Annotated in this window: 59 protein-coding genes (2 of these 59 cut by a window edge); 17 read left to right on the top strand and 42 right to left on the bottom strand. The window is 42.2% G+C overall.

Translation table 11 applies throughout. The features are described 5' to 3' along the window. The 11 genes from BLR53_RS14935 to BLR53_RS14885 all read right to left on the bottom strand — a co-directional run. Positions 1-635, bottom strand: the 5' portion of a protein-coding gene (locus BLR53_RS14935) for a pyridoxal phosphate-dependent aminotransferase (RefSeq protein ID WP_074590832.1). Its footprint begins 619 nt before the window's first position; 635 of the gene's 1,254 nt are visible here — the first part of the coding sequence; it begins with the start codon at positions 633-635; its stop codon lies off the left edge, out of view. 24 nt (positions 636-659) lie between these two features. Next, entirely contained in the window at positions 660-1,991 is a 1,332-nt protein-coding gene (argH, locus tag BLR53_RS14930) for an argininosuccinate lyase (RefSeq protein WP_074590830.1), read from the bottom strand. 109 nt (positions 1,992-2,100) lie between these two features. Further along, positions 2,101-3,171 carry a M20 family metallo-hydrolase gene (locus BLR53_RS14925; RefSeq protein ID WP_037441348.1) on the bottom strand — a complete coding sequence of 357 codons (1,071 nt, stop codon included), beginning with the start codon at positions 3,169-3,171 and terminating at the stop codon, positions 2,101-2,103. Further along, positions 3,171-3,989, bottom strand: a complete 819-nt coding sequence (gene proC, locus BLR53_RS14920) for a pyrroline-5-carboxylate reductase (protein ID WP_074590828.1) — start codon at positions 3,987-3,989, stop codon at positions 3,171-3,173. The genes BLR53_RS14925 and proC overlap by 1 nt, the downstream gene beginning before the upstream one ends. A 6-nt stretch (positions 3,990-3,995) precedes the next feature. Then, entirely contained in the window at positions 3,996-4,784 is a 789-nt protein-coding gene (gene argB / locus BLR53_RS14915) for an acetylglutamate kinase (RefSeq protein WP_074590826.1), read from the bottom strand. Positions 4,785-4,810: 26 nt separating this feature from the next. Continuing rightward, entirely contained in the window at positions 4,811-5,776 is a 966-nt protein-coding gene (locus BLR53_RS14910) for a Rossmann-fold NAD(P)-binding domain-containing protein (RefSeq protein ID WP_074590823.1), read from the bottom strand. Continuing rightward, positions 5,773-6,906 (bottom strand): aspartate aminotransferase family protein, encoded by a 1,134-nt coding sequence (locus BLR53_RS14905; protein WP_037441339.1) that lies wholly within the window; start codon positions 6,904-6,906, stop codon positions 5,773-5,775. The genes BLR53_RS14910 and BLR53_RS14905 overlap by 4 nt, the downstream gene beginning before the upstream one ends. 76 nt (positions 6,907-6,982) lie before the next feature. Continuing rightward, positions 6,983-7,954 carry an N-acetyl-gamma-glutamyl-phosphate reductase gene (gene argC, locus BLR53_RS14900; RefSeq protein ID WP_074590821.1) on the bottom strand — a complete coding sequence of 324 codons (972 nt, stop codon included), beginning with the start codon at positions 7,952-7,954 and terminating at the stop codon, positions 6,983-6,985. Continuing rightward, a complete protein-coding gene (gene argG / locus BLR53_RS14895; protein ID WP_037441334.1) occupies positions 7,944-9,137 on the bottom strand; it encodes an argininosuccinate synthase in 1,194 nt (397 codons plus the stop codon). Before argG ends, argC begins: the two co-directional genes overlap by 11 nt. Before the next feature lie 133 nt (positions 9,138-9,270). Further along, positions 9,271-9,978 (bottom strand): N-acetyltransferase, encoded by a 708-nt coding sequence (locus BLR53_RS14890; RefSeq protein WP_037441331.1) that lies wholly within the window; start codon positions 9,976-9,978, stop codon positions 9,271-9,273. Between the two features lie 413 nt (positions 9,979-10,391). Continuing rightward, the gene (locus BLR53_RS14885) at positions 10,392-11,594 is read right to left on the bottom strand and encodes an NAD(P)/FAD-dependent oxidoreductase (protein WP_074590819.1); all 1,203 of its coding nucleotides are present in this window, start codon (positions 11,592-11,594) and stop codon (positions 10,392-10,394) included. A 202-nt stretch (positions 11,595-11,796) separates the two neighbouring features. Between BLR53_RS14885 and BLR53_RS14880 the strand changes: the two genes are divergently transcribed. The 3 genes from BLR53_RS14880 (at position 11,797) to BLR53_RS14870 (ending at position 14,003) form a co-directional block, all read left to right on the top strand. Then, a complete protein-coding gene (locus tag BLR53_RS14880) occupies positions 11,797-12,870 on the top strand; it encodes an NADH:flavin oxidoreductase/NADH oxidase (protein WP_074590878.1) in 1,074 nt (357 codons plus the stop codon). 101 nt (positions 12,871-12,971) lie between these two features. Next, positions 12,972-13,277, top strand: coding sequence for a YbaB/EbfC family nucleoid-associated protein (locus tag BLR53_RS14875; protein ID WP_037441326.1), 306 nt, complete (start codon positions 12,972-12,974; stop codon positions 13,275-13,277). Positions 13,278-13,325: 48 nt separating this feature from the next. Then, positions 13,326-14,003 carry a metal-dependent hydrolase gene (locus BLR53_RS14870; protein ID WP_074590817.1) on the top strand — a complete coding sequence of 226 codons (678 nt, stop codon included), beginning with the start codon at positions 13,326-13,328 and terminating at the stop codon, positions 14,001-14,003. Between the two features lie 69 nt (positions 14,004-14,072). Here the strand turns inward: BLR53_RS14870 and polA are convergent, their stop codons facing one another. The 6 genes from polA to trmB all read right to left on the bottom strand — a co-directional run bounded on the left by polA (position 14,073) and on the right by trmB (position 19,554). Then, positions 14,073-16,883 (bottom strand): DNA polymerase I, encoded by a 2,811-nt coding sequence (gene polA / locus BLR53_RS14865; RefSeq protein WP_074590814.1) that lies wholly within the window; start codon positions 16,881-16,883, stop codon positions 14,073-14,075. A gap of 87 nt (positions 16,884-16,970) precedes the next feature. Further along, complete coding sequence (locus tag BLR53_RS14860; RefSeq protein ID WP_083332090.1) at positions 16,971-17,657, bottom strand: CPBP family glutamic-type intramembrane protease; 687 nt, start codon at positions 17,655-17,657, stop codon at positions 16,971-16,973. Next, positions 17,650-18,222, bottom strand: coding sequence for a DNA-3-methyladenine glycosylase I (locus BLR53_RS14855; protein WP_037441322.1), 573 nt, complete (start codon positions 18,220-18,222; stop codon positions 17,650-17,652). Before BLR53_RS14855 ends, BLR53_RS14860 begins: the two co-directional genes overlap by 8 nt. Before the next feature lie 4 nt (positions 18,223-18,226). Next, positions 18,227-18,568 (bottom strand): carboxymuconolactone decarboxylase family protein, encoded by a 342-nt coding sequence (locus tag BLR53_RS14850; RefSeq protein WP_037441320.1) that lies wholly within the window; start codon positions 18,566-18,568, stop codon positions 18,227-18,229. A 9-nt stretch (positions 18,569-18,577) separates the two neighbouring features. Continuing rightward, a complete protein-coding gene (locus tag BLR53_RS14845) occupies positions 18,578-18,904 on the bottom strand; it encodes an MGMT family protein (protein ID WP_037441319.1) in 327 nt (108 codons plus the stop codon). Next, entirely contained in the window at positions 18,904-19,554 is a 651-nt protein-coding gene (gene trmB, locus BLR53_RS14840; protein ID WP_037441316.1) for a tRNA (guanosine(46)-N7)-methyltransferase TrmB, read from the bottom strand. Before trmB ends, BLR53_RS14845 begins: the two co-directional genes overlap by 1 nt. A gap of 120 nt (positions 19,555-19,674) precedes the next feature. Between trmB and fcl the strand changes: the two genes are divergently transcribed. Together fcl and BLR53_RS14830 are read left to right on the top strand one after the other, a co-directional pair. Beyond that, a complete protein-coding gene (gene fcl / locus BLR53_RS14835; protein ID WP_074590809.1) occupies positions 19,675-20,604 on the top strand; it encodes a GDP-L-fucose synthase in 930 nt (309 codons plus the stop codon). A 79-nt stretch (positions 20,605-20,683) separates the two neighbouring features. Beyond that, positions 20,684-21,616 (top strand): hydrogen peroxide-inducible genes activator, encoded by a 933-nt coding sequence (locus tag BLR53_RS14830; RefSeq protein WP_037441311.1) that lies wholly within the window; start codon positions 20,684-20,686, stop codon positions 21,614-21,616. Between the two features lie 72 nt (positions 21,617-21,688). On the opposite strand, the gene BLR53_RS14825 is transcribed toward BLR53_RS14830, so the two are convergent. The 3 genes from BLR53_RS14825 to BLR53_RS14815 all read right to left on the bottom strand — a co-directional run bounded on the left by BLR53_RS14825 (position 21,689) and on the right by BLR53_RS14815 (position 23,193). Next, complete coding sequence (locus tag BLR53_RS14825; protein ID WP_037441309.1) at positions 21,689-22,300, bottom strand: superoxide dismutase; 612 nt, start codon at positions 22,298-22,300, stop codon at positions 21,689-21,691. An 82-nt stretch (positions 22,301-22,382) separates the two neighbouring features. Then, the gene (locus tag BLR53_RS14820; RefSeq protein WP_051759913.1) at positions 22,383-22,856 is read right to left on the bottom strand and encodes a nucleoside deaminase; all 474 of its coding nucleotides are present in this window, start codon (positions 22,854-22,856) and stop codon (positions 22,383-22,385) included. Between the two features lies 1 nt (position 22,857). After that, the gene (locus BLR53_RS14815) at positions 22,858-23,193 is read right to left on the bottom strand and encodes a tRNA-binding protein (protein ID WP_037441307.1); all 336 of its coding nucleotides are present in this window, start codon (positions 23,191-23,193) and stop codon (positions 22,858-22,860) included. Positions 23,194-23,303: 110 nt separating this feature from the next. Between BLR53_RS14815 and BLR53_RS14810 the strand changes: the two genes are divergently transcribed. The 3 genes from BLR53_RS14810 (at position 23,304) to BLR53_RS14800 (ending at position 27,431) form a co-directional block, all read left to right on the top strand. Further along, positions 23,304-24,491, top strand: a complete 1,188-nt coding sequence (locus BLR53_RS14810; protein ID WP_074590807.1) for a class I SAM-dependent rRNA methyltransferase — start codon at positions 23,304-23,306, stop codon at positions 24,489-24,491. A 122-nt stretch (positions 24,492-24,613) separates the two neighbouring features. Further along, complete coding sequence (locus BLR53_RS14805) at positions 24,614-26,452, top strand: hypothetical protein (RefSeq protein WP_143007886.1); 1,839 nt, start codon at positions 24,614-24,616, stop codon at positions 26,450-26,452. A 232-nt stretch (positions 26,453-26,684) separates the two neighbouring features. After that, on the top strand, positions 26,685-27,431 hold the full coding sequence (locus BLR53_RS14800; protein ID WP_051759912.1) for a tyrosine-protein phosphatase: 747 nt from the start codon (positions 26,685-26,687) through the stop codon (positions 27,429-27,431). Between the two features lie 100 nt (positions 27,432-27,531). On the opposite strand, the gene BLR53_RS14795 is transcribed toward BLR53_RS14800, so the two are convergent. The 5 genes from BLR53_RS14795 to BLR53_RS14775 all read right to left on the bottom strand — a co-directional run bounded on the left by BLR53_RS14795 (position 27,532) and on the right by BLR53_RS14775 (position 31,931). Continuing rightward, positions 27,532-28,587 (bottom strand): nucleoid-associated protein, encoded by a 1,056-nt coding sequence (locus BLR53_RS14795; protein ID WP_074590803.1) that lies wholly within the window; start codon positions 28,585-28,587, stop codon positions 27,532-27,534. Between the two features lie 89 nt (positions 28,588-28,676). Further along, positions 28,677-29,459, bottom strand: coding sequence for a TerC family protein (locus BLR53_RS14790; protein WP_037441299.1), 783 nt, complete (start codon positions 29,457-29,459; stop codon positions 28,677-28,679). Between the two features lie 81 nt (positions 29,460-29,540). After that, positions 29,541-30,818 (bottom strand): hypothetical protein, encoded by a 1,278-nt coding sequence (locus BLR53_RS14785; RefSeq protein WP_074590801.1) that lies wholly within the window; start codon positions 30,816-30,818, stop codon positions 29,541-29,543. A 32-nt stretch (positions 30,819-30,850) separates the two neighbouring features. Then, positions 30,851-31,384 carry a hypothetical protein gene (locus BLR53_RS14780; RefSeq protein ID WP_037441295.1) on the bottom strand — a complete coding sequence of 178 codons (534 nt, stop codon included), beginning with the start codon at positions 31,382-31,384 and terminating at the stop codon, positions 30,851-30,853. Beyond that, positions 31,374-31,931, bottom strand: a complete 558-nt coding sequence (locus BLR53_RS14775) for an RNA polymerase sigma factor (protein WP_074590799.1) — start codon at positions 31,929-31,931, stop codon at positions 31,374-31,376. The genes BLR53_RS14780 and BLR53_RS14775 overlap by 11 nt, the downstream gene beginning before the upstream one ends. Before the next feature lie 146 nt (positions 31,932-32,077). On the opposite strand from BLR53_RS14775, the gene aspS reads away from it, so the two are divergent. Then, positions 32,078-33,823, top strand: coding sequence for an aspartate--tRNA ligase (aspS, locus tag BLR53_RS14770; RefSeq protein ID WP_074590797.1), 1,746 nt, complete (start codon positions 32,078-32,080; stop codon positions 33,821-33,823). Positions 33,824-33,904: 81 nt separating this feature from the next. On the opposite strand, the gene BLR53_RS14765 is transcribed toward aspS, so the two are convergent. The 5 genes from BLR53_RS14765 to BLR53_RS14745 form a co-directional block, all read right to left on the bottom strand. Continuing rightward, complete coding sequence (locus BLR53_RS14765) at positions 33,905-34,345, bottom strand: hypothetical protein (RefSeq protein WP_074590795.1); 441 nt, start codon at positions 34,343-34,345, stop codon at positions 33,905-33,907. Further along, the gene (locus BLR53_RS14760) at positions 34,329-34,709 is read right to left on the bottom strand and encodes a hypothetical protein (RefSeq protein WP_037441288.1); all 381 of its coding nucleotides are present in this window, start codon (positions 34,707-34,709) and stop codon (positions 34,329-34,331) included. The genes BLR53_RS14765 and BLR53_RS14760 overlap by 17 nt, the downstream gene beginning before the upstream one ends. Positions 34,710-34,770: 61 nt before the next feature. After that, on the bottom strand, positions 34,771-35,037 hold the full coding sequence (locus BLR53_RS14755) for a YtxH domain-containing protein (protein WP_037441286.1): 267 nt from the start codon (positions 35,035-35,037) through the stop codon (positions 34,771-34,773). A 297-nt stretch (positions 35,038-35,334) separates the two neighbouring features. Beyond that, positions 35,335-36,744, bottom strand: a complete 1,410-nt coding sequence (locus tag BLR53_RS14750) for a sigma-54-dependent transcriptional regulator (protein WP_037441285.1) — start codon at positions 36,742-36,744, stop codon at positions 35,335-35,337. 166 nt (positions 36,745-36,910) lie between these two features. Beyond that, positions 36,911-37,693, bottom strand: coding sequence for an enoyl-CoA hydratase/isomerase family protein (locus tag BLR53_RS14745; protein ID WP_037441282.1), 783 nt, complete (start codon positions 37,691-37,693; stop codon positions 36,911-36,913). Between the two features lie 146 nt (positions 37,694-37,839). Between BLR53_RS14745 and BLR53_RS14740 the strand changes: the two genes are divergently transcribed. Beyond that, positions 37,840-39,501, top strand: coding sequence for a glutamine--tRNA ligase/YqeY domain fusion protein (locus BLR53_RS14740; protein WP_074590793.1), 1,662 nt, complete (start codon positions 37,840-37,842; stop codon positions 39,499-39,501). Between the two features lie 816 nt (positions 39,502-40,317). Here the strand turns inward: BLR53_RS14740 and BLR53_RS14735 are convergent. Beyond that, a complete protein-coding gene (locus BLR53_RS14735) occupies positions 40,318-41,151 on the bottom strand; it encodes an N-acetylmuramoyl-L-alanine amidase (RefSeq protein WP_037441278.1) in 834 nt (277 codons plus the stop codon). A gap of 119 nt (positions 41,152-41,270) precedes the next feature. Here BLR53_RS14735 and BLR53_RS14730 point away from each other — a divergent pair, with 119 nt between their 5' ends. Then, on the top strand, positions 41,271-42,956 hold the full coding sequence (locus BLR53_RS14730) for a dipeptidyl-peptidase 3 family protein (RefSeq protein ID WP_074590791.1): 1,686 nt from the start codon (positions 41,271-41,273) through the stop codon (positions 42,954-42,956). A gap of 112 nt (positions 42,957-43,068) precedes the next feature. Here BLR53_RS14730 and BLR53_RS14725 read toward each other — a convergent pair whose 3' ends face one another. From BLR53_RS14725 to gltX, 8 genes are all read right to left on the bottom strand, one after another. Next, entirely contained in the window at positions 43,069-43,437 is a 369-nt protein-coding gene (locus tag BLR53_RS14725) for a response regulator (protein WP_037441275.1), read from the bottom strand. Between the two features lie 12 nt (positions 43,438-43,449). Then, positions 43,450-44,031 carry a chemotaxis protein CheB gene (locus BLR53_RS14720; RefSeq protein WP_074590877.1) on the bottom strand — a complete coding sequence of 194 codons (582 nt, stop codon included), beginning with the start codon at positions 44,029-44,031 and terminating at the stop codon, positions 43,450-43,452. Continuing rightward, positions 44,013-44,840 (bottom strand): CheR family methyltransferase, encoded by an 828-nt coding sequence (locus BLR53_RS14715; protein WP_037441272.1) that lies wholly within the window; start codon positions 44,838-44,840, stop codon positions 44,013-44,015. Before BLR53_RS14715 ends, BLR53_RS14720 begins: the two co-directional genes overlap by 19 nt. After that, a complete protein-coding gene (locus BLR53_RS14710; RefSeq protein WP_074590876.1) occupies positions 44,840-45,211 on the bottom strand; it encodes a response regulator in 372 nt (123 codons plus the stop codon). Before BLR53_RS14710 ends, BLR53_RS14715 begins: the two co-directional genes overlap by 1 nt. Positions 45,212-45,234: 23 nt before the next feature. Continuing rightward, entirely contained in the window at positions 45,235-48,834 is a 3,600-nt protein-coding gene (locus BLR53_RS14705; protein WP_074590875.1) for a response regulator, read from the bottom strand. 17 nt (positions 48,835-48,851) lie between these two features. After that, the gene (locus BLR53_RS14700) at positions 48,852-49,976 is read right to left on the bottom strand and encodes a hybrid sensor histidine kinase/response regulator (RefSeq protein ID WP_074590789.1); all 1,125 of its coding nucleotides are present in this window, start codon (positions 49,974-49,976) and stop codon (positions 48,852-48,854) included. Positions 49,977-50,101: 125 nt separating this feature from the next. Beyond that, positions 50,102-50,947: a KPN_02809 family neutral zinc metallopeptidase gene (gene ypfJ / locus BLR53_RS14695; RefSeq protein WP_037441269.1), complete on the bottom strand. Its 846-nt coding sequence runs from the start codon at positions 50,945-50,947 to the stop codon at positions 50,102-50,104. 116 nt (positions 50,948-51,063) lie between these two features. After that, on the bottom strand, positions 51,064-52,572 hold the full coding sequence (gltX, locus tag BLR53_RS14690) for a glutamate--tRNA ligase (protein WP_074590786.1): 1,509 nt from the start codon (positions 52,570-52,572) through the stop codon (positions 51,064-51,066). Positions 52,573-52,660: 88 nt separating this feature from the next. Here gltX and BLR53_RS14685 point away from each other — a divergent pair, with 88 nt between their 5' ends. Genes BLR53_RS14685 through BLR53_RS14675 form a run of 3 tightly spaced genes read left to right on the top strand, consistent with a single transcriptional unit; the run spans position 52,661 to position 54,781 of the window. Further along, positions 52,661-53,875, top strand: a complete 1,215-nt coding sequence (locus tag BLR53_RS14685) for a sensor histidine kinase (protein WP_037441264.1) — start codon at positions 52,661-52,663, stop codon at positions 53,873-53,875. Then, on the top strand, positions 53,856-54,359 hold the full coding sequence (locus BLR53_RS14680) for a DinB family protein (protein WP_074590784.1): 504 nt from the start codon (positions 53,856-53,858) through the stop codon (positions 54,357-54,359). The genes BLR53_RS14685 and BLR53_RS14680 overlap by 20 nt, the downstream gene beginning before the upstream one ends. Then, a complete protein-coding gene (locus tag BLR53_RS14675; RefSeq protein WP_037441260.1) occupies positions 54,356-54,781 on the top strand; it encodes a hotdog fold thioesterase in 426 nt (141 codons plus the stop codon). Before BLR53_RS14680 ends, BLR53_RS14675 begins: the two co-directional genes overlap by 4 nt. Before the next feature lie 29 nt (positions 54,782-54,810). Here BLR53_RS14675 and BLR53_RS14670 read toward each other — a convergent pair whose 3' ends face one another. Then, on the bottom strand, positions 54,811-55,155 hold the full coding sequence (locus BLR53_RS14670) for a DUF6249 domain-containing protein (RefSeq protein WP_244889530.1): 345 nt from the start codon (positions 55,153-55,155) through the stop codon (positions 54,811-54,813). A gap of 264 nt (positions 55,156-55,419) precedes the next feature. Between BLR53_RS14670 and BLR53_RS14665 the strand changes: the two genes are divergently transcribed. Further along, positions 55,420-56,004, top strand: coding sequence for an RNA polymerase sigma factor (locus tag BLR53_RS14665; protein ID WP_051759909.1), 585 nt, complete (start codon positions 55,420-55,422; stop codon positions 56,002-56,004). Continuing rightward, a complete protein-coding gene (locus BLR53_RS14660) occupies positions 56,001-56,507 on the top strand; it encodes a hypothetical protein (RefSeq protein WP_074590782.1) in 507 nt (168 codons plus the stop codon). The genes BLR53_RS14665 and BLR53_RS14660 overlap by 4 nt, the downstream gene beginning before the upstream one ends. Before the next feature lie 56 nt (positions 56,508-56,563). On the opposite strand, the gene BLR53_RS14655 is transcribed toward BLR53_RS14660, so the two are convergent. Together BLR53_RS14655 and BLR53_RS14650 are read right to left on the bottom strand one after the other, a co-directional pair. Continuing rightward, positions 56,564-57,124, bottom strand: coding sequence for a DUF2911 domain-containing protein (locus BLR53_RS14655; protein ID WP_074590780.1), 561 nt, complete (start codon positions 57,122-57,124; stop codon positions 56,564-56,566). Between the two features lie 59 nt (positions 57,125-57,183). Then, the gene (locus BLR53_RS14650; protein ID WP_234797509.1) at positions 57,184-57,363 is read right to left on the bottom strand and encodes a hypothetical protein; all 180 of its coding nucleotides are present in this window, start codon (positions 57,361-57,363) and stop codon (positions 57,184-57,186) included. A 201-nt stretch (positions 57,364-57,564) separates the two neighbouring features. Between BLR53_RS14650 and BLR53_RS14645 the strand changes: the two genes are divergently transcribed. Beyond that, positions 57,565-57,671 carry the 5' portion of a TetR/AcrR family transcriptional regulator gene (locus BLR53_RS14645; protein WP_037441249.1) on the top strand. It continues 514 nt past the right edge of the window, so the window shows 107 of its 621 coding nt (coding positions 1-107); it begins with the start codon at positions 57,565-57,567; the stop codon falls past the right edge of the window.

Genomic DNA, 57,671 nt, shown 5'->3' with positions numbered 1-57,671 from the left:
TCATACATCACATATAATGGCTTTTCACCTGCCGATCTTGATTTGTTCTCTTCAATAACGATATCACAAATCTCTTCGAGCTGATCTTTAGTGAACATCGTACCCGTCGGGTTCAGCGGTGAGCAGAGTGCCAATAAAGTTGCACCTTTCAAATGTGGTTTTAATACCGCAGCAGTAGGCATGAAATTCGTTTCTTCTGTGGTTTCCACAGCGATACCTTCCGCCGAAGATAAGTGACAGTAATGGTTATTATTCCAGGAAGGAGCAGGATAAATCACTTTATCTCCCGGATCAACCAGGGCAAGGTAAGTCGCATAGATCAAAGGACGGGAACCGCCAGAAACCAGGATTTCGTTTGATTTAAAATCAAGATTATATCTGTCTTTCAATAACTCAACAATAGTCTCACGCAACGCAAGAATACCATCTGCAGGCGGATAATTCGTCTGATGCTGGTTATAAGCTTCAATAATAGCATCCTTCAATGCTTCTGGTATTGGAAAAATAGAAGGGTCAAAGTCACCAATCGTCAGATTGGCAATATCAGTACCCTTGCTTTTCATATCATTGACTTCGTTGCCAATTTTAATAATCTCAGAGCCAATTAATGAGTTGGCTAATACTGATACGTTCATATTATTTATAATTAATGGTTAGCGTTAGGCAAGCAATTTCTGAATTGCTGACCTTGTTTTTTCAAAATTAAACTGATCCAGTATCTGCTCCATCATTTGTTCAATGGCATCATTACAAAGGTTTCCGATACTGCCTTCGTGGGTATGATTAACCTCTTCAGAGGGCTTAAAAGTGCCGTTTTCAATAGACTCCCCAACAATCTTATAAGCTTCACGGAAAGGAACACCACTTAATGCAAGTTCATTCACGACCTCCACACTAAACAGATAAGCATATTTCGGGTCTTTAAGAATATCACCTTTGAGTTCAATATGTTGCAGCATGTAGGTAGTCATTTCCAGACATTCGTTCAATGAAACCATTGCAGGAAACAAATTCTCCTTCAATAACTGCAGATCCCGGTGATAACCAGAAGGCAGATTAGTCGTCATCATGGCAATTTCGTTTGGAAGAGCCTGAATTTTATTACAACGTGAACGGATCAGTTCAAAAACATCGGGATTCTTTTTGTGCGGCATAATGCTTGAGCCGGTGGTTAGTTCATCCGGAAAGCGGATAAAACCAAAATTCTGGTTAATGAATAAACAAACATCCATAGCCATTTTAGCCAGACTTGCTGCTACCGAAGACATTGCCTGAGCCAGTATTCGCTCTGTTTTCCCTCTGCCCATCTGTGCATATACCACGTTGTAGTTCAGATTCTCGAAACCCAGCAATTCAGTCGTCAACGTTCTGTTTAAAGGAAAAGACGACCCATATCCAGCAGCAGAACCCAAAGGATTCTTATTACAGATCTTCCAGGCAGCCAGCATCACCTCCATATCGTCCACAAGACTCTCTGCATAAGCGCCAAACCAAAGGCCGAAAGAAGATGGCATTGCAATCTGCAGATGCGTATACCCTGGTAGTAATTTATCTTTATGCGTATTGCTTAAAGCGATCAGCTGCTGAAAAAGTACAGCTGTATTGTGTACAGTAGTCTCAATTCTGTCTCTGAAAAATAATTTAAGATCAACCAGAACCTGATCATTACGGGAACGGCCGCTATGAATTTTTTTACCAGCTTCACCGATACGCTGAGTGAGCATCCATTCCACCTGGGAATGTACATCTTCCACTGTATCCTCAATACGGAAATCTCCGGCCTCAATCTCCGCATAAATGTTTTTCAGTTCCTTTTGTATCAGAACCAGTTCATCCGCTGTCAGCAAACCGATACTTTCCAGCATCTGTACGTGGGCAAGGGAGCCCAGAACATCAAAAGCTGCCATTTCCAAATCCAGTTCACGGTCTTTACCCACCGTGAAACTCTCAATGTCTTTATTTACTTCAATATTCTTTTGCCAGATTTTCATACTTTAATTTAATATGCGCCCGGGCGCGGTTTTGAAGGGGCAAAAATACAATAAATGTCCCGATGCGATTAATAATAAGGTCCGGAAAAAATAATCCGGCGGTTAAAGGCTATTTACCCCCGATAACAGGCTTCAGCAGCGCGATATAAAGGGAAATTCCTTCCTCGACTTCTGCACTGTATACATATTCGTCGGCCATATGTGACCTTGCCGAATCACCAGGACCTATTTTTACTGAAGGGATGCTCAATAGAGCCTGATCAGAAGTTGTAGGGGAACCATAAGTAGTCCGTCCTAGCGCAATACCAGATACAACAAAAGGATGTCCTTTATCTATAGACGAAGGTTTTAGTCGGATAGAACGCGGTGTGACTTCACAATCCACATTAGTTCTGATTATCTTCAGGACTTCTTCGTTCGTATAAGCATCCGTTACCCGGACATCCACAGTGAATGTGCAAGTTGCAGGAACTACATTATGCTGAGAACCCGCATTAATGATCGTAACCGACATTTTCAAAGGTCCGAATACCTCTGACACCTTTGAAAAACGGTAATGCCTGAACCAGTCAATAGCTTTTAAAGCTTTATAAATCGCGTTATCACCTTCCTCTCTGGCTGCGTGCCCGGCCTTGCCTGTAACAGTACAGTCAAGTACCAGTAAACCCCTCTCGGCAATAGCAAGGTTCATTTGGGTTGGCTCACCGACTATGCCAAACTCTAGTGGGCCAAGATCAGGAATTACACATTCCAGACCATTGTTACCCGAAATCTCTTCTTCTGAAGTTGCAGCGAGGCAGAGGTTATAACTCAAACCGTCCTGCTCGTAAAAATATAAGAAAGTAGCTATCAGTGAAACCAGACATCCGCCAGCGTCATTACTACCCAGACCGTACAATTTACCATCTTCCAGATCCGGGGCATATGGATCCCTGGTATAGCCGGAATTAGGTTTAACAGTATCGTGGTGGGAATTTAAAAGGACCGTCGGCTTAGCCGGATCATAAAATTTATTATAGGCCCAGACATTGTTCAGTTTACGATGAACGGGCACCCCGCGCTCCTGAAGGAACTGTGCGATCACTTCCGCTGTCTGGTCTTCTTCTTTACTGAAGGAAGGAATGCTGATTAATTTTGTCAGCAAGGCTAAACTATCCTCTTGCAGTTTTTCTATTGTCATTATTCTTTGGTATATAATGCCCCGGCTTTTAAAGCCGAAAGCTTGATGCCTTTGATCAGGGAGGAACTAAATCCATTATGTTCCATCTCGTTTAAACCCGCGATGGTACACCCTTTAGGCGAAGTAACTTTATCAATTTCCTGCTCCGGATGTGATTTCATCTGCAATAATAAATCTGCAGCACCCTTTGCAGTTTGCACGGCCATTTTCAGGGCTTCGTCAGCATGAAAACCTATTTCTACACCACCCTGCGAAGCCGCTCGGATAGCTCTAAGAAAGAAGGCGGTACCACAGGCACATAATGCTGTAGCAGCAGTCATCAGGTCTTCATTAATTTTAACAACAGCACCAACCGTTTCGAACATCCGGCAAACCTCCTCCACATGTTCTGCTGAAGCATTATCTGTAGCCACACAAGTCATAGACTGACCAATTGCAATAGCCGTGTTGGGCATTGCCCGGATCACTTCCAGTTCCGGATAAGATTTAGAGCGGATATCTGCACAGCTCACTCCCGATGCCACCGAGATAAAGACCTGCTTTGCAGGAACAGTAGCCGGTTTAATCTGTTCCATTAACTGATTCAATTGCTGGGGAAGTACTGCTAGTACCACAATATCCGAAGCGGCCACAGCAGCAGCGTTATCGGCATCCACGCCATAACCCAGTGCAGCAAATTCCGCAAGGTTTGCAATGTTTCTTCTGGTTAAGATCAATTGTTCCGGTTTTGCATACCCGGCTTTCACCAGACCTTTAGCCAGTGACAGACCTATATTTCCGCTGCCAAGTATGGCTATTTTACCCGTAAACTGTTTCATAAGACGCTATGCTGTTAATTCTGTACCGAAACCATTTGTATCAATCAAAGGAAGGTCATCTGCCTGTCCGATATAGACGGCGCGGACTCCCTGCCTGATCGCCTCAAAAGCGTTAAACAATTTAGGAATCATACCACCGGAAACCACACCATCAGCCTTTAAAGCTTCAAAAGAAGTACTGCTGATCTGCCTTACCACCGAATCATCGTCATCTACATCACGCAGCACACCTTTCTTTTCGAAACAATAAACCAGCCTGGTATCATAAATACCTGACATGGCTACAGCCACCGCTGATGCGATTGTATCTGCATTTGTATTCAGCAGCTGTGTCTGTCCGTCATGCGTAATAGCACAAAGAACAGGAACCAGTCCACTTTCCAGTAAACTCTGCAAAGTTTTAGTATTTACCGAATTCTCGTTCAGGTCCCCTACAAAACCATAATCAACGGTAGAGACGGGCCTTTTCACCGCAGAAATCACATTACCATCTGCGCCGCTCAGACCAATTGCATTACAACTTTTTGCCTGGAGCTGCGCAACCATATTTTTATTGATCAGCCCGGCATAGACCATTGTCACAACCCTTAAAGTTTCAATATCGGTTATTCTTCTGCCGTCAACCATTTTAGGTTCAATCCCCAGGCTTTTGCCCAGTTCAGAAGCAATTTTACCACCACCATGCACCAGGATCTTGTCTCCTGGCAGCGCATGGAAATCCAGCAGGAACTGATGAAGTTTCTCGGAATGATCAATAATATTACCGCCTATTTTAATAATGGTTAACTGTTTCATGAGCTGTAAACTATTTGGGAATCGTTCTAAGATAAGTTTTCCAGCAGACCTTTCAAAACCGCCTGAGCAGCCCATAAACGGTTACCCGCTTCCTGAATCACCAGGCTGTTCGGACCATCCAGAACCTCACTGCTCAACTCCAGGTCTCTGCGGACCGGTAAACAGTGCATTACCCTGGCATTGTTCGTCCCCTTAAGCTTATCACCGGTAAGCATCCAACCTTCCGGGAAAGGAAGAATTTTACCGTAATCAGCAAAACTTGACCAATTCTTTACATAGATGTAATCGGCACCTTCCAGTGCTGCATCCAGATCATGACTGATTGTCGCTCCCGGAGTGAAATCTTCCGATAATTCGTAACCAGCAGGCTGTACAACTGTAAAATCAACAAGCCCGTCCTGCTGAGCCCGGCACATCCATTCCGAAAAAGAATTCGGAACTGCTTGCGGCAACGCTTTCACATGAGGCGCCCAGGCTAAAACGACCTTAGGCTTGCCTTCGCCCTTCCAGGTTTCCTGAATAGTAACCAGGTCGGCCAGACTTTGCAGCGGGTGCCGCGTGGCACTTTCCAGACTCACAACCGGAACTCCGCAATAGCTTATAAATTTGTTAAAGAAATCTTCGTTATAATCCTCGTCTCGGTCTTGAAGTTTAGGAAAAGAACGCAGGCCCAGGATATCACAATATTGTCCCATCACAGCCGCCGCTTCGCGGATATGCTCAACAGTACTGCCATTCATAACCACACCATCTGCTGTTTCCAGCGCCCAGCCCTCTTTATCCATATTCATAACCATCACACTCATCCCTAAGTTAATGGCCGCTTTCTGCGTACTCAGACGGGTACGCAGACTTGGGTTCAGAAAAACCAGGCCTATCGTTTTATGTCTCCCCAGGTGTTCCTGACTATAAGGGTTCTGTTTTAAGGTTAACGCATCATTTACTAACTGGCTGATGTCTTTAACATCATTTACTGAAGTGAATTGGTTCATCCTTTTATAGCGATTTTAAATTTGTCTAAAAACTGATCTGCCTGTGCTTTGCTCAGGTTTAATGCCGGCAATAATCTGATTACATTAGGTTTTGCCTCTCCGGTAAAAATATGGTGCTGAAAAAGCAGGTTCTTTTTAACCTGTGAAAGTTCCGCCGGCAGATCGATACCGATCATCAGTCCACGACCTCTTACTTCCTTTACACCTTCAATTTTGCGCAGCTCCTGAATCAGATACTCTCCGATTTCCGCAGCATTCTCCATTAGATTATCCTGCTCCATAATTTCAAGAACAGACAGTGCTGCAGCACAAGCCAGATGATTACCACCGAATGTCGTACCCAGCATACCGTGCCAAGGCTTAAATTTCGGAGCAATAGAAATTCCTGCAACCGGGAAACCATTTCCCATCCCTTTGGCCATCGTATAAATATCTGCCTGAACACCAGCGTAATCATGCGAATAGAACAAGCCCGTTCTGCCATAACCACACTGAACGCTGTCTGCAATGTAAACGGCATTATACTGATCACAAAGTGAGCGAATTAACTGAAGGAAAGATTTACTGGCTTCCTGAATACCACCAACACCCTGGATTCCTTCAATAATTACAGCAGCAACATCTTGTCCATTTTGGTTAAAATACTCCTTTAGAGCCTCTTCATCATTGAAAGGAAGAAAATCGATATTGGTAGTCTCATTAACCGGTGCAATTATTTTGGGGTTATCAGTCGCCGAAACGGCAAGTGATGTACGGCCGTGGAAAGCACCTTTAAAAGCGACAATCTTTTTTCTGCCGTTATAGAAGGATGCTAATTTTAAAGCATTTTCATTGGCTTCGGCACCAGAATTACATAAAAACAGCTGATAATCCGTTTTACCGGAAACCTGTCCCAATTTTTCGGAGAGCTGAACCTGCAGCGGAATTTTAACAGAATTACTGTAAAACCCAACCTTAGCCAGCTGCTCGGTTAGACGTTTAACATAATGCGGATGCGTGTGTCCGATAGAGATCACCGCGTGTCCGCCATACAAATCAAGATATTCCTGACCTTTTTCATCCCAGACAGTACTACCTGAGGCTTTAACAATTTCTATATCATTTAATGGATATACGTCGAATAAGTTCATCTTGTTTTGGTTTTGGTCCGGACAAAGCCCGGAATAAATAAATAATCGGATAATTGCTCAGAATTAGCGGCTATGCTTAAAAAGCAGAGCCTTTAAGCCGTAGCCCTTGCTTTTCCTCCAAACCAAACAATAGATTCATATTCTGCACAGCCTGCCCGCTTGCACCCTTTAACAGATTATCAATAATACTGATGATCAATAACTTGTCACCATGTTTTTCCACGTGCACCAGGCATTTATTGGTGTTAACCACCTGTTTCAGGTCAATATTTTTTACACTTACATGCGTAAACGGATGCGCCGCATAATAGTCGTTATAAAGTTTTTCCACTTCTTCGGCGGACAAATCACTATCCATATAAACAGCTGCCAGAATACCTCTCGTGAAGTCACCACGCTGCGGAATAAAATCCATAGCGGCCTTAAAAGCCGGGTCCAACTGTTGCAGACTCTCACCGATCTCATTCAGATGCTGATGTTCGAATGCTTTATAAACAGAAAGATTATTATTACGCCAGCTGAAATGTGATGTGGCAGAAAGACTTTGTCCAGCACCCGTAGAACCCGTTGTCGCGTTGATGTGGATATCATTTTTTAGCTGTCCGCTGGCTGCAAGAGGTAATAATGCTAACTGTATGCAGGTCGCAAAACAGCCTGGGTTAGCAATAAAAGAAGCTTGCTGAATACGTTCCCTGTTTAGTTCAGGCAAACCATATACCCAGCTATTCCCTGCCGAAGCATGTAATCTGAAATCCTGGCTCAGGTCAATGATTTTAATTCCTGCAGCAATTGGATTTGCATCCAGGAATTTTTTGGCGTCCCCGTGTCCAACACACAGGAATAAAACATCAATCGCATCGGATAGTTCAGCACTGAAGCGAAGGTCTGTATCCCCTAAAAGGTCTGTATGGACATCAGAAATGAGATTTCCCGCATTACTGTTGCTATGTACAAAGGTAATTTCCACGCCATCGTGGTTCAGGAGCAGACGCAGCATTTCGCCACCTGTATAACCTGCTCCTCCTACAATTCCTGCTTTAATCTTCATTGCCGTTCACTTTATGCCAGATCATTACCTGGTTACCAAATATTTTAGAGAATCCTTTCACGTCTTCACCGCTCCAGGCATTATTCATTTCACCATAGCTGCCGAATTTGTTACTCATCAGATCATGTGCAGATTCGATACCTATTACCTGGAAACGATAAGGCAATAATTCAACAAATACTTTTCCGCTAACCATTTTCTGGGTGTCGGCTAGAAAAGCTTCAATATTACGCATGATCGGATCATGGAACTGGCCTTCATGAAGATAGTTACCATAGAAAGAAGACAATTGCTCCTTCCAGCTCAGCTGCCATTTGGTTAATGTATGTTTTTCCAGTGTGTGGTGTGCTTTGATAATTACCATTGGTGCGGCAGCTTCAAAACCTACACGCCCTTTAATCCCGATAATCGTATCTCCAACGTGAATATCACGGCCAATACCGTAAGGCTGCGCAATAGCTTGTAATTGCTGAATAGCAGTTACAGGATCTAATTTTTCACCATCAAGACCAACAAGCTCACCTTTTTCAAAAGTCAGTTCAATTTTACGGCTTTCAGTTTCAGTAACCTGGGTAGGCCATGCCTCTTCAGGAAGTGTTTGATGGGAAGTAAGCGTTTCCTGTCCGCCTACTGAGGTACCCCAAAGACCTTTATTGATTGAGTATCTCGCTTTTTCGGCACTGTAAACAACGCCGTGTGATTGTAAATATTCAATTTCAGCTTCACGGGATAATTTCAAGTCCCTGATCGGCGTAATAATTTCTACACCCGGAATAATAATATTAAAGATCATGTCAAATCTTACCTGATCATTACCAGCACCGGTACTGCCGTGTGCTACATAGTCAGCACCAATTTTCTTTACATAATTGGCGATGGCCGTTGCCTGACTTACACGTTCAGCACTTACAGATAATGGATAAGTAGCATTTTTAAGCACATTACCGAAAATCAAATATTTGATACACCCTTCGTAATAATGTGTAGTTTCATCTACGACTGCATGAGAAGCCACGCCAAGTGCATATGCCCGTTTCTCAATCTCCTGCAATTCTTCGTTAGAAAAACCACCCGTATTTACAATCACGGAATGCACTTCCAAACCTCTGTCCTGCGCTAAATGAATACAGCAAAATGACGTATCTAAACCTCCGCTAAAAGCTAAAACTACTTTCTTTTTCATCGTTCTTTTATTTTTTGATTAGGTGCTGAAACCCGAAAGGCTCCATTGTTCTTTTATTTATTAAACTACTTTGTTTCTTTTAAACGCTTAAGCTAAAGCCTTCGTTTAAAAATATCCCTTAAAGCTCTTCTTCTTATCTTGCAAAAATCGACGACAAAAAAGACACAGACTTATTTTCGTTACTGCCATCCTGAGATTTCGGCTGTAATACCAGTCTTTGCTTAATGCGCATAAAACGCTCATAAAGCTTCGGCTTACGCTGCAGCTCTTCCGCAAATTTCTTGGCGACATCATGTTTTTGCTTGGCAGGATCGTAGAGCATAGCCGTGCACATGCAATTTTTGCGCTCCTTACTTTTCAGGATCTCAAAATTTACACAGCTCTGGCAGCCCTTCCAGAAATCCTCATCCTGAGTCAGTTCCGAATAAGTAACGGGTTCATAGCCCAGATCAGAATTGATCTTCATGACAGCAAGACCAGTGGTCAGGCCAAATATCTTAGCTTTAGGATAGTTCAGGCGGGAGAGTTCAAAGATTTTCTCTTTGATCATATGGGCCAGCCCGACTTTTCTGTATTTTGGACTAACAACCAGGCCGGAGTTCGCAACGAACTGACCATGACTCCAGGTCTCAATATAACAGAATCCAGCCCATGAGCCATCTTTATTAAAGGCTATTACGGACTTGCCCTCAGCCATTTTGCCAGCGACATAATCAGGGGATCTTTTAGCGATACCTGTACCGCGTGCTTTAGCTGATTCGGCCATCTCCAGGCAGATTTCTTCAGCGAAAACACGATGTTCAGGAAGTGCAACCTGCACTACAAAATCGTTTATATTCATTAAAGGTTAACGAAAAAATAAGTGTGTAAATTAATTGTTTTTTAAGAGGCAATCCTCTAAGACGGAGTAAAGAAATACTCACATGCGGGGTGTATAATTCTGCCGGCTGGTTGTTACATAGATGACAGGCTGCAAACGTTCAATATACAAACTTCGCGCAGCAATATTCTTTGCTGTTACGATGCTAAGTTTATGTGAAGTATGCATTGTCATTTTCTGTATAAAATCCCGCTTTAGATTATTAATTTGTAAAGGTTTAAATAAATATTGAGTTGTGCAATACGTGTTTTAATTTTTTGACATTCAAACGATCCTTATCCGCCTGCTGCTCAACGGATACAAAAGTATGTTTTATTTGAAAAATGCAACTAAAAACAGGTTAATTTTATGTTATTTTTTTTCATTTCTTTCAATTAGCGTCCGAAGCGGAACTCATGCGAAAGTAAATTCTGTTTTCCCTCCAGTAATCCAGAGATAATTTCCATACCCAATACAGAAAAAGTAATCCCGTTTCCACCAAATCCCAGTACAAAATAAGTATCCTGAAATCTTGGGTGTTCCCCGATATATGGCAGTCCGTCTTTAGTTTCTCCAAAAGTACCACACCAGCTGAAATCTGTGATAAAATCAATTGCAGGAAGAAATGCCTTCAATGTTTTATTGAGCTTCCCCTCTTTCCGGCCTAAAAGTGCATCCCGCCGTAATGCGTTCCTGAAATTTTCATCTTCACCACCAACTAGCAGTCTACCGTCTGCAGTCGTACGCAGATATAAATAAGGGGAATCCGTATTCCAGAATAATGTATCGCAAATACTATTTTTCAGTTGCGGATTCCGTTCACTTACCATCGCATAAGTACTTTTAAGCTTCACGATCTTTTCCGGCAGCAGGCCCTGGGCCTCATAACCCGTACAGTAAATAACTTTACCGGCACTAATCATCGACCCTGTATCCATCTGTGCAATTATACCCTGTTTCAAACGCGTCACCTTCCTGACTGCTGTCCTGTCAAAAACACGCAACCCCCTTTTTACATTATAATGCAGCAGATCATGCGTCATACAGAAGGCATCCAGACTTCCACCATCACCGGATAAAATTGCACCCGCCGCTTCCAGTCCATACAATTCCCTTAAATCATCCTTTTCCAGCCAGCTCACATTCAGTCCGGCAGCTTTACGGACTTCAAATTCATGAAGCAACCATTTCAGGTCTTTTTTCTGTGCCGCAAAGTAGACAGATTTTTTCATCTCAAAACCACAGGAGGAGCCAATTTCCTGAGCGAGGTCACGAAGTTTGTAGATTGCGTCCCGGCAACCGAGGTAACTATTATTGGCACCCGGTACGCCGATCATTTCCTGCAAACGATAAAGCGGTACATCTATTTCATACTGAAGCATGGAGGTAGTAGAAGAAGTACTTCCATACCCAATTTCTCTTTTATCGACTACAACAGTCTTATATCCCTTCTTTACCATTTCATGTGCTATCAGGGCACCGGTAATCCCTCCACCTATGATCAGAATATCACATTCCAGGTCAGTTCTCAAAGAAGGATAAGTATGCAGAAGGCCATTTTTGACCAGCCAGAAAGGTTCATTAGAGCGCAGATCCATATATTACAGCTAAAATAAACACAACAAACTTTGCGCTGTGATGTTTGCATATCGCGTGGTCTTTCAGGCCGGCTGATACATTTATTTGTCAAATATTATTTTATATCAGCTAAAACAGAACAAAATTAACATAGTAACCGTTTTTTTGTTACTCCCTGATACAAACCCGGTATCCGGCAGGGAACTTATCAAATCAGCGTATATGTCATTACTTTTTTCGCCCATACAGATTAAAGATCTGAACCTCAAAAACAGACTGGTTGTCTCTCCGATGTGCCAGTACAGTGCTAAAGACGGATTTGCCAATGACTGGCATCTCGTACACCTGGGAAGCCGGGCGGTAGGCGGCGCAGCCCTGATCATACAAGAAGCAACAGCGGTTTCTCCGGACGGACGGATTTCTCCAGGAGACCTTGGGATCTGGTCCGACGAACATATTCCTGTATTACAGCAAATTACCTCATTTATTAAAAACCAAGATGCCATTGCGGGTATCCAGTTGGCTCATGCTGGCCGCAAGGCAAGTTTCGACGTACCCTGGAGAGGTGGCCGCCAGATTAAGATCGAAGACGGCGGATGGGAAACAGTAGCAGCAAGTGCTATTCCTTACCATGCAGATGACAAAGCTCCCGTAGCAATGGACGCGGCAGCGATCAGCAAATTCAGGGACGACTTTAAAGCTGCTGTAAAAAGAAGCATTACAGCGGGTTATGAGCTTATTGAGATCCATGCTGCGCATGGCTACCTGTTCCATCAGTTTCTATCTCCTCTTACCAATTTAAGAACCGATGAGTACGGTGGCAGCTTTGAAAACAGAATCAGGTTGCTAATGGAAGTCGTTGCAGACACTAGAGAGATCTGGCCAGTAGAAAAAGCGCTGTTTGTAAGAATCTCGGCAACTGATTGGGCAGCAGGCGGGTGGTCACCAGAGGAATCTGTCCGGTTGAGTGGCTTACTAAAGGAGAATGGCGTGGACCTGATAGATTGCTCATCGGGCGGAAATGTCTCTCATCAGCAGATTCCACTTAAACCTGGCTATCAGGTGGAATTTGCAGAATCGATTAAAAAAGAAACCGGCATTTTAACCGCAGCAGTAGGATTAATTGATAATGCGTCACAAGCCGAGGAGATTTTGCAAAATGATCAGGCAGACTTGATTTGTATGGCCAGAGAATTCTTAAGAGAGCCTTATTTCGCACTCCATTCAGCTGCAGAATTAGAAGATGAGATTACATGGCCAAATCAATATGTGCGGGCAAAACCGGCAAAACATTAACTACTTCTTGCGATCAGACATACGCCAGCCCTGTTTTCTATAAGAAATTTAAATGTGTTAAACCTATTTGTCTTAAATTCGTTGTTTAAAAAAACTTAGATATGTTCGATAAATTAATGGCAGCCCAGCATAAAGCTGAAGAAATTAAAAAACGCCTGGACACTGTTTCGGTATTTGCTGAAGTAGAAAACGGTGCAATTAAAGTTACGGCGACTGCAAATAAAGCAATTACGGATATCGCAATTGATCCTGATTTTTATGCTCAGGCAGACCGGGAGGAAATTCAGGAATTGCTGCAGACAGCCATCAATAAAGTCTTAGAACAGGCAGAAAATGTAAGTGCTGCAGAAATGCAGTCTGCTACCAAAGATATGCTGGGTGGTCTGGGCGGCATGTTTGGCGCTTAAAGACACATCAGCGTACTATTAAAATAGATTTTTGTAAAAACATAACAAATGAAATTTACCTATTACGGCCAGTCCTGCTTCCTGCTGGAGGCAGATGGCAAAAAGTTTTTATTCGATCCATTTATCAGTCCTAACCCATTGGCCTCTGCCGTTGACATTAAGACCATCGAAGCAGATTATATTTTAGTCAGTCATGGACATGGCGATCATGTTGCAGACCTGGCAACCATCGCTAAACAAACCGGCGCATTGGTCATTGCCATGCCGGAAGTTGCTGACTGGGCCGGTAAACAAGGTGTTGAAAATATACATCAGATGAACTATGGCCCCGCAAACTTTGATTTCGGTAAATTAAGGATGGTTTGGGCTACACACTCCAGCTCTATGCCAGATGGCAGTTATGGTGGTAACCCGGCAGGATTTGTATTGGAAACCGGGGGTAAAGTTATTTATTACGCTGGTGATACCTCGCTGAATCTGGATATGAAAATCCTGGCTGATCTTTATAAACTAGATTATGCAATTCTGCCTATTGGCGGTAATTTTACGATGGATGCTGACGATGCACTGATCGCAACACGCTATATCGCCTGCGATAAAGTAATAGGCGTTCATTATAATACCTTCCCGGTTATCAAAATAGATACGGAAGATGCGCAGGCGAAATTCAGCAGAGAGAATAAATCATTACTGTTACCGGCTATTGGTGAAACAATAGAGTTATAGTATTCTACATGTAAGTATACAAAAAAGCCCCTTCCAAGTCCGGAAGGGGCTTTTATTTTGACTCAAATTTTAATGCGCCTCCAGCCAGGTACGACCTTCGCCAATTTCTATTTCAATTGGAGCAGTAGTTTCGATTGCAGACTTCATCCTGTGGCTGATAATTGATTTCATTGCTTCAACCTCTGTTTTAAGGACGTCGAATACAAGCTCATCGTGTACCTGCATTGTCATTTTAGACTGCAGATTCTGCGCTTTAATATCCTGGTGGATATTAATCATTGCAATTTTAATCATATCTGCAGCAGAACCCTGAATCGGAGCATTAATCGCATTTCGCTCCGCAAATCCCCTTACTGTTTGATTTGCAGAATTAATATCCCTCAGATATCTCCTTCTGCCCATCATAGTTTCCACGAACCCGTTCTCTCTGGCAAAATTCATGGTGTCATTCATATAACGCTTAATACCAGGATACTGTGCGAAATATTGCTCTATCATTTCCGCAGCCTCTTTTCTAGGGATGCCCAGGTTTTGGGAAAGACCAAAAGCAGACTGTCCATATATAATGCCGAAATTAACTGCTTTTGCATTTCTTCGCTGGGTTGGCGTCACTTCCTCAATGCTCAACCCATACACTTTCGCGGCAGTGGCTGTATGGATATCAATCCCATTTTTAAAAGCATCCAGCATATTTTCTTCCTTCGCGATATCAGCAATAATACGCAGTTCGATCTGCGAATAATCTGCAGACAGTAACACATGATTCTCGTCCCTTGGGATAAATGCTTTACGCACCTCTCTACCCCTTTCGGTACGGATCGGGATGTTCTGTAAATTCGGGTTATTAGAACTTAAACGTCCTGTTGCTGCAACGGCCTGGTTATAGCTGGTATGCACTCGACCGGTTTTTGGATTAACCAATAAAGGTAATGCATCTACGTATGTAGACTTCAGTTTCTGTAACTGTCTGAAATCTAATATATCTTTTACAATATCACTTTTCGAAGCCAGTCCCATCAACACATCTTCACCAGTCTGATATTGTCCTGTTTTTGTTTTTTTAGCCTTAGGGTCGAGCTTGAGCTTGTCGAAAAGCACCTCGCCCAATTGCTTAGGTGAAGCGAGATTAAATACCACCCCAGCCTTCTCAAAGACCAGTTGCTCAAATTTGCGAATCTCTATTTCCAGTTCGGCAGAATAAGTAATCAGCGTATCCATATCGATACGGACACCTTCCTTTTCCATATCGGCTAATACGAAGATCAGTGGGTTTTCAATTTTTTCCGCAAGTTCGGCCGCATTCAATTGTTTCAGTAACGGGCTAAAAACTTCGGCCAGTTGTAAAGTCACATCAGCATCTTCCGCTGCATAATCGACTACTTTTTCCACCGGAACATCCCGCATAGTACCTTGATTTTTACCTTTCGGACCAATTAGTGTAGTAATAGAAATCGGTGTGTATCCCAGGTAATTCTCAGCCAGTACATCCATATTATGGCGTGTATCCGGATCAATCAGGTAATGCGCCAGCATCGTATCAAACAACTGCCCTTTCACCTCTATATCATACCATTTCAGGATCAGCATATCATATTTGATATTCTGACCTATCTTACGAATCTGTGCATTCTCCAGGACTGGTTTAAATTCCGCTGCAAGCTGTAAAGCTGCATCCCTGTCTGCAGGAACGGGGATATACCATCCCTGACCCGCCTTTATACTGAAAGATAAGCCTACCAGTTCGGCGAGGTTCGCATCTGTCCCTGTAGTTTCTGTATCAAAAGATATGCTTTCCTGCTGCAGTAATAAAGCAATCAGTTCCGCTCTTTTTTCCGGAGAGCCGACAAGTTGGTAATCAGGTGCGGTATCAGCAATAGTTTTCCCTGCTGCAGGCTGTTCAAATAAATTGGGGAGCTGCTCAAAAGGTTTGGGTCTTTCCGGCATTGCTGCAGGTTGCCCGAACAGATCAGTTTGTCCTGTGACCGCTGCTTTTGCATCACTCACCGAGAAGCCCTCTCCGAAAACACGTTTACCTAATGTTCTGAACTCCAGTTCTGCAAATAGCGGCTCCAGTAATTCACGGCTCGGCTCATCCAGTTTGAGAGATGTTTCATCGAATTCTACAGGAACGTTCAGTATGATCGTAGCCAGCTTTTTGGAAATCATTCCCTGGTCTGCGAAATTTTCTACATTTTCACGCTGCTTGCCTTTCAGCTCATGAGAATGTGCTATAATATTTTCTACAGAGCCATAGGTCTTTATCAGCGACTTCGCCGTTTTCTCCCCAATACCAGGGATGCCGGGAATATTATCCACTGCATCACCCCACAAGCCCAGAATATCAATCACCTGTTCCACATTCTCAATATCCCATTTGGCCAGCACTTCAGGAACACCCATGATTTCCATGTCATTTCCCATTCTGGCCGGTTTGTAAATAAAGATATTTTCTGAAACCAGTTGCGCAAAATCCTTGTCAGGCGTCATACAATATACTGTAAAACCTGCCTTTTCACCCGCTTTAGCAAGTGTACCGATAATATCATCCGCTTCAAATCCATCTTTGGTTATAACAGGAATATTAAACCCTTCAATTAATTTGAATATATAAGGTAAAGCAGCCGCCAGATCTTCTGGCATCGCTTCCCTGTGTGCTTTATAAGCGACAAAATCAGTATGTCTTTCTGTAGGTGCATTTGTATCGAACACCACGGCAATATGACTGGGCTGTTCTTTTTTCAGCACTTCCATCAGGGTATTGGCAAAACCCATAACCGCAGAGGTATTAATCCCTGTAGAAGTAAACCTGGGATTTTTACTTAAGGCAAAATGAGCCCGGTATATCAGTGCCATACCATCAAGCAGGAAGAGTTTTTTCATATTATTATATTGTTTGCTAATACAGACGTATCTATCCTGTCAAAGTTAACACCTGATTTTTAGTAAACCTAATCGACGGCAGCTGAATTATCTGGCGAAAATCAATACTGCAGGTACAAGATTAAAACAGCAGTGCAGGATAATTCCGTAGATTAAACCATAACGCATTCTCACATAGCCAAAGATCAACCCTCCTGTAAGTTGTGGAAGGGTATAAAGCAATCCAAAAGGCAGCAATTGTATACCACTCGAGAAATTTCCCAAATGAAAATAAGCAAAGGCTAAAGCTGTAAAATGGAAATAAAAAGGAAAGTATTTTTTTCTAAAATTATGTTTGCGGGTCAGGCTTCCGGCCAGGTTAAAACGGTATAACAGATATAAAACTCCAAAGATCGGAGGAGAGATTAGATATGCCCATTTTGTGCCGGTAATTGCAGTAAGCAAAGCACCGCAAATAAAGGCCAGGAAAAGCAGACTCGCAGAAAAATAGCGCAGCTGCATCCGGAAAACCAGTTCTTCCATAACCGGACCATAAAGTAATGCACCAAAAAGCAGCATCCACTTTGATTCCATACTGCTTATTAAGGATGGTCCGGGCTTAGGAATCAGTCCGAGTCCGATCAGGGTAAAATCTGCCACGCTTGCCAGAATAGCTGCCGAAAGCGTAATTAACCAGAGTCCTGCCATCGTGCGAACAGGAAACTCCGGCTTTTCCGGCACCATTAACACGGGGTATCGGAGATAAGTATAAATATCCTTAAAAAGGTCAGGCATCTGCTGTTCTGCAGTGACAGCTGGTCAGGTGATCGTTGACCATGCCCATTGCCTGCATATGTGCATAACAAATAGTAGTACCAAAGAATTTAAACCCTCTTTTTTTCATATCCTTGCTAATTGCATCAGAAATCTCAGTTCTGGCCGGAACTTCAGACAGGTTACTAAAATGATTGATCAGCGGTTTCCGATCTGGCATAAATCCCCAGATATAACTAGAGAAGGACCCAAATTCCTGCTGTACAGCAATGAATAAACGCGCATTTACAGCAGCCGATTTTATTTTTAGCCTGTTTCTGATAATCCCTGTATTCTGCATTAACCGTTCTTCATCCTCTGCTGTAAACGTGGCGACTTTCTGCACATCAAAATCCGCAAATGCGTCTCGATAGGCTTCTCTTCTACGTAAGATAGTTATCCAGCTTAAACCAGCCTGGGCACCTTCCAATATTAGGAATTCAAATAATTTCTGGTCATCATAAACCGGCCTGCCCCACTCTTGGTCGTGGTACCGGATATAATCGGGATCGGAACCGCACCACCCGCACCTGACTAAATTATCCATCTGATCAGGTGTTTAATTCATCCCAGTATTCCACTGCCCTACGGTAATGCGGAATTACGATTGAACCGCCAACAAGATTGGCAATCATAAATACTTCATTCAGCTCAGCATCGTTTACACCCGCATCGAAACATTTCTCCAGGTGATATTTAATACAGTCATCACAACGCAGCACCATCGAAGCCACCAGTCCCATCATTTCTTTACTTTTCACGTCAAGAGCACCCTCTGCGTAGGTAGTGGTATCCAGTGCAAAAAACCTTTTAATATTGGTATTTGCAGTCTCCATGATCCGGTCGTTCATTTTAGAACGATAGTCATTAAATTCTTCTACTAATTGTCCCATTTTCTTTAATTAAATTTCTATTGCAGGATCCCAGAATACCGTTTTAAAATTCTGAACCTGATCGTTTTCAACCGTTATTCCCTCTTGTTCCAATAATTCCTGCATCAGGTCCGACCCGCGAAAATGGAATTTTCCCGTTAACAAACCTTTGTGATTAACCACCCGATGGGCTGGCACAGGGGGCTGCAGATCATGAGCCAGATTCATCGCATAACCTACCAAACGGGACGATCTCCCTGCACCGAGTGCTTTGGCTATTGCTCCGTAAGAAGTGACCCTTCCTTGAGGAATAAGCCGAACCACTTCATAAACCTGTTCATAGAATGATGGTTCCATTATTCCAGTGAAAATTGGATATAATTAATGTTTTTGTCCTGTTTCAGGTAAATGCGCTCGTAATGCGTTTTGATCTGCAAAACTTCATCATAAAGTTCCGATGTATACAGCTGGTCTGTTTTTTTATAACATGGTAATCCCAGTTCTTCTACCACCTGAACCGTATAGGCATATAAACCATCGTTATCGGTTTTCAGGTTAATCTTTCCACCTGGTTTAAGGATATTTTTATATTTATTCAGGAAGCCCGGAAAAGTAAGTCTTTTTTTCTCCCTGCTATCCTGCGGTTGCGGATCAGGAAAAGTAATCCAGATTTCATCAATTTCATGCTGACCAAAGTAATCAACAATATCTTCAATCTGTATTCTCAGAAAAGCCAGGTTTGGTATCTGTTCATCTACTCCAGTTCTGGCGCCTCTCCAGATGCGGTTACCCTTCAGGTCAATCCCTATAAAGTTCTTTTCCGGAAAGAATTTAGCCATATTCACGGAGTATTCACCTTTACCACAGGCCAGTTCGAGCACAATCGGCTGATCATTCTTAAAATGATTTTCACCCCATTTTCCCTGAAGTACTTTTCCCTCTTCCATCTGATAGACATTCGGGAAGGTGTCTATTTCAGCAAATTTCCTTAACTTATCTTTACCCACTATTTTATTTTTTTAGCAAAAATACAATTTAATCCGTCAAAAGATCCTGCCTGGTAATTTGTATTTTTACGGTCTGAATTAATTAAAATTAATAGAATTCAGATAAGCTCAAGCAACACCATGGAGAAGAATGCAAAAATATATATCGCCGGACATCGTGGAATGGTGGGGTCGGCCATTTGGAGAAAACTGGAAGACTCAGGCTATACCGGATTAATGGGTAAAACATCTGCTGAGCTAGATCTACGTGACCAGCAGTCCGTGGCTGAATTTTTTGAGCAGGAAAAACCTGATTACGTTTTTTTGGCAGCAGCAAAAGTCGGCGGAATTGTGGCAAACAATACTTACAGGGCAGATTTTTTATATGAAAACCTTGCCATTCAGAATAATGTGATCCATCAGGCTTATATACAGGGCGTCAAAAAACTCATGTTTCTTGGCTCGAGTTGTATTTACCCGAAACTTGCCCCGCAGCCGCTAAAAGAGGAATATCTATTGACAGGATTGCTGGAACCAACCAACGAACCTTATGCGATTGCTAAAATAGCAGGGATCAAACTATGTGAGGCTTACCGCGCACAATACGATTGTAATTTCATTTCCGTTATGCCAACCAACCTGTACGGTTACAATGACAATTATCATCCTCAAAACTCTCATGTATTGCCTGCACTGATCCGCAGGTTTCATGAAGCAAAGGTTTCCGGCGCGCCCGAAGTAATTATCTGGGGTTCAGGCAGCCCGTTAAGAGAATTTTTATTTGCCGATGACCTGGCTGAAGCGTGTTTATTCCTGATGGAAAATTATCATGAACCCGAGCTGATCAATATCGGAACCGGCAGCGACCTCTCCATTCGGGACCTGGCTTTGCTGATCCGCGATATTGTGGGATATACCGGAGAACTGAAGTTTGACAGCACCAAACCAGACGGCACACCAAGAAAACTCATGGACGTGAGCAAGCTGCATTCGCTGGGCTGGAGACATACGATTGAACTGTCGGAAGGTATTGCTCTCGCTTACAGCGACTTTTTGAAGAAGGAAAATTAATTCAACGGATAAGAGCAGATTGAATAAAAGATTATAGCTTTGGTCAATAATAAAAGCGAATCGCATAAATTATAACTATATGACTTTAGTACAACTGGAATATATTGTCGCAGTGGATACTTACCGCAGTTTTGTAGGTGCTGCCGAAAAATGTTTCGTTACACAACCTACACTGAGCATGCAGGTACAAAAGCTTGAAGAAATGCTCAATGTCAAAATATTTGACAGAAGTAAACAACCTGTGATCCCGACAGAAATAGGCTCACAGATTATTCAGCAGGCCCGTATAGTATTGCAGGAAAGTCAGAAAATAAAGGAAATTATTAACAGTCAGCAACAGGATATTGTCGGGGAGCTTAAAGTTGGTATTATCCCGACTGTCGCTCCGTATCTGCTTCCACAGGTAATTGCAAGCATGATGGAAAAATATCCTGACCTTAAACTACTGATCTGGGAATATACGACAGAAGATATTATTCATCATCTGAAAACCGGAGTACTTGACTGTGGGATTATGGCAACGCCGGTGAACGAACCAGGCATAGCCGAGGTACCTATGTATTATGAAACCTTTGTAACCTATATCAGTAAGAACAGCAAGCTATTTAAAAAGAAAACGATTAGCTCCGCCGACCTGGAAGAAGAAAATATATGGTTGCTTAATGAAGGCCATTGCATGCGCTCGCAGGTACTTAATATCTGCCGTTCGACTAAAGATAGCCGTTTACAAGGCTTAACCTACAATACGGGCAGCGTGGAAACTTTAATCCGCATGGTTGATATGAACAATGGGGCTACGCTTCTTCCTGAATTGGCTTTAGTGGACCTGAACAGCAAGCAACTCAGTAAAGTAAGGGCCTTTAAAGATCCGGAACCAGTTAGAGAAATAAGCCTGGTTACCCATAGCAATTTCATTAAGAAAAGAATGCTCAATGCATTCCGTGAAGAAATTCTGGCTGTCATTCCAAAGGCAATGAAACAGAAAAAGAAAAAAGACGTTGTAGGAATTTAAATTCGACGCTCAATCTGATCTAACGAAGAAAGCCACGCAATTGCGTGGCTTTTTCTTTATGAAGAAAAGGGATTATCCTTTTGCTTTGGTATAACGATCTGAAACAGCATCCCAATTTACTACATTCCAGAATGCAGCGATATAATCAGGACGTTTGTTTTGATATTTCAGGTAATAAGCATGTTCCCATACATCCATACCTAAAATTGGTGTACCTTTTACTTCAGCAATATCCATCAAAGGATTATCCTGATTTGGCGTAGAAGAAACAACCAGTTTGCCATCTGCACCAACGCTTAACCAAGCCCAGCCCGAACCAAAACGAGTAGCACCAGCTTCTGCAAATTTTGTTTTGAAGTCTGCAAATGATCCGAAAGCTGCATTGATAGCATCTGCTAAAGCACCTTTTGGCTCTCCGCCTTTTCCGTGTCCTAAAACTTCCCAGAACAGGGAGTGATTATAGTGACCACCACCATTATTTCTAACTGCAGCCGGAAACTTAGAGATATTTTTAATGATTTCATCCAGACTCTGGCTTGCTTCGGCCTTACCTTCCAGTGCTTTGTTCAAATTAGTAACATAAGCCTGGTGGTGTTTGTCATGGTGAATTTCCATGGTTTGTTTGTCAATATGCGGTTCCAGAGCATCAGTTGCGTAAGGTAACGCAGGTAATTCAAAAGCCATATGATTAATATTTAAGTTTTAAATTTATTACTTCGACAAATATAACATTCGAGTCCATGTTTTGTTCAATTCTTTTGTCAAACTAACTCCTTTTTGTCGCAAAGAAGCGCTTCATCAGGGCTGCACATTGTTCGGCGAGTACACCTTTGCGAATTACAGTTTTAGGATGAAGTAAATTACTGTTATGACTGCTATAACCACGTTTCGGTTCCGATGCACCATAAACTATGGCTCCGATCTGCATCCAGTAAGCAGCACCAGCACACATTACACAAGGCTCAACCGTAACATACAAAGTACAATCCTTAAGATACTTTCCACCAATTGTCTGTCCGGCCGCAGTGAACGCCTGCATTTCTGCATGCGCAGTCACATCGTTCAGCTGTTCCGTCAGATTGTGTCCTCTGCCGACAATACGTCCTTTGGACACTACTATTGCGCCGATAGGTATTTCGTCCTGCGTATAGGCCTGCTCCGCTTCCTGCAGGGCCAGCCGCATATAATGCTCATCTTCCTGCTGCGGGTCCTGGCTTCCGGTGAAATCGTAAAAACTCATATCAGACTAATTTATTTCCGTTCGGTACTTTACCCCTTAATGAGGTTAATACAATGTCCCCGTGTTCATCTGCAAAACCCGTTACCAGGAATTCGGACATAAATTTACCTATCTGTTTTTTGGGAAAATTAATAACCCCAACTATCTGCTGGCCAACCAGCTCTTCTTTCGTATAATGTTTGGTAACCTGCGCGCTGCTTGTTTTAATTCCGAAGGGTCCAAAATCAACCCGGAGTTTATACGCAGGATTACGGGCTTCGGGAAAATCCATTACTTCTAATACCGTTCCTACACGTAATTCGACTTTTTCGAAGTCATTCCACTTAATTTCTTCCATTGATATGCTTTTATCTTCTGCCTCAGACAGACACTTAAAAAGTCCTAAACTACAAAAAGCTGCTTATAAATCTGCTTTAATGACGTATTGCTTTTTACTACCTTTGCACTATGATCGAGCTGGTATTAAAAAAAGGCAAAGAAAAAGCCGCGTGGCAAAAACACCCATGGATATTTTCAGGCGCAGTTGATAAAATAAAAGGCAAACCCGAAAATGGTGAGGTAGTCAAAGTCCTGGCAGCCGACCAGTCGTTTCTGGCTTACGGTTATTATAACGGACAATCCCGCGTAGCGGCACGTTTACTGGAGTGGGACGAAAATACAGTAATTGATAGATCTTGGTATGCGGCAAGAATTAAAGCCGCCATCGCATCCCGGGCTCATGTCCTTCAACCAGGCAAGACAGATACATGCCGACTGATATTCAGTGAGGCAGATTACCTGCCCGGCCTGATCGTTGATCAATATGCAAACTTTTTATCCCTGCAAATTCTCAGCGCCGGTATGGAAAATATCAAATCAGACCTGATCGATATTCTGCGGGAAGAATTAAATCCGGCAGGCATCTTTGATAAAAGTGATGCAAGCGCAAGGACACACGAAAGTCTCGAACCGGCGCAAGGTCTTTTATGGGGAGAAAACCCTCCGGAGTTCCTTGCAGTAAAAGAGAATGGAATAACCTATCACATTAATATTGCAGACGGACAAAAATCCGGGTTTTATTGCGATCAGCGGGATAACAGAGAGATTCTGGCTGCTTACACTAAAGACAAAGAGGTATTAGATTGCTTCTGTTACAGTGGAGGATTTACCTTAAATAGCCTAAAGATGGGAGCCACTCATGTGACCAGTGTAGATAGCTCTGCATTAGCTATTGAAACGCTTGCGCACAACCTGGAACTCAATGGATTTGCAAAAGAAAAACAAAGCAGCATTCAGTCAGATGTGAATAAACAATTACGTGTATTCCGTGATGAAGGCAGAAAGTTTGATGTACTGGTCCTGGACCCGCCAAAATATGCGCCATCCCGTTCTGCACTGGACCGTGCAGCCAGGGCGTATAAAGATCTGAACCGACTGGGAATGTCCCTGCTGAAAAGCGGCGGCATACTGGCTACCTTCTCCTGCTCAGGTGCAGTGGACCTGGAAACATTCAAACAAATCATCGCGTGGGCAGCCCTTGATGCCGGCCGCGAAGTACAGATCATTAAACAATTTCATCAGCCTGAGGACCACCCGGTAAGAATTTCGTTCTCCGAGGGCGAATATCTTAAAGGACTGCTGCTGAGGGTGCTTTAATCTTTGTGACTTGATGCGTATTTCTGACTATGCAGGTCTTCCTTTACCGATTGGGACTTAATGGAAGACCTGCATAATTGTTCATAAATATTTATCATTTCATTAACATTAAAAATTTCGGCGTGTTGCGGTTTGTTTGTATTATTGCCCGCATCGTAACGCTCATGGGTAAGCTAGCCATCTCCTGCTTAAAAGGCACTCTATTTTTACTGTTTTTCTTTTGTTATCTGGCCATTTTACCACTCCCTGTAGATGCACAGGACGTTTATGCTCCTTTACGTTCCATAAACTCTCCTGCTAAGCGTTTAGAGCGGGCAATAGAAATAAACCGTCAGACGTCTTTAAGTAAAGACACGACCAGGGTGCTTCGTGACCTGAACCAACTTCACAAGATTGCGACAGACCTGGAGGACAAGCCACTTGAATGTCTTTATTACGGGCTGATGGCCAATCAATATTCGATTATTGCCGACCGTCCTAATATCCGCAGCGATGAATATCATCAAAAGGCCGTTGACCTCGCTAAAACCTATGATTTACCAGTAATGGTAGTGGTCAATCTGCTCAATTATGGATACTATCATTACAACTACAGGCAAATGGTTCCGGCTTATAAATATTTTCTGGAAGCAGACCTGCTACTGAAGGACCTGGACCCGGCTACACTACCTCAACCCAGCAGGCAGCTTAAAATTTTAGGCTATTTCTACTATTATATTAAAGAATATGGACAGGCAATCCATTATCTCAAGTCCGGTTTAAAATACTCAACTGAAAGTAAACGCGAGACTATAGACATTAACAATACAATTGGACTTTGCTATGCGCTGCAGTCAAAAGATCAGGAGGCCATTCAATACTACAATAAAGCAACAGCCCTTGCAGAAGCTGCAAAAGATACAGTATGGGTAGGCATAGTGGCCGGAAACACGGCCCGCCTTTATTTGCAGAACAACGAAAAAATAGACCTCGCACTCGAAAAATTTAAGCTGAACCGGGCTTATTCCATCCGTTTCGATGAACCTCTGGATGCTATGCTGGCTATCATTGACATCGCGGGTATTCAAATCCGCAGGAAGGAGTGGAAGTTAGCCGAACAATATCTGAATGAGGCAGAGACATTTCTGGCCGATAAACCATTTTTTTTAGTCAGCAGACTCAAAATCGCTGACATGCGGGCAACCATTGCAGAATCCAGACGTCAATACCGGGAATATTCCCAGTATCTGAGACAATATGTATCGCTTAAAGACAGTCTGGAGCAACGCGATAATTCTACCGAAATAGAACACGTCCGGCTTTTCTGGGAAAAACATCATTTTGACAAGCAGCGTGAAGCTTTGATCAAACAAGCCAAAGAAGAGCAGAGTAAAAAAAGGAACCTGATTATCTTTTCTTCCCTTCTGGTTATTATCTTAATTCTTTTTTACAGCAGGCAGCGCCTAAAAAATAAACATGCAGCAGCTACACTTGAAAAACAGAAAATAGAACATCAGCTAAAACAACAACAGGTAGAACTGGAACTCGAAACGGCCAGACTGGCTCTGATCAATTTTACAGATAATCTGAGAGAAAAGAATAAAATAATTGAGCATATGCGCAGTCAGATTGAGCTAATGGACGCCGATGTTGTCTCTACAGAGCAATATCCGGTACCACAAGCCAGCCTTCAGTCATTGCTGGAGACGCATTTAATGACAGAAGAAAGCTGGAAACGTTTTAAAGGAATGTTTCTAAAAGTTTATCCCAGCTTTTTCAGAGAGGTACTGACACTGCATCCATCGACCAGCGAGTCTGAGCTCAGAATCCTTTCCCTTTTAAGACTGGAGTTGAATAACAGGGAAATCGCAGAATTACTCGGCATTACCATAGACGGTGTTAAAAAAGCGAAACAAAGGCTCCGTAAAAAAGTGGGCGCATTACCAGGGGATAACATTCCCCAAACTTCCCCTTATTCCTAGACTAGTCGGTTTATTACAATTTGTCCACCCCTTGTCCACCCCCACAAATGCGCCTTTTTTAAAAGGTTTAAGCCATTTTTGAATTCTGATAGCGTACAATTTACACTGTGGAAATTCTAAGTCTTTTTACCCCAATACAGCGGAAACCCTATTAAAGACCGAGCGAATTTCAGACAGGAATATACGTCAGAAATAATGCTGTTTTTGTTCCCTCTTTATTTTCCTTAAAGCTATGCTCAATATTTTCCGAAAAAAAAACAAAGTAACTGACATCTCCTGGCTTGGAGTAGATATGCATTCCCACATACTACCCGGAATTGACGACGGGGCACAGAATGTAACCCATTCGGTACGTTATGTAAAAGCCTTACAGGAACTGGGGTTCAATCAGCTGATCTGTACACCTCATATATTTAAAGGTCTTTATCCCAATACTCCGGCTACCATTCTGCAAGCAGAGACCTTGCTTCGGGATGAATTAATAAATGCAAATATCTCCGTCAATTTGAGTACAGCTGCGGAGTATATGATAGATCACAATTTCAATCATGAAGAAGCATTATGTCCTATTCGTGGAGAATATCTGCTTATAGAAATGCGATTTCTGGTCGAGAGCCCCAATATAAGCCAGGCACAATTCGATATCGAGGTAGAAGGCTACAGACCTATCCTCGCACATCCGGAAAGGTATACTTATTACTATAAAGATCTATCGCGGCTGAAACGTTTAAAGGAAAAAGGATGTCTGTTACAGCTCAATTTATTATCTATTTTAGGTTATTACGGGCGGGATGTAAAGAAATTAGCCGATATATTGTTGAAAGAAAAAATGTATGATTTTGCGGGAACTGACCTTCATTCAGACAAACATCTGCAGATACTCACTGAATCTGTCATCTCAGGACGCATGTATGATCTGATTGGCACATATGACTTCAAAAACCAGGAAGTCTTTAATGCTCCCCTGCAGCTGGCTTAGCGTAAGCCCTGCGAATCCGTTTTGCCCATAATTCCCTGCTGTTGTATGTGTGTCAGCGGGGAAATTATAGGTTCGAATGAGAAAATCTCCAAACAAATTGCTATTCCTCTTCTTTGAAATAGACCTTATAATAGTTCATCGATTTATCTTCATCGAAGCCTTTCTCAATCAGCTCCTTATTTCCATGAATATAGATATGGAAGTTTTTATCGAGTTTAAGGACACTCTTAAAAGCCCTCGCTTGCTTTTTTACAGCGGCTCCTGAAATATCAAAGCTATCTGCAATAGCGGTGTCAAATTCATCCTCATAACTTTTCTTAAAATTCTTGAAGGAAGCTATTCCCTCTTCATTACCGATCACCTCTTGCGAAAATTCTTCCAGATCAAAACTTTCCTTTTCTTTGAAATACTTCATCGAGCGATTCAACAAATCAATCTTATCTGCTTTAGTAATATCGTACTCCTGGTCTAGTTTTTCTGTTACAAAGTTCTTATAAACGCCCATTACATTACTGGTCTGGTTATAATTGTCGTTCCGTACTTTCAATTTCAGAAAATCGTCCTTCCAGTAAACTGCCTCGGCACTCTTATTGGTCTGATCAATCACGGCTACCTTATATCCTTCTTCTTTCTCCGTATTGAAGATCAGGCACCCTTTGTCTAATTTATTAATATTCACAGCCTCCTGTTCATAGCTCAGCGCGAAACCGGCTTGTTCCGGAGACACCTTCAGATAAGCTTCCTTAGTTTCCGATTTGAAGATTCCTATCGCATCATGTACTTCTCCTTCGATCTGTACATTTTCAAAATAACAAACATAAAGTTCACCTGCTTTAATCTTCGGATGGCTGGAAATACCATACAGAAACTTAGCCAGTTGCTGGCTATTTTCATGAAATTTTGTTCCGTCGTCAAAAATCTGGGATACAAAGTGGAAAGCCTCATTCAGGTTCAAATCTTCATTTGGATGGAAGAAGCGGTAAATTTCGTTTACCTTCTCAAAAGGCCCAAGGAAATAACGCATCAGCAAATTCTTCAGTTGTTCATCCTGAATATCCATGGATTGCTCAGATAAGACATAGAACTCATCCTGTGCCTGGTTACCGATCCGGTGTATAGAGGTTTCCGAGAGAATGGCTTCAGGAAAATAAATCATAGCTATAGATTTTAAATAATAAAGGGATCCAAAGGTATTTATACAATTGGATCCCTCAAATGAATAAGAGAATTAAATAATTATTAAGATCACGACTGTTCGTCTACATTATTACGCAGCTGAACTGGTTTACGCTTTCCTTTCTTCATTTTAAGGTTCAGAATTTCGACTAGAATGGAGAATGCCATAGCAAAATAAATATATCCTTTAGGAATATGCTGATCAAGACCTTCGGCAATAAGCGATACACCTATAAGCAACAAGAAGGAAAGCGCAAGCATTTTCACCGTAGGATGATTATTCACAAAATTGCTGATCGCGTTGGCAGATATCATCATAATGATTACGGCAATCACAACTGCAATAATCATAATTTCAACGTGCTCAGCCATACCGATCGCTGTAATTACAGAGTCCAGAGAGAACACAATATCCAATACCAAGATCTGAGCGATTACACCGGCAAATGAATGAACTTTCACCTTGCCTTCCTCTTCTTCCTCACCTTCAAGTTTCAGGTGGATTTCGTGCGTACTCTTGTAAATCAAAAATAATCCTCCCAAAATCAGAATCAGATCACGTCCGGAGATCGCCAGTTTTTCCAGCCACTCTTTATTGTCCAAACTGACCCATTCGCCGATATTAAATAACGGAGAGGTCAGACTCATTACCCAGCTCAGAGAAAGCAACAGTAAAACACGGGTAATCATGGCCAGTCCCAGACCAAGTTGCCTGGCTTTCTTTTGCTGTTCTACAGGTAATTTTCCAGAGAGAATGGAGATAAAGACAATATTGTCTATGCCCAATACAATCTCCAGAACGGTTAAGGTAAGCAAGGAGATCCAGGCCTCAGCATGCATAAATATTTCCATAGGTTTTTTTGGTTACTAATATATAAAAAAAGCCCGCTGAATTTATCAACAGGCTCCTTTATAAAATTGTTTCTGCATTTCTTAATTGAAATTCAGGTTACCGTAAGTAGAACTGATTCTAATATTTGAAGTCCTGCCGTTTCCTATTCTCCCGTTATAACTTCTGGAAGATCCGCGTCGGCTCTCTTCATCACCGTCTGTATTGGTATGAACACGCTCACCTGATTTAAACGACCCATAAGATTGTCGCACCGTAAAATCTCCATTATAGTTTCCTGCAAAACCTATTTTAATACCCAGATATGTAGAAGTTACAGTCAAATTGCGGCTGCTTGCCAGAACTTGTTGTATATTCAGGTTGTTATAGTCCATATTGAAATTACCATCTCCTCTGAGTGTACCTACGTTTACACCACTGTACTGAGATTTGAGATCTAAATTTCCAACATTTGTAATATTCAATGTATTGTACTGCTGATCTACCCTGGCATTTCCTCGGATATCGCCGACACGTACATTCGCATATTGTGCATTGAGCACCAGATTACCCACGCTACCCAGTTCAAGACCCGACCCATATTGCTGCCTGATCACAGCATCTCCTGACACACGGGTAATCTTTACACCGGCATACTGGATATTCAGATCCAGCGTGCCGACTGTACCAATGGAAAGTCCAGACCCATACTGCTGCTTCACAGTTAATTTATTCGCTTCCACAATATTAGTTTTTCCGTACTGTACTGAAATATAATTATTATCGGAACTTAGATTACCCGCACTAAAATCCCCGTATTGTAGCTTAAGAGACAATGCACCTGCAAAATCTTCTATCTGTACGTTTCCGTACTGGTTACTAATACTCAGCGCATTCGATGCTGGCAGATAAATGACATAATCCACACGGATTTCACGGGCTTTGTTATTATTCCTGCCCCATCTTTTCTGTTCCTGCCCTATTACAGTCCGGAAGGAGATCTGGTCGGTGGATTTATCGGCATTAATATTCACCTGGTCAATTAACCGGCTCCCCCGGTGATCCTGGCTATTTGATGCCTTAATAGACGCATCAAGACGAACTTCTTTTCTATTCCAGGTTTTAACCACGACAGAACCATACTGGTTTGTTACACTGATTTTGTCCTGCCTGTCAGCACTGAAAGTACGACTGTATTTCTTAATGGTTCCAGACTGGTCATCATCCGGATCTGGTTGTGTATTTGTCTGCTGCTGAACTGCAGCAAGATTGAGGCTTTGGTCTGCAGTATTAACTGCATACACTTCCTCTCTGACAAGTTCCTGTGCGTAGGTGTTTTGTGCGAGCACAAGCATTGCACCCCAAAGCATTAATTTATTCATCCTCTTTTATATTTATAAGGTGTGTTGATGTGTCAGATTTGATTCTCCTTATTATATTCGGTAACAGAAGAGATTATAGAAAGCTGCTGACTCAGCAAATGCATCTGTATTTCAAGATTCCGGACCATCGCTTTAACAATTAACTGTTGATTGGGACTGCCGGGCAGCTCTTTCCTTAGCTTCTCATAATTCTGATTTAACACCTGCAAATCACTATTGAACTTCTCATACAACTCCGGATTATCTGACGCATAGTTCGCGAGACTATCCCTTTTCTCAGCGATCATACTGGCAAAGCGCATCTGTTTTTGGGCTGCAACCGGGTTAATTTCTGCCAGATTTAGCTTACTTCTTCCTGCCGGACCCCTGTTCAGGAAAACCAGACCCATCAGGATCAGCAGGGAAGCGGCAATACTCATCGCTAAATACAGACGTCGCTTTTTTGGCTTCTTCTCCCCTTGTTTGTCGAGTTCCTGTTCAATTTTATCCCATACTCCCCCTGAAGGCCGTTCTGTATCAAACTCTTTTCTGTTTTCTTTGATAAAATCATCCAAATCAATATTCATCTCTTACTCCTTTCTGTGCTAATAATTGCTTCAATTTTGTTTTACCTCTCAATAACTGCGAACGTGATGTAACCTCCGATATTTTCAGGATATGTGAAATCTCCTCATGATCATATCCTTCGAACAAGTACAAGGTTAATACGACCCGGTAGCCATCTGGCAATAGTTTAATTGCCGATTTGATCTCTTCTATCCGCCACTGGATTTCCTTTTCATCATTAACGGGTATATCCTCTGCTTCGACACCGTCAAGGCTTACAAACTCCGCTCTGCGTTTCCGCAGACAATTGATTGATTTGTTAACCACAATCTGTTTTAGCCATAAACCAAAAGTGGTTTCTGAACGAAAATCTTTAAGTCGTGTAAACGCATCCAGGAAAGCTTCCTGAAGTACATCTTCTGCCTCACCTTCATGGTTTACAATGCGTAACGCAACATTGTACATAGCACGCTCATACAGCTTGTATAATTCAAACTGTGACTTCCGGCAGCCCTTACGGCAGGCATCTACCAGTGCTAAGTGTTTATCTATATATACTGTTTCCAATCAATTGAGTATTCGGTTATAAGACAGATGCTTTATGGGAAAGTTGCATGCTCTGGAAAAAAAAATTAAATCTCCTGTCTAAATATAGGCTCTGTTTATAATATGTGGCTCAAAATGAATATTTTTGCGGCTTAATCCGATTAATCATGTTAAGAACTACAACTTGCGGAGCGCTGAGCATTAACAATTTAGGCGAAACCGTAATCCTGTGCGGATGGGTGCAGAAATCAAGAGACCTGGGTGGAATGACTTTTATTGACATCCGTGACCGTTATGGCATTACGCAATTGGTTTTTAATATGGATGATAATACAGAACTCTGTCAGACTGCCCGCAGCCTTGGCCGTGAATTTGTGATTAAAGCCAGCGGAACTGTTGTAGAACGTTCCAATAAAAACCTGAAAATGCCCACCGGAGAGATTGAAATTAAAATCACCGGTCTGGAAATATTAAATAGCTCCAAGATCCCGCCATTTATGATCGATGATGAGACAGATGGTGGAGATGATCTAAGAATGAAATACCGCTACCTCGATCTGAGAAGAAACCCTGTGCGTAACAATATGGTCTTGCGCCATCGCATGGCACAATCTGTCAGAAGGTATCTGGATGGATTAGACTTTATAGAAGTGGAAACTCCGGTGCTGATTAAGTCTACACCTGAAGGTGCCCGCGATTTCGTAGTTCCCAGCCGTATGAATGCTGGTGAGTTCTATGCCTTACCACAATCACCACAGACATTTAAGCAATTACTGATGGTTTCAGGTTTCGACCGTTACTTCCAGATCGTTAAATGTTTTAGAGATGAGGATTTAAGAGCAGACAGACAGCCTGAGTTTACGCAGATTGACTGTGAGATGTCATTTGTCGAGCAGGAGGATATCCTGAATACATTTGAAGGTCTGATCCGCACTTTATTTAAAGAAGTGAAACACTTTGATCTGCCGGAAGTCCCGCGGATGCAATATGCTGATGCTATGCGCTGGTATGGCTCTGATAAACCAGACACACGTTTCGAAATGCGCTTTACCGAGCTTAATGAGCAGGTAAAAGGTCATAATTTCCCTGTATTTGATCAGGCTGAATTAATATTAGGAATCAGTGCGAAAGGCTGCGCTCATTATACACGCAAGCAGATGGATGAGCTTACAGACTTCGTAAAACGTCCTCAGATCGGCGCTACCGGTCTTATTTATGCACGTCATCAGGAAGATGGCAGCATTAAATCTTCTGTAGATAAGTTTTACAGCGAAGATGTGCTTAAAACCTGGGCAGAAGCCCTGGACAGCCAGCCGGGCGACCTGCTGTTATTAATGGCTGGTACAACGGATAAAGTGCGTAAACAAATGAGTGAGCTGCGCCTGGAAATGGGTACGCGCCTTGGTTTGCGTAAGAAAGATGTTTTCAGTGCATTATGGGTATTGGATTTTCCACTATTGGAATGGGACGAAGAAACAGAGCGTTATCATGCCATGCACCACCCTTTCACTTCGCCTAAGCCAGAAGATATCGCGTTGCTGGATACTGATCCGGGAGCAGTTCGTGCGAATGCATATGATATGGTGGTTAACGGTACTGAGATTGGTGGCGGGTCAATCCGTATACACGACCGTAGCCTGCAGGCATTAATGTTCAAGCATTTAGGCTTCAGTACTGAAGAGGCTCAGAAACAATTTGGCTTCCTGATGGACGCTTTCGAATTCGGTGCCCCTCCGCATGGCGGTATTGCTTTCGGTTTTGACCGTTTATGCTCCATCTTTGCAGAACTGGATTCAATCCGTGACGTTATTGCATTCCCGAAAAACAATTCAGGAAGAGACGTTATGATTGACAGCCCATCTACTATTGACGATAAGCAACTGAAAGAATTAAAAATTGCCTCAACGCTATAAATCCTTTCCAGAATATGTTAAATAAGAAAGGCTATCCAAATGGACAGCCTTTCTTATTTAACATATTAGGTTGGTGCTTCATTAAAACGTTTCGCTGTCAGGCGGAATTCCATAATCAATGAACTCCCCTCCCTTCGCTTTTTTCTTTTTACTACCAAACAATCCCTTAATTGAATTAAAGATGGCGGAGAGATGTTCTGCATCAAGTGTTTTTCCAACTTTACTTGTCGCTAATCCCACCAGAGTTTTGGTCAGGAAGCCTGAGCCACGGAAAACGGTACTGTTCATCAGCATAGGTAATACCATACTCATCAGCTTACTGCTGATATTCAGCTTATCGTCCACTTTCAGAAAAGCTGAAGGTGTCGCATATTTCCTGATCAGATTTCCCGGAGTAAACTGAGAAACATATGTTTTCACATCATCTTTCAACTTTACTTCCTGGATCTTATACTCAACTTTAAGTCCGATCATCTGTACATTGAGGTCATGCAGATTGTTAATACTACCCTTTTTGATCATCTTCCTCGTCCTCCTCTAATTTTTTAAAATATTTTTTGATCGTAAAGTTAACAATAGCCTTTTCTATGAAATTCTCTTTGGTAAAAAACACAATGAGCGCAAGAAACAGATAAAGTAAAGACACAGTGCCAAAACCAGCTGTATAACTATGGAAAATATTGGACAGAAACAGGGCAAGTGTTATTGTACCCAGAATAAATGCAAGTGTAAAACAAATAGCAACGATCGCATTTGTAACGAGATCGGCAAATATTTTTGATCCCCTTTTGATGAATACCAGTCGCGTATATTCCAACCTGGCGTCCAGGTAGGTCCTTGCATCGGTGATGATTTCATCAAAATTCTTTTCTTTCTTCTCCTCCATTATTCTATTGTTAGCTTTTATTGGTTTATTAAGGCTTGTGATCCGCGCAAAGCATTAGATGCTAAGCATGCTCTATATCATCTGCATATTCTTCTTCTACCTGGTGTACTTTGCTTTTAACAGCATCGACAACTTTATCTTTAATTCCTGCCAAATGACTAATTTCATCTGCAGCTTTGTCTTTTATAGTTTCTGCCAGGTCTTTTATAGACTGGTTTAAACGGTCACGGGTCTCACTGCCTTTTTCCGGAGCAAATAATAATCCTAATGCAGCGCCTGCAGCTAAACCGGTCAGCAGACCTATCAGTACTTTTGAGTTATCGTTCATGACTTAAAAAATTTATTGTTGAATAATTAGTTTACAATTACACAGGTTCCCGGCTATTTCCGCTTTTATAACTCAAACATTCTGAGAATTGTTTTAAATCTTTCCAATCTCTGCAAATTCAATAAAAAGGGCAAAGATTCACAACTTTCAAAAAGGTAAAAATAGACCAGGAAAAGCCTGTAAAAGGCTCGCAACCTGTTTGGTGATTATACCAATAACCAGGCCAAACAGCGGGATTTCTGTTTTTGGCTGCAGCAGATCTGCAGCCTGATAAAGTATTTGTTAAAAGAACAGGTTTTAGCTATCCAGATTGATAGCTTTCATTTTATTGTAGAGTGTCTTTCTGTCAATATTCAAAATCTTTGCAGCTTTGGTTTTATTGAAATTAACCTCCCTGAGAACCTTCAGAATAGCCTCATATTCGGCTTCAGAAGCCGCATTTTTCAGGTCCCTGGATTTCTCCGGATTTCGGTGCTGTATATGTTGTTCTATTTGAGTTACACGTGCATCTGTTGAGATCTCAAGCGGTAAAGCCTTCAGCTGGATCTCATCTGTTTCTGTAAGCAGTGTCGCTCTTCTGACCACATTTTTCAATTCCCTTACATTTCCCGGCCAGTTATAACTCAGAAAACATTTCTCTACATCTGCAGAGAAGCCCAGTACATTTCTGCCCAATTCTTCATTCGCAAAATCAAGGAAATTTTTAGCGAAAATCATAATGTCTCTACCTCGCTGACTTAATGGCGGAAGGTCAATGGAGAACTCATTAAATCTATGATACAGATCTTCCCTGAACCTACCTTTCTGAATCGCAGAAGCCAGGTTTTCATTGGTCGCAACTACAATCCGTACATCAAGATCAATTTCTTTTGTACTGCCTATTCTCTTTATTTTACGTTCCTGTACAGTACGCAATAACGCGGCCTGGATTTCATAAGACAGATTGCCAACTTCATCAAGAAAGAGCGTACCTCCATTTGCCATTTCGAAATGGCCGATCTTCGTATTTAATGCGCCCGTAAATGACCCTTTTTCATGTCCAAAAAACTCACTTCCCGCCAATTCTTTGGTTAAAGAACCACAGTCCATAGCTACAAAAGGATTATCCTTCCGCGGACTGTTCAGATGGATCGCTTTTGCAACAGACTCTTTTCCTGTTCCGCTTTCACCAGTAAGAATAACACTATAGGAAGTGGGTGCAACCAACTGAATCTGTTTCATTAGATCTTTAGATGCCTGACTTTGCCCGGCTACAAAATTTTCGACATTCAGATAGGCCGGTTTACCACCTTTGCCTTTACCTTGCTCTGAACCTCCATCTGCCGTTGCACCGTCATTGAGCGCCTGCTGAGTGTCAATAGCTTTATTAATTGTATTTAAAATTTCATCGGGGTAAAGAGGCTTGGTAATATAATCGTATGCGCCTAATTTTATTAATTCTACTGCCAGCTTAATATCAGAATAACCGGTGATAATAATAACTCCGGTATGTGCATGCTTTTCTTTGATTTTTACAAGGACCTCCCTGCCATCTGTATCGTCCAGCCGGTAGTCACAAAGAACCAGGTCAAATTCCTCTTTCGCAAGCAGTTCAAACGCAGAATTTCCAGAGGTAGCAGTGCTGACACTAAACCCGTTACGTGTTAAGAATTTAGATAATAACAATCCTATATTAATCTCATCATCAACGATCAGTATTTTTTTCATATTCAGGCTACAAGGTCTAAAATTTGGATTGTTAAATATAGAGAAATATTTTATATGGGAAATATTTTCTACACTCTAAATCACAAAAACGCGTCTGGACAAGCAAAGCGCAGGTAAAGTTCTAAAAATTTTGTTCGTCAAATATTAAACCATTTATCTTATTTACTTAGTTTCCTTTAAATTCTGGTTGTCTTTTTTCGGTAAATGCACCGGATCCTTCTTTAAAATCAGCGGTATCGAAGCACCGTCCGAATTCTGTGATCTCCATCTCGAATCCGTTAATTCCGTCTTCTCCCGCCGCATTTACTGCCCGTATAGCGGCGGCAACTGCAAGTGGGGCACGCTTCTGGATAAGTTGAATTACAGAAACCGCCCTGGTTAATAATTCTTTCTGCGGAACCACCTGATTAACAAGCCCCACCTTCTCTGCCTCCGCTGCGGTAATCATTCCTGCTGTAAGGATCATTTCAAGTGCTTTTCCTTTACCAACCAAAGCTGTCAACCGTTGTGTACCACCATAACCGGGAATAAGTCCTAAAGAGACTTCCGGTAGTCCTAATTTTGCATTCTCAGAAGCCAGCCTGATATGGCAGGCCATAGCAAGCTCTAGTCCTCCACCGAGCGCGAAACCATTAATAGCAGCAATCCATGGCTTGGAAGAGTGTTCGATCGCATTGAAAACAGATTCCTGTCCATTTCTAGCCAGCTCTTCTCCCTCCGCTGCATTATAACCTGCAAATTCAGAAATGTCTGCTCCGGCAACGAACGCTTTCTCTCCCGCCCCTGTAAGCAATACTGCACTAACATCGGCTTGTTGTCCGGCATAAATAACCAGCTCAGCGAGTTCTGCCAGTGTAGTTTTATTTAGTGCATTGAGTTTTTCCTGACGGTTAATAGTCAGATATAAAATTCCGTCCCTGATCTCTGATAAGATGTTTTTAAGATTCATAAATATGTGGGTTATTAGACTAATTCCGGCAGACCGGATATAATAAGATATTTAGATAAACGATAGACACATCGATCAATTGTCTATCGTAAATGTAAGTAAATTAGCACTTTTATATTAACTTTGAGCATAAATTTACAGTTTTTATGAGTGAGGAAAGATCATTGAACTTTATTGAAGAGATCATTGAAAACGATTTGAACAGTGGAAAGTACGAGACTTTAATTACGCGGTTTCCACCTGAACCTAACGGCTATTTACACATCGGCCACGCGAAAGCAATCTGCCTGAATTTCGGATTATCCCAGAAATACGGCGGCTATACTAACCTGCGTTTCGACGATACTAACCCGGTAACAGAGAAAACGGAATATGTTGACAGCCAGCAACAGGACATCAAATGGTTAGGTTTTCAGTGGAAAAACGAACTGTATACTTCAGACTATTTTCAGACACTGCACGACTTCGCAGTGAAATTGATAGAAAAAGGCCTGGCCTATGTTGACCATGGTACTGCAGAGGAGATCGCAGCTTTAAAAGGCACACCAACTGAGCCCGGAAAAGACAGTCCTTACCGCAGTAGGTCTACTGAAGAAAACCTGGAATTATTTGCGGAGATGAAAGCTGGAAAGTTTGAAGACGGCGCCTGTACTTTACGGGCCAAGATTGACATGTCCAGCCCAAATATGCTGATGCGTGATCCAATCATCTACAGAATAAAACATGCAGAACACCACCGTACCGGCAATACCTGGTGCATTTATCCGATGTATGACTTTGCTCACGGGCAAAGTGACAGTATAGAATCAATTACGCACTCTCTCTGCACACTGGAGTATGTGTCGCACAGAGAGCTATACAATTGGTTTATAGAGATGCTGGAAATTTTCCCGTCTCAGCAGTACGAATTTGCGCGTCTAAACCTGACTTATACGGTTATGAGTAAGCGTAAGCTTCTTCAATTGGTTAATGAAGGTGTAGTAAGCGGATGGAATGATCCAAGGATGCCAACAATAAGCGGATTGAGAAGAAGGGGCTACACGCCGGAAAGTATCCGTGAGTTCTGTGAGCGTATCGGTATTGCTAAAAGAGAAAACCTGATCGAACTAAGCTTACTGGAATTCTGCGTAAGGGAACACCTGAATAAAACCGCAAATCGTGTAATGGCTGTTTTAGATCCCATTAAATTGGTTATTACGAACTATCCTGAAGGTCAGTCTGAAATTCTGATTGGCGAAAATAATCCGGAAGCGGAAGATAAAGGTGGCAGCAGAGAAATTCCTTTCAGTAACGAATTGTGGATCGAAAGAGAAGATTTCATGGAAGAACCTGCAAAAAAATGGTTCAGACTCGCTCCCGGCGCAATGGTAAGGTTAAAAAATGCGTATATCGTTCAGTGTGATGATTTCATAAAGGATGAAAACGGAAACGTAACTGAAATCCGTTGCAGCTACTTCCCAAATTCAAAAAGTGGTGAAGATACTAGCGAACTGCATGTTAAGGGCACAATACACTGGGTAAGTACCGCACATGCGAAAACTGCTGAGGTAAGGATTTACGACCGTTTATTCAGCGTAGAATCTCCTGACAGTGAAGAGGGTGATTTTAAAGACTACCTGAATTCTGACAGTGTCCGCGTTATTAAACAAGCTTATATTGAGCCATACCTAGCGCAGGCAGACATGGATTCCAGGTACCAGTTTATTCGTAAGGGCTATTACTGCCTGGATCTGGAATCGACTCCGGAGCACCTGGTATTCAATCAGACTGTCGGTCTGAAGGATGCGTGGGCGAAGGCGAAAAAATAGTTACTCCTGGCGCAGAGTTGCCTTAGGGTCGCATAAAAAACAGGCAAGGTTTACAGAACTACAGCAAAGCTGAAAGGTTCTTTTAAACCTTGTCTGTTTTTTTTATGCGCTTCGATGTGGGTTGGCTGGCTGCGCAATGGAATGTTTTTTTTTGGGGGAGGCCGGTATGGGGGGTTAGGGGTTTATGTTTACATGGCGCAGGGTTGCCTTAGGGTTGCCTTAGGGTCGCATAAAAAACAGGCAAGGTTTACAGAACTACAGCAAAGCTGAAAGGTTCTTTTAAACCTTGTCTGTTTTTTTTATGCGCTTCGATGTGGGTTGGTTGGCTGCGCAATGGTAAGTTTTTTTGGGGGGGGAGGCCGGTATGGGGGGAGCTGGTATGGGGGTTAGGGGTTTATGGATGGGTTGATATTTCTGGGGGCATATTTATGGGATGAGGAGGGATTTTTTAACTTATGGTTAAGGTATGGTGTTGGGTTGGTTTTCGTTTTAGTTTCTTCATACTTCCTTCATTGTTTGTTCACTGTTTGTTCGGAGTTCCTTCGGTCGGGATTGAAGGAAGTATGAAGAGGAGTGGAATCAGGTACGAAATAATATTAAGGTTAAGTAGAGCAGAATAGGTAGAGGTTTGCAGGGAGATTGAAGGTTAAATCAGGTTTCCAGAGGGAGGTTTATTTGATTTATGATTTCATATAAATAGAGAGGCCGGATACTCAATGTGTGAGTATCCGGCCGTTTTGGTTTATGTCTGAAGTTTTCGCCTTTTTTAATGACGAAGGATGGCCCCTTTTTATAATGAGGGGGATCTGTGATTGCTTAGATATATTTCTTGTAGAGGTTGAACAGGATCATGAGATCACCCTGGCGGAGTACGCCGGTGATATCTGTCTGGACGAAGTGTCTTTTAAAGGCAATGATCGCTGCCGACATGTTACTTACGTCGTAACCGATGATTCTAAGGGCTGTCGCGGGGTCAAAGTTCGGTGGCGGGAGTTGTAGTACGGAATCGTACCAGAGGCCGAAACCGGCATCTGCAAGGGTTTTCCATGGGAATTTATTGGGGTCGATCTTTCGTTTCGGAGCAATGTCGGAGTGTCCGATAATGTTAGCTGCCGGAATATTATATTTCTTTTTCAGGGTCTTGAGCAGGCTGATCAGGCTGCTGATCTGGGCATCTGAATACGGCTCATCACCGTTATTGTCCAGTTCTATGCCCAGGGAGCAGGAGTTCAGGTCTGTTTCATTTCCCCATTTACCTACTCCGGCATGGTTTGCCCTCAGATAATCATTTACCATCTGCACTACTTTCCCATCACGGCCTACTATATAGTGGGCACTTGTCTGGGTGGATTTCAGGATGAATGTACGGATTGTCTGATCGGTAGATTTCTGAGCGGTATGGTGCAGGATTATGAACCCGGGCTTGCGGATACCAAAATTGACAGAGCCTATAAAGGACTGCTGATCTGCCGGCAATAATTCGATTTGCTGGTTTGCCGGAGGAAAGGCTTCGAGGATCTGTCCGAAAGACTTAGCCTGCTCTTTGTATACTTTATTCGTAGCGGCATACTTATTACTTGAGCACGCAGACAGGACGAACATCGGTACACTAAGTAATACACTGTAATTCAGTATCTTATTTATTTTCATGGGAGATGTATTGAGGTACGGTGAAATTACTAATATTTATTTTAATGCCCCGGATACCTCTAAAATTATGCTTGCCCTTTATTTTTTTCCTAATTTAGTTGCGTTATAAAGAAATACCTATGAACAAATCGTTTAAAGCGGCCCTATTAATCACAGGCTGCTCCATAATTGGAGGAGTTACATCCTGCTCCAATGACACCAAAGGAAGTGGTGAAACACAAGCAGAGCATCAGGGCGTCGCAAAAGACACTTTACAGGACTACGTGAATCAGCGTCTTGCTATTTATGAAACTGTTAAGCTTACAACCAATCTGAATGCCCTTTCTGTTACTGACCGTCAGGTTCTTCCCCTGCTCATCCAGGCTGCGCAGATTATGGATGACCTGTTCTGGAAACAGACTTATCCGCAGCGCGACAGTTTACTTACTGCAGTAAAGGATGAAAAAGCAAAAGCTTTTATCCGTATAAACTATGGCCCATGGGATCGGTTAAATGGCGACAAACCATTCATTGCAGGCGCAGGCGTAAAACCGGAGGGTGCAGCCTTTTATCCGCTGGATATGAAAAAAGAAGAGCTGGAAAAATCAGATCTAAAAGATAAATTTAACGCCTACTCTGTAATCCAACGCGACACCGCAGGTAAGCTGGTTAGTGTACCTTATCATATTATGTATGCTGCAGAATTACAGCGTGCGTCAAGTCTGCTAAAACAAGCAGCTTTGCTTACCGACGATACCGGCTTTAAAAAATACCTGAATACACGTGCCGATGCATTAGTTACCGACCTGTATAATCCAAGTGATTACGCATGGCTGGATATGAAAACTAATACGCTGGACATTATTATAGGCCCGATTGAGAATTATGAAGACAAATTGTTCAATGCCCGTACATCCTACGAAGCCTATGTATTGGTTAAGGACAAAGAGTGGAGTAAGAAGCTGGCGAAGTATGTAAGTATGCTGCCTGAATTGCAAAAAGGCCTGCCTGTTGCCGCGAAGTATAAGAAGGAGAAACCAGGTACAGATTCAGAATTGAATGCATATGATGTGGTTTATTATGCCGGAGATTGTAATTCTGGTTCTAAAACCATCGCGGTAAACCTTCCCAATGATGAAGTTATCCAACAGAAAAAAGGTACGCGCAGATCACAGTTGAAAAATGCCATGAAGGCAAAGTTTGACAAAATTCTGGTTCCTATTGCGACTGAACTGATCGATAAAGAACAACAGCAGTATGTTAATTTTGATGCCTTCTTTGCGAATGTGATGTTTCATGAAGTTGCACACGGTTTAGGTATCAAAAAGACAGTGAATGGAAAAGGATTCGTTAAGGATGCTTTACAGGAACAATATAGCTGGCTGGAAGAAGGGAAAGCCGATATCCTTGGTTTATATATGGTAACCGGCTTGCTTAAGAAAGGCGAACTGACCGGGGATATTAAAACTTATTACACCACATTTATGGCTGGAATTCTTCGCTCTGTACGTTTTGGTGCAGCAAGTGCACACGGACAGGCAAACATGCAATGCTTTAATTTCTTCCGTGACAAGGGCGCTTTCGTGAGATCTGCGAACGGAACCTATAAAGTTGACTTTGGTAAGTTCCAGTCCGCGATGAATGAGCTTGGCGGCATGATCCTTATGCTTCAGGGCAATGGCGATAAAAATGCCGTAGCTAAAGTTAGAAAAGAGAAAGCGATAATCACCCCGGAATTACAGGGCGATCTGGATCGTCTGAGTCAGAAAGGCATTCCCGTAGATATTATATTCGAGCAGGGTGTTGACGTGCTTGGCGTCAAATAATAACAGCCCATTTTATAAAAAAAATCCCCCAACCAGCAAAATGCTTTTTGGGGGATTTTTTGTTTATGATATTCTCCTTGAACTGGTTTCTGTAAATTCCGGATCTCTTGATTTATTTCGGCAGATGCTTGAGAATAATATTCTCCAGCTCTTCGATATCAAAAGGTTTAGAAAGATAGCCATCTGCACCGGCCTGATCGGCGAGCGCCATTACGTCGTTATTAGCAGAGAAATAGATTACAGGTATAGACTTTAACGTCGGGTGGCTTTTAAGCTCCCTGGTAGCATCTATCCCCCCTACGTCAGGCAACCAGTTGTCCATGAAGATAATGTCGGGCGTGTAAGCTGTAACCTGGTCAATAATATCATTTGATGTGGACGATGTTTTAATTTCATAACCCGCATCTTCCAGAATAAAAGTACATAACTCCAGAATATCTGAGTTATCATCAAAAATGAATACCTTTTTTTGTTCAGCCATATCATGTGTGCGTTAAGATAGCAAATTTATAAAATCCGCCATATCTTCAATACTTAATGTATAATCTATTTTTAATTGGAGCGCGGCCTGCGCAGGCATATAAGAGACCTGTGCAGTTTCAGGATCCTGAATAACGGTTATTCCACCCCAGGCCTTAACACTTTTCAACCCATTTACTCCATCGGAATTAGATCCCGACAATAACATGCAAACCAGTTTTCCCCTATAGGCCTCTGCCCCGGTCTGGAAAGTCACATCAATTGCCGGACGGGAATAATTGACTTTTTCTGAGTAATCAAGTGAAAAAGTTTTGTTTTGTTCGATTAGCGTATGATAGTCTGACGGTGCAATATAGACTGTCCCGGCCATCGCCTGTTCCTTCTCTTCTATTTCTTTAACTTTCAGACTGGTCTTTCCAGATAAAAGATCCGGTAACAGGGAATCGGTGCCATGTTTTCTGTGGACAACAATAATCACGGGAAAACTCAGGGTTGGTGAAAGTGCGGGTAAGACCCTTAAAACCACCTCCAGACTACCTGCAGATCCGCCGATAATTAAAGCTTCACAATTTTTCATCAGCTCACTTTCCTCCATATTTTTTCTGCCGGAACTCTTTTATAATTTTTGGAGAGCGGAGAGAAATCCAGGGTCTCTTTACTTCCCAGCGCAAGGTATCCTAGTGGTTGCAGACTTTCGTCAAATAACTGCAGTACTTTATGTTGCAGATCCCGGTCAAAATAAATCAATACGTTCCTGCACAGAATAAGCTGGAACTCATTAAAAGTATGGTCTGAAACCAAATTGTGTGTCGAAAATATAATTTTACGCTTGAGTTCGTCATCAAATTTGGCCAGCGAATAATTCGCTGTGTAATAACTGGAGAAATCAAGTTGTCCGCCCGAAGCGATATAGTTTTCGGAATATTGCTTCATCTGGCTCAATGCAAACATGCTCTGCGCAGCTTTTTCCAGCACGACAGGGTTCAGATCTGTTGCATAAATTAAAGATTTATGCAACAGATTCAATTCTTTCAAAATGATCGAAATAGAATAAGCTTCTTCGCCTGTAGAACAACCTGCAAGCCAAATCCTAATGAAGGGATAAGTGCCCAGCTTCGGTAATACAACATCCCTCAACGTTTTAAAGAAGACAGGGTCACGGAACATTTCGGTAACATTAACTGTAATCTGCTCAACGAATCTTTTAAAATAAACTGGATCATTGTTAATCTGATAACGGAATTCGGCAAAGCTCAATGCTTTATCCAGGGAGTAGAGTCTGATAATCCGTCTTTTTAAAGACGCTCTGGAATAACCTGTAAAATCATATCCGTAATGATCAAGCAGATCTGCAAGTAAAATTTCAACCTGCTCATCGTTTATTAAAGAGACTTCGGAATACATCAGATATATTTAATCAGCAATTCATTCAACAGGTCTACATTAATAGGTTTAGACACATAACCAACTGCGCCTGCATCCAGGCATCTTTCTCTATCTCCAACCATCGCCTGCGCTGTTACTGCAATTACAGGGATTTCTTTCAGATCTTCGCACTCTCCCATTTTAGCTATGGCCTGATAACCATCCATACCAGGCATCATCATATCCATCAGTACTACGCCAATATCCGGACTGCTTTCCAGCAATTGTAATCCTTCTTCACCGCTCGTTGCTGCAACACATTGATATCCCTTTGCTTTAAGCACCGCTTTCAGCGCAAAGATATTCCTGTTATCGTCATCAATTATCAGCACCTTCTTTTGAGTTTCCATTCTCATTTATAAATTAATCAGTGTTAAGCTTTATCATATAACCAGACCCGAAGCAGTGAGATCAGCTGATCTATATCCACAGGTTTAGAAATATAATCTGATGCCCCGGCTGCAATACATTTTTCCCTGTCTCCCATCATAGCCTTTGCAGTAACCGCTAAAATAGGCAGATGTTTAAACGCATGGATTTTTCTGATTTCCCGGGTGCTCTGGTAGCCGTCCATTTCCGGCATCATCATATCCATCAGCACAATGTCAACTCCCGGATTATCATTTAATAACTGCAGTGCCTCTTTACCATCAGTAGCTGCAAGCACCTTCATTTTATGCTGTTCCAGCGCCTTGGTCAGGGAAAAAATATTCCTGACATCGTCATCTGCAATCAGAACCGTTTTATTGTTCAGGACTTCATACAGACCACCAAGGCTTTCATTTGATTTTTTTAACTTACCAGTAATCGCTTTTTCTTCAACCAGGTGCAGGAACAGTCCTGCCTCATCAAGGATCCGCTGGTAAGAGTGGGCAGTTTTAACAACAATCGAATCTGCATACTGTTTAATTTTACGCTCTTCACCTTTGGAAAGATTCTTACCAGTGAAAATAATAATTGGCAGATTCTCCAATCCGTCGCTTTTTTTGATAGTTTCTAGCGTCAGGTAGGCGTTCTTATCGGGTATCCCCATATCAAGGATCACGCAGTCAACTTCTTTCTTCTGTAATGCGTCAACACTCTGAGACACGTTATTAACGACTTCAGTCTGAATGCTATGGTTACTCAGGAAATAGCTGAGTGCTTTAGCATGCTGCTGATTCTCCTCTACAATCAACACTTTTTTCGGATGTCTGCTCAAAGCATGTTCCAGTTTCAGGAAGATCTGCTGCATCTGTTCCAGCGCAAATGGCTTATTGATAAAATCCACTGCACCTTTCAGCAGACTTTCTTTTTTCACCTCTAAAGAAGACATGATATGCACAGGAATAGGCTTGGTTACCGGATTAGCTTTCAACTCTTCCATTACCTGCCAGCCATCCTTCACCGGCAGCTGAATGTCCAGCAGAATAGCCAAAGGTTTATAGAAATTAGCCATTTCTATTCCTTGATCGCCGCGTACAGCTACAATTCCTTTATAGTTTCGCTTTCTTGTGAAATTCAACAGGGTTTTCGCGAACGGGGTATCATCTTCTATAATAAGAATGACTTTATCGCCGGGAACAATGTCGTTCCGGTCATCTTCAATTTCCTGAGGAATATGAGTCACTGTGAACCTTTCTGACTGCTCCATGACTTCTATTGCGTCCTGCAATTGTTCTGGTTCTTTGAGGTACGTGAAATTCTGACTCTGCTGTGTACGTTCAGATATCTGCTGTCCTTTAATAGGAATAGTGAGGATAAAAGTACTACCCTCCAATTCTTTACTGTTCAGCTCAATTTCCCCGCCAAGCAATTTCGCCAGCTCACGGCTAATCGAAAGACCTAAACCAGTACCGCCGAAACGTCTCCGGGTAGATCCGTCTGCCTGTTGAAAAGCTTCAAAGATCAGGCTTTGTTTATCTCTTGGGATACCTATTCCGGTATCTATAACTTTAAACTGCAGCTCTCCTGCAATGCTGCTCTGTTTAACTTCCAGCGTAACGGTACCCGAAGAAGTGAATTTAATTGCATTCGATAACAAATTTTTAAGAATCTGCTCCAATCTCATTTTATCAGTAAAAAGCATCGGGAGATTCTGCTCCAGCTCTATATGCAGCACAAGATTCTTATTTTTTGCAACCGGATTAAATAAAGAACGCATATCCTCGGCAATTTCTTTGGTGCTGACATCTGCCAGTTCCAGCTTCATTTTGCCTGCTTCAATTTTTGAAAGATCAAGAATCTCGTCAATCAGACCAAGTAAGCCCTGACCGGAACTTTGAATTACTTCTGCATACTCAATATATTCTGGATCCAGCTCTTTATTATCCGACATCAATTTGGACAGCAGCAAAATAGAGTTTAACGGGGTACGCAGCTCGTGGGACATATTAGCCAGGAACTCCGACTTATAGCGTGTGCTTTGTTCCAACTGCTCGGATTTACGCTGTATTTCTTCATTATGTTCCTGAATAAGCTGATTTTTCTCTTCCAGCAGCGTTGTTCTTTCTTCCAGTTCCTGGTTGCTCTGTAGTAATTCTTCCTGTTGTACGCGCAGTTCCTCTTCTGAGGTCTGTATCTTTTGTGTTTGTGCCTCCAATTCTGCATTCAAACCCTCCAGCTCTGAGTGCTGTGCCTGAAGTTCTTCTGCCTGAGCCTGTGTTTCCTCCAGGAATTCCTGCAGTTTCTTCCGGTTCTGCGCAACATGAATAGCTACACCGATGTTCCCAGATACGGACTCCAGAAATTCGAGATGCTGCGGTGTAAATGCATTAATAGACCCCACCTCAATAACCCCTACAGGAGTTTTGTCCCTAATTACCGGGAAGGCAACGATATTTTTCGGACTGGTACTGCCCGCAGCATAACTGATAGTCAGTTCGCCTTCAGGAATATCTTTAATCAGAATGGATTTTCGTGATTTTAATGCCTGTCCGGAAAGCCCTTCGCCGTCTCTCAATAAAGAGCGGCTTTGTTCTTTCAGTAGAGCGTAACTTCCTGCTAGATGTAAATTCCGGTCGTCTTCGAGCAAGTAGAATGCAGCAACCTGGGCAGATGTATGCTGTATAATATTTTCCAGAATATCTGTAGTTAGTTCTTGTATATTCTTTTCCCCTACCATTTTATCGTTCAGACCCGCGATACCTGCCTGTAACCACTCTTTATCTGCAAGTAAGGAAAAAGAATAATGCAGAGATTCGGCCATTTCATTTAATGAACCGGCTAATTTACCCAACCCATCTTCGGTTGCAGTATCCAGCCGGATCTGGTAATCTCCTTTTGAAATCTGGCTGGCAATCCCCTCAATAACCTCAATTCTGTTATCTATTTCAATGTTTTTATCTTCTAATTCTTTTTGCAAACGAACACGCGCCGCCAGGTCTTTCGTCACTCTCCTATAGAAAAACAGTGTGATCAGAATGGCCAGAATTGCAGCAATAACAATAAGCATGGGAGTATATCCCGAAGATTTATTTAAATCTGAAGTCAGCGCATTCAACTGGGTCTGTTCGTCGTCCTGAATTTGCTGGATAAGCTTTCGGGCACTATCCATGTAAGATTTCCCAGTTAGAAGGTCTCCCACACTCACGGAGCCACCTTTCTGCTTAATGGCTATTGTTTTTTCCAGCACATTCAGCCGGCCTAATATAATTTCTTCCAGTGATTTCAGATTCTCCTGTTGAACAGGACTATTCTGCATATCATTTTTCACCTTATTCAGATAGCCTATCGCTTCTTCTTTCGCCCCTTTATACGGATCCAGAAAAACGGCTTCACCAGTTAAAAGATAACCGCGTTGCCCGGTCTCTGCATCTTTAAGTGAAGAAATAATTGCGTCCAGATTACGAATATTGGTATTACTCTGCGCTACAAGCTCAGAACTACGGATCAGATTGCCTATACTAATATAGGAAGCAAGTGAACTGATAAATAGTATAATGAGGGAAAGCCCCAGTCCGAAACGTAAATTATTTTGTAATGTTTTTTGCATAGTGCTCATATCCTTATCTAATCTGCTTCAACGGGTGAAATAAACGGAATATTAAAATAAAACTCTGATCCTTGACCTAGCTCACTCACTACGCCGACCTGCCCGCCATGCCTGCGGATAATCTCTGCGGAAATATATAAACCTATACCCAGTCCCTGGAAGTGAATGGCTGTTTCTTCTACACGGTAGAACTTTTCGAAAACACTACGCTGCTGATCTGCATCTATACCTATACCAAAATCCCTCACTGCAATACGTAAGGTATCTTCCTGAGCTTCGACATTCAGATGAACCTCGCTAGTACCGGGTGCATACTTAATCGCGTTAGTCAGGAAATTGACTATAACCTGCTCTATCCGCATCTCATCAGCAAAGATCTCCCGGTCGAGATGACCATTTTTAATGATTTTAAAGTCCGGACTAGATTGATGCATGACTTCAATAATACTGTCCAGCAGATCATTAAGATTGAAATATTTCTTATTAAATTTCAATTTGCCGCTTTCTATTTTGGAGATATCCAATAGGTCTGCAATAAGCTCATTTAGCTTGTCCAATTGCAGCTGGGCTTTCTTGAGGTGTTTCTTTACGGTAGGAATATCGCCTTTGTCTATACTTCTTTCCAGTAGCTGGACATAGCCCTTGACACTGGTCAAAGGAGTCTTCAGCTCATGACTGGCAATACTAATGAATTCGTCTTTTTTTCTTTCGGCCTGTTTTCTGAACTCGATTTCCTCAAGCAGGTTTTTCTGAACCTCTATCAATTTTCTGCTTTGTTCGTAGATTTGATAAAAAGTCTTAACCTTAAGCAGTAAAATATTGATATCGACCGGCTTAGTAATGTAATCGAGACCTCCGGAAGAATACCCTTTAGTAATGAAGTTCAGTTCTGTATTTGCCGCACTCAGGAAGATGATTGCTGTTTCTTTAGCTTTACTAAACCCCGAAATAGCCTCTGCTACCTCAAAACCATCCATACCAGGCATCTGGACATCGAGAATGATCAGTACGTAGGCTTTTTTGAGAACTTTTTTCAAGGCTTCTTCACCGGAAGATGCCGTATCTACTTCAAAATGATGTCTTTCCAGAACTTTTTTTAAAGAGATTAAATTCTCTGGTGTATCGTCTACTATCAGGATCATTATTAAAAATAAAGAGTAATAATTAATTTAATTAAACTGGTTTTTCCAGCAATAGATTTTGCTAATTTATAAAAGATTTAGAGGAAACGTCTGCAAATTAAATTTGCACGTATCAGCGCCTGCCGTCAGCGCAAACTGGCATCATTGAATGTATCGCCCTGATTTATATCGCCAGTGTCAAACCCTTTCTTAAACCAGTACATCCGCTGGGCAGACGTACCATGCGTAAATGCATCGGGAACCACCTCACCTCTGGATTGTTTTTGAAGCTGGTCATCTCCTATCGCATTCGCTGCGGTCAGGGCTTCTTCAATATCACCTTCTTCTAACCTGAAATCTTTGAGATTCTGCGCATGATTTGCCCATAATCCGGCAAAGAAGTCTGCCTGAAGCTCAAGTTTAACAGAAAGTTTATTGTATTCTTTTTCGGAAAGCCTGCCCCTGGCACGTTGCAGCTGATCAGAGATACCCAGCAGGTTTTGAACGTGATGCCCTACTTCATGGGCAATTACATATGCCTGCGCAAAGTCACCTGCAGCGCCGAAACGCTCTTTCAAGTCATTATAAAATCCAAGGTCTATATATACTTTATGATCTGCCGGGCAATAGAACGGGCCTACTGCGGCATCTGCAAAACCACATGCACTTTGTTCAGATCCTTCGAAAACCCGAAGAACCGGCAATTCATAGGTTTTACCCATTTCTTGAAATTGTGCGGTCCAGACTTGTTCAGTTGACTCCAGGACACCGGAAACAAATTCCAGCCCTGGCGCCGCTGCAGATCCTTTTTTAACTTCTGCCTGTTCGGTATTAGCGACAGGTAATTGAGAAACCAATTCGCTGAGATCTGTTCCGAAGAACAATCCGATTACAATGACAATGAGGCCCAGACCTCCTCCGATTGCCTTCCCGCCTCCGGAAAGTCCTCTGGCATCTTCAACATTATCACTTCCTTTACCGAACCATTTCATAGAAATTAATATAATATTTTAGCGTGTTTGCTGTAAACAAAAAAAGCCTCAATATCTATACCAATCACGATTTTCTGGTTAATATCCTGAAAATCGTGATTAATCTTTTCTGTTTATTATCCCAGTTGTTCCAATGCAGCCTCAATGCGTGCACTAGTCTCGGTCGTTCCTAGTAATACCGCAATATCAAAGACACCGGGTCCGAATTTACCACCAACCAGCATAATCCGCAAAGGCAGCATCAGCTCTCCTGGTTTTAGTCCACTGGCTGCCGCAAGATCTTTAAACTGTGTTTCCAGTTCTGTAGCAACTGGTTGTGCTGACATCTGACTGATCCAGCTCCTGAAAAAACCGGCTTTTTCTGCCGTCCATTTAGGCTGTACCGCAGCAAGATCATACTTCTCCGGTTTAACGAAGAAATACCCTGCCTGTATACTGAAATCTGTCAATAAGGTACAACGATCCTTAATCAGGGTGATTACTGTTTCCAGTTGTGTATCATTTTCAGCGACAATTCCTTTTATAGCCAGTTGTTCTTTTACCAGCAACAGCAAGTCAGCAGCCTCTGTATGTTTAATCCATTCCTGATTATACCATTTTGCTTTTTCGAAATCAAACTTAGCTCCCGCTTTGCTAATCCGTTCCACAGAGAATTTAGCAATCAGTTCATCCAGGTTAAAAATCTCCTGATCCGTTCCATCATTCCAGCCAAGCATGGCCAGCAAGTTCACAAAAGCCCCTGGTAAGAAACCCAGTTCGCGGAATCCCTGGGTAATATCTCCCGTTTTTGGATCCTGCCAATTTTGTGCATAGACAGGAAAACCAAGACGGTCTCCATCGCGCTTGCTCAGCTTACCGTTCCCATCTGGTTTAAGGATAAGTGGTAAATGCGCCCATTGCGGCATTTCGTCTTCCCAACCCAAATATCTCCATAAAAGGATATGGATCGGTGCAGACGGGAGCCATTCTTCTCCCCTGAAAATATGTGAAATCTGCATAGCCCTATCATCTGCAACTACAGCCAGGTGATAAGTTGGCATCCCATCTGCCTTTAGCAATACTTTATCATCTACCAGGTTCGTATCAAAGGACACCAGCCCGCGAATCATGTCATTAAAAGTTACGGTTTCATCTTCCGGCATTTTAATTCGGATTACATGCGCAGTCTGTGCTGCCAGTAATCTTTCCACTTCTGCCTCAGGCAATGTCAGTGAGTTACGCATTCCCATTCTGGTTGCTCGTCCATAAAGGAAATTTGGCACTTCCTTACGTTTGGCGTCGAGCTCTTCCGGGGTATCAAATGCATAATATGCAAAGCCGTCTGCGACTAGTTGTTCGGCATAAGGTCTGTAAGTAGATTTACGCTCACTCTGACGGTAAGGTCCGAATGCGCCTTCCTTTTCAGGGCTCTCATCCGGGTGAATTCCACACCAGTTCAGGCAGGATTGTATATACTCTTCTGCTCCCGCTACAAACCGGGTCTGGTCTGTATCTTCTACTCTTAAAATAAAAGTTCCCTGGTGTTGCTTAGCAAACAGATAATTAAATAAAGCGGTGCGTACACCTCCTAAATGAAGGCCCCCTGTCGGACTGGGAGCAAATCTTACTCTTACTTTCTTTTCCATAACAATGATTACAAAGATATATTTTTTAAACGCTAACCGTTCTATTGGTGTCTTTTTGAATGCGAATTAGTATTTTGCCTCTATATTTATGAATCCATACGAAAAAAAACGGCGCTGGAAGTTCTTTCTGCTTTTCTTCGCCATTGTCATCGGGACGGCTTCTGTGATTTACACGGATTTCTTCGTCAAGAAAATGGAAAGAGAGGAAAAAGTCTCTTTTCAGCTTTACGTTAAGGTAACCGAACAATCACTGGTCATGTACGATGATGAGCGCTTCAATGATGTCATTGAGACCATCATGAAAAACACCAAACTTCCTGTTATCATGACCGACGGTTACGGGGTAATTAACTCTTATCAGGGACTGGATTCTACAAAAACGAATTATGACGTCGAGAAGCAGGATAAAAAGACCTATGACCCTGCCTATTTCGAGCGCGAACTTCATAAAATGAAGGAACAGCATCCTGGGACACCCATCATCGGTCTGGATGGTACGATCTGGCACATTTACCATAAGGATTCTTTCATTCTCACACAACTTCGCTACTTCCCGTTTATACAGCTTGGCGTAATTGCCTTATTTCTGCTGACAGCCTATGTCGCGTTCAGTTCGGCCAGACGGTCGGAGCAAGATCAGGTTTGGGTAGGAATGGCGAAGGAAACTGCACATCAGCTCGGCACGCCGATCTCATCACTGATGGCCTGGGTGGAACTGATGAAATCCCGTTTCGATGCTGAAGATGATCCGCTGATTGCCGAAATGGAGAATGACATCAAAAGACTGGAAGTCATAACAGACCGTTTTTCAAAGATTGGCTCCAAGCCTGTACTTGAAGATCATGTGGTCTATACTGTAATTAGCAATTTCATTCAGTATTTCCAGCTGCGGACCTCAGACAAAGTGATCTTTAAGATTACCGGGGACGATCAGGTACGCGCATTACTCAATGTACCGTTATTTGACTGGGTAATAGAAAACTTACTGAAGAATGCAGCAAATGCAATTGAAAATGAAGGCTCAATAACAATCAATATCATTGAACACCTGGCCAAAGAAGAAGTATTTATTGATGTCACTGATAGTGGAAAAGGAATTCCGAGATCTAAATTTGATACTGTCTTCCAACCTGGTTACACGACCCGGAAAAGAGGCTGGGGACTAGGTCTTTCCCTCACCAGACGTATTGTTGAGAATTACCACAGTGGACAGATATATGTAAAAGAATCAGAACTTGGAAAAGGTACAACATTTCGTATTATCCTTAAAAGTAGCATAACCTATGAACCGACCTCAACCTGAAGAATGCCCGGAATGGGCACTAAACTATATTAAACATGTACAGGGAGACCTAATTGAGCTTTTAGTACAACAAGCAGAAACCTGGCCCGAACAACTGGAAAGCATGCAGGAACTTGCAGACTATGCTTATGCTCCAGGCAAATGGACCGTTAAAGAGATGGCGGGACACGTTATTGATACGGAAAGAATTCTGGTTTACAGACTTACGGCTTTTGCAAGGGCAGAAAAAGCTGCACTTCCTGGTTTCGAAGAAGATGATTATGTAAAAAATGCAAGATTCAAGGAAAGGACTTTGCAAAGTCTGGGTGAAGAGTTTGCCCTGTTAAGAAAAGCGAACCTTTATCTTTTCCGGTCTCTTAATGAACAGGAACTGGACCGCATCGGGTCTGCATCCGGCAGGCAGATTTCAGTAAGGGCTATTCTGCATGTCTTAGCCGGACATGTTGCACACCATTCTCAAATTCTAAAAGAAAGATACTTATGATCTGGTTTAAAGATTTCACAGTTGAAGAGCTGAATGACAGGCCTAAAAATCATCTGGGTGGACTACTGGATATCCGGTTTACAGCATTGACGCCGGACACGCTGACAGCAACTATGCCCGTTGACGAACGAACCCACCAACCCGCAGGGATCCTGCATGGAGGTGCGTCTGTTGTTCTGGCCGAAACATTGGGAAGCATAGCGTCTTATATGTGTATAGATCCCGATAAGTACCAGGCAGTAGGACTTGAAATAAATGCCAACCACCTCCGTTCTGTGAAAAGTGGCAGCGTCACCGGCATCTGTTCAGTTATTCACCGGGGTGCTAAAACACATGTCTGGGACATTCGTATCTTCGATGACCGCGGCAAAATGACCTGCATCAGCAGGCTTACTGTCGCTATCTTAACCAAACAAGGCTAATCTTAATAACTGGCTCTGAATTAAGGTACTTAAAATTCACCTCGCTTTTCAAGCCACTGTTTTTCGATCCAGTAGGAAATGATCAGGCCAACACCGCCAAAGATGCCAATGCAACCAAAATAAACAGCAACAGACTGTTCTTCAGTTATTTTGGTTATAATAGTGGTAAACAAGGCAATTAGGATACCCAACCCGAGGCCAACCAATAGTAGCCCAAATTTAAGACTGATGAACGGTTTTGGCGCTGATTGCCCTTCTTTTGGGTTAATGCCGCGTTCGATCATGGCCATTTTTTCTTTATTAACTAAATAGCGTATTCCAAAAATCATTGCGAAGCCTGTAATAAACAGGGTAATTGGGACTAGATATTCCATATCTTTTATGTTTAAATTGTGTATTGCTGTATTTGTGAACTATGACCACATCAAAATCAAACAGGTTACACCTTCTTCTAAAGAATCTTCTTTTTTAGAAGAAAGGTTTTTTTTAATATAGATAACTGTATTATCTTGATTAGTACCGTGTAATACTGGGATCTTTCTTTTTGAAGAGACGGCAAACTTCTGTCTCTTAACCGCACATTAATAATTTCGATATGCCTGTAACCTACCTGCTAATGCCTGCGTCTTAGTTTACAGATGCTACAGCCAGAAACAGATTCCGTGATAATTGCAGCCATACTTAACGGTCAGACAGGCCGTTATACAGAATTGGTAGGCAGACATCAGCGGTATGTATTTACGCTGGCTATGCGCTTTACAAAAAACAGGGAAGAAGCGGAAGAAGTAGCACAAGACTGTTTTGTAAAAGCATACCGCGCACTGGGGACCTTTAAACAGGACTCCAAATTTTCCACGTGGTTGTATTCCATTACCTATACAACCGCCATGACCTATCTGCGCAAGAAAAAACTGGATACCCAGTCTATTGATGAGGATGGTGGTTTTATACAACTGGAAAATCATATTTCGTCCTACACTGCTAACGGATCAATGGAAAAGCAATCCGGTTATCATTATCTGAACAAGGCGATTAGTCTGCTGTCACCTGATGATAATATGATAGTCACACTTTTTTATCAGGGGGAACAAAGTCTCGACGAGATCGGACAGACCATGAATATGACCGCGAATACAATAAAGGTTAAGCTGCATAGGGCCAGGATCAGGCTCAAAGAAAAACTACAGGGTATATTGAAAGACGAAGTAAATGAGATGATATGAACACAATAGAAGAGCAAATCTGGAATTATCTGGACGGCAACTGCACCGCCGCAGAAGAACATGCGATTCAAAACCTGGTTCGGACACAAGAAGACTGGAAAACTGCTTTCGTAGAAATTCAGTCGCTTAATCTGGAGCTGAAACAAATGGAACTGGAAGAACCCTCCATGTCCTTTACCAGGAATGTGATGGAAAAAGTGAAACTTGAGCCGGCCCCGATTTCTCTGAAGACACGGGTAGACCACAGAATAATTATGATCATTGGGGGCTTCTTTGTCCTGATGATTGTAGCTGTCCTGATCTATGCGATTACATTGACTAAAACAGAGACGCAGATTAGTGGAATCCATCTGGCTTTTACAGCTCCGGATTTCTCATTCCTGAACAAAATACAAAGTCCTGGTTTACTACGGGCATTCCTTTTTGCCGACCTTTTATTAGGTCTGGTCTATTTGGACAGATTTATGCGTAGGAAACGCAAAAATAATATACATACATCATAATAAAGGCCCTGCGCTTATATTGCGCAGGGCCTTCTATATTTCGATGTTTTTTAAAATTAACGAATAGTTACCGGCAATGTTGCAGTAAGCTTATCCCAGGCCAGGTGCAATTTAGCGCCTTTAGCATCTGGTGAAAAAGCAATAGTCAGAGCTTCCACAGGGGTTGCAAGTTGTTCTACCGGAACAGTTACTCTAACCACATCTTTTGCCTGATCATAAGTATATTCTCCCCAGCGATCCGTTTGTTTATTTAAAATAAACACCCATTTATCTTGTTCAGGAAGTACAAATAAACTATAAGAACCTGCAGGAACCGCTTTACCTCCGATGGTTACGGGCTGATAAAATCTGATCTCAGTTGATTCATTAGCTCCGGCTCTCCAAACTTTACCAAAAGGCACAGTCTCTCCAAATATTTTTCTGCCTTTAACCGATGGTCTTGAATAGATAACCCTGATCTGTGGTGTGCTATTATCACCAGCTTTAACTTTCGCAGCATTTACTGGAAAATAAGCAAGGTCAGCCGGGCTGCCATCCAACGGTGGGAATTTTACTTCCTGGGCATTTGCGGCAAAGCCGATTGCAGCCAGCGCTACAATTAAACGGAGTTTCTTCATGGGATTTCTTCTTTAATTTGTATCACAAAATACAAAAAAACCTTTTATAAATCTGTAAATTAGTACTTACGGTCTTTTACCAGCGTATTTAAGAATATCGCTGAGAGTATAAACCCGATGATACCTCCTAAAATAGACCATCCGAAGCTACCAGAGATTATTGCAGCTGTTAATATTCCAAAAAACAGGCCTAAAACGTAATAAACCCAGTCAAAATTATTTTTGTTGTCGTTGTTCATGATAATATATACTTATAGCTCAAAGGTATTGAATTATTTTAAATTTAAAAGCGTCAGCTTAATCATCCGGGCTCCCTATTAGCCCCCGGAACAGGTTATTGATCGCTGACTGTCAGATTACTGTAAAATACGTTACATAATACACAATATTCTTTTCAACCAATCAAACGATTGATTAGTTTTGACCCCATCAAATTAACGATGGAAAAACAAGACAAAAGAAGCAGCATTTTAGCTGCGGCGGAAAGGTTGTTTTCGGAACTGGGATATGAAGGGACTTCAATCAGGCTCATTGGTAAAGAAGCGGA

The sequence above is a fragment of the Pedobacter antarcticus genome (assembly GCF_900103515.1).
Lineage (GTDB): Bacteria > Bacteroidota > Bacteroidia > Sphingobacteriales > Sphingobacteriaceae > Pedobacter > Pedobacter antarcticus.
This window is presented reverse-complemented; position numbering and strand designations above follow the sequence as displayed.

Coding starts and splice junctions, on each gene's coding strand:
- BLR53_RS14850 (WP_037441320.1), bottom strand. CDS start 18,568: ATGGGACAATTAGTAGAAGAATTTAATGACTATCGTTCTAAAATGAAC.
- BLR53_RS14825 (WP_037441309.1), bottom strand. CDS start 22,300: ATGGCTTTTGAATTACCTGCGTTACCTTACGCAACTGATGCTCTGGAA.
- BLR53_RS14800 (WP_051759912.1), top strand. CDS start 26,685: ATGCTCAATATTTTCCGAAAAAAAAACAAAGTAACTGACATCTCCTGG.
- argG (WP_037441334.1), bottom strand. CDS start 9,137: ATGAAAAAGAAAGTAGTTTTAGCTTTTAGCGGAGGTTTAGATACGTCA.
- BLR53_RS14660 (WP_074590782.1), top strand. CDS start 56,001: ATGAACACAATAGAAGAGCAAATCTGGAATTATCTGGACGGCAACTGC.
- ypfJ (WP_037441269.1), bottom strand. CDS start 50,947: ATGAAATGGTTCGGTAAAGGAAGTGATAATGTTGAAGATGCCAGAGGA.
- BLR53_RS14755 (WP_037441286.1), bottom strand. CDS start 35,037: ATGAACGATAACTCAAAAGTACTGATAGGTCTGCTGACCGGTTTAGCT.
- gltX (WP_074590786.1), bottom strand. CDS start 52,572: ATGGAAAAGAAAGTAAGAGTAAGATTTGCTCCCAGTCCGACAGGGGGC.
- BLR53_RS14795 (WP_074590803.1), bottom strand. CDS start 28,587: ATGATTTATTTTCCTGAAGCCATTCTCTCGGAAACCTCTATACACCGG.
- BLR53_RS14710 (WP_074590876.1), bottom strand. CDS start 45,211: ATGGAAACTCAAAAGAAGGTGCTGATAATTGATGACGATAACAGGAAT.
- BLR53_RS14750 (WP_037441285.1), bottom strand. CDS start 36,744: ATGAAAAAAATACTGATCGTTGATGATGAGATTAATATAGGATTGTTA.
- BLR53_RS14720 (WP_074590877.1), bottom strand. CDS start 44,031: ATGGAGGAAAGTGAGCTGATGAAAAATTGTGAAGCTTTAATTATCGGC.
- BLR53_RS14725 (WP_037441275.1), bottom strand. CDS start 43,437: ATGGCTGAACAAAAAAAGGTATTCATTTTTGATGATAACTCAGATATT.
- fcl (WP_074590809.1), top strand. CDS start 19,675: ATGGAGAAGAATGCAAAAATATATATCGCCGGACATCGTGGAATGGTG.
- BLR53_RS14815 (WP_037441307.1), bottom strand. CDS start 23,193: ATGGAAGAAATTAAGTGGAATGACTTCGAAAAAGTCGAATTACGTGTA.
- BLR53_RS14760 (WP_037441288.1), bottom strand. CDS start 34,709: ATGGAGGAGAAGAAAGAAAAGAATTTTGATGAAATCATCACCGATGCA.
- BLR53_RS14715 (WP_037441272.1), bottom strand. CDS start 44,840: ATGTATTCCGAAGTCTCTTTAATAAACGATGAGCAGGTTGAAATTTTA.
- BLR53_RS14890 (WP_037441331.1), bottom strand. CDS start 9,978: ATGAATATAAACGATTTTGTAGTGCAGGTTGCACTTCCTGAACATCGT.
- BLR53_RS14680 (WP_074590784.1), top strand. CDS start 53,856: ATGAACCGACCTCAACCTGAAGAATGCCCGGAATGGGCACTAAACTAT.
- BLR53_RS14670 (WP_244889530.1), bottom strand. CDS start 55,155: ATGGAATATCTAGTCCCAATTACCCTGTTTATTACAGGCTTCGCAATG.
- BLR53_RS14790 (WP_037441299.1), bottom strand. CDS start 29,459: ATGGAAATATTTATGCATGCTGAGGCCTGGATCTCCTTGCTTACCTTA.
- BLR53_RS14675 (WP_037441260.1), top strand. CDS start 54,356: ATGATCTGGTTTAAAGATTTCACAGTTGAAGAGCTGAATGACAGGCCT.
- BLR53_RS14875 (WP_037441326.1), top strand. CDS start 12,972: ATGTTCGATAAATTAATGGCAGCCCAGCATAAAGCTGAAGAAATTAAA.
- BLR53_RS14765 (WP_074590795.1), bottom strand. CDS start 34,345: ATGATCAAAAAGGGTAGTATTAACAATCTGCATGACCTCAATGTACAG.
- BLR53_RS14905 (WP_037441339.1), bottom strand. CDS start 6,906: ATGAACTTATTCGACGTATATCCATTAAATGATATAGAAATTGTTAAA.
- polA (WP_074590814.1), bottom strand. CDS start 16,883: ATGAAAAAACTCTTCCTGCTTGATGGTATGGCACTGATATACCGGGCT.
- proC (WP_074590828.1), bottom strand. CDS start 3,989: ATGAAACAGTTTACGGGTAAAATAGCCATACTTGGCAGCGGAAATATA.
- BLR53_RS14885 (WP_074590819.1), bottom strand. CDS start 11,594: ATGGATCTGCGCTCTAATGAACCTTTCTGGCTGGTCAAAAATGGCCTT.
- BLR53_RS14880 (WP_074590878.1), top strand. CDS start 11,797: ATGTCATTACTTTTTTCGCCCATACAGATTAAAGATCTGAACCTCAAA.
- BLR53_RS14860 (WP_083332090.1), bottom strand. CDS start 17,657: ATGCCTGACCTTTTTAAGGATATTTATACTTATCTCCGATACCCCGTG.
- BLR53_RS14910 (WP_074590823.1), bottom strand. CDS start 5,776: ATGAACCAATTCACTTCAGTAAATGATGTTAAAGACATCAGCCAGTTA.
- aspS (WP_074590797.1), top strand. CDS start 32,078: ATGTTAAGAACTACAACTTGCGGAGCGCTGAGCATTAACAATTTAGGC.
- BLR53_RS14730 (WP_074590791.1), top strand. CDS start 41,271: ATGAACAAATCGTTTAAAGCGGCCCTATTAATCACAGGCTGCTCCATA.
- BLR53_RS14925 (WP_037441348.1), bottom strand. CDS start 3,171: ATGACAATAGAAAAACTGCAAGAGGATAGTTTAGCCTTGCTGACAAAA.
- BLR53_RS14735 (WP_037441278.1), bottom strand. CDS start 41,151: ATGAAAATAAATAAGATACTGAATTACAGTGTATTACTTAGTGTACCG.
- BLR53_RS14785 (WP_074590801.1), bottom strand. CDS start 30,818: ATGAATAAATTAATGCTTTGGGGTGCAATGCTTGTGCTCGCACAAAAC.
- BLR53_RS14665 (WP_051759909.1), top strand. CDS start 55,420: ATGCTACAGCCAGAAACAGATTCCGTGATAATTGCAGCCATACTTAAC.
- argB (WP_074590826.1), bottom strand. CDS start 4,784: ATGAAACAGTTAACCATTATTAAAATAGGCGGTAATATTATTGATCAT.
- BLR53_RS14655 (WP_074590780.1), bottom strand. CDS start 57,124: ATGAAGAAACTCCGTTTAATTGTAGCGCTGGCTGCAATCGGCTTTGCC.
- BLR53_RS14685 (WP_037441264.1), top strand. CDS start 52,661: ATGAATCCATACGAAAAAAAACGGCGCTGGAAGTTCTTTCTGCTTTTC.
- BLR53_RS14820 (WP_051759913.1), bottom strand. CDS start 22,856: ATGAGTTTTTACGATTTCACCGGAAGCCAGGACCCGCAGCAGGAAGAT.
- argH (WP_074590830.1), bottom strand. CDS start 1,991: ATGAAAATCTGGCAAAAGAATATTGAAGTAAATAAAGACATTGAGAGT.
- BLR53_RS14650 (WP_234797509.1), bottom strand. CDS start 57,363: ATGAACAACGACAACAAAAATAATTTTGACTGGGTTTATTACGTTTTA.
- BLR53_RS14830 (WP_037441311.1), top strand. CDS start 20,684: ATGACTTTAGTACAACTGGAATATATTGTCGCAGTGGATACTTACCGC.
- BLR53_RS14705 (WP_074590875.1), bottom strand. CDS start 48,834: ATGCAAAAAACATTACAAAATAATTTACGTTTCGGACTGGGGCTTTCC.
- argC (WP_074590821.1), bottom strand. CDS start 7,954: ATGAAGATTAAAGCAGGAATTGTAGGAGGAGCAGGTTATACAGGTGGC.
- BLR53_RS14845 (WP_037441319.1), bottom strand. CDS start 18,904: ATGGAACCATCATTCTATGAACAGGTTTATGAAGTGGTTCGGCTTATT.
- BLR53_RS14810 (WP_074590807.1), top strand. CDS start 23,304: ATGATCGAGCTGGTATTAAAAAAAGGCAAAGAAAAAGCCGCGTGGCAA.
- BLR53_RS14855 (WP_037441322.1), bottom strand. CDS start 18,222: ATGGATAATTTAGTCAGGTGCGGGTGGTGCGGTTCCGATCCCGATTAT.
- BLR53_RS14740 (WP_074590793.1), top strand. CDS start 37,840: ATGAGTGAGGAAAGATCATTGAACTTTATTGAAGAGATCATTGAAAAC.
- BLR53_RS14745 (WP_037441282.1), bottom strand. CDS start 37,693: ATGAATCTTAAAAACATCTTATCAGAGATCAGGGACGGAATTTTATAT.
- BLR53_RS14700 (WP_074590789.1), bottom strand. CDS start 49,976: ATGATCCTGATAGTAGACGATACACCAGAGAATTTAATCTCTTTAAAA.
- BLR53_RS14780 (WP_037441295.1), bottom strand. CDS start 31,384: ATGAATATTGATTTGGATGATTTTATCAAAGAAAACAGAAAAGAGTTT.
- BLR53_RS14870 (WP_074590817.1), top strand. CDS start 13,326: ATGAAATTTACCTATTACGGCCAGTCCTGCTTCCTGCTGGAGGCAGAT.